Annotated in this window: 33 protein-coding genes and 1 riboswitch (1 of these 34 cut by a window edge); of the genes, 14 read left to right on the forward strand and 19 right to left on the reverse strand. The window is 55.8% G+C overall.

What is annotated here, in order from left to right:
- The 3 genes from ftsN to priA form a co-directional block, all read right to left on the reverse strand.
- Window positions 1-129, reverse strand: the start of a protein-coding gene (gene ftsN, locus AC22LX_RS23565; protein WP_072048011.1) for a cell division protein FtsN. Its footprint begins 840 nt before the window's first position; the window shows 129 of its 969 coding nt (coding positions 1-129); the start codon lies at window positions 127-129; its stop codon lies beyond the left edge, outside the window.
- Between the two features lie 93 nt (window positions 130-222).
- Window positions 223-1251, reverse strand: a complete 1029-nt coding sequence (gene cytR / locus AC22LX_RS23570; RefSeq protein WP_015368928.1) for a DNA-binding transcriptional regulator CytR — start codon at window positions 1249-1251, stop codon at window positions 223-225.
- A 149-nt stretch (window positions 1252-1400) separates the two neighbouring features.
- Window positions 1401-3596: a primosomal protein N' gene (priA, locus tag AC22LX_RS23575; protein ID WP_487334241.1), complete on the reverse strand. Its 2196-nt coding sequence runs from the start codon at window positions 3594-3596 to the stop codon at window positions 1401-1403.
- A 259-nt stretch (window positions 3597-3855) separates the two neighbouring features.
- Here priA and rpmE point away from each other — a divergent pair, with 259 nt between their 5' ends.
- The gene (gene rpmE / locus AC22LX_RS23580; protein WP_015368925.1) at window positions 3856-4068 is read left to right on the forward strand and encodes a 50S ribosomal protein L31; all 213 of its coding nucleotides are present in this window, start codon (window positions 3856-3858) and stop codon (window positions 4066-4068) included.
- A 99-nt stretch (window positions 4069-4167) separates the two neighbouring features.
- Here rpmE and metJ read toward each other — a convergent pair whose 3' ends face one another.
- Window positions 4168-4485, reverse strand: a complete 318-nt coding sequence (gene metJ / locus AC22LX_RS23585) for a met regulon transcriptional regulator MetJ (protein WP_004107547.1) — start codon at window positions 4483-4485, stop codon at window positions 4168-4170.
- A 265-nt stretch (window positions 4486-4750) separates the two neighbouring features.
- On the opposite strand from metJ, the gene metB reads away from it, so the two are divergent.
- Entirely contained in the window at window positions 4751-5911 is a 1161-nt protein-coding gene (metB, locus tag AC22LX_RS23590; RefSeq protein ID WP_015368924.1) for a cystathionine gamma-synthase, read from the forward strand.
- Window positions 5912-5913: 2 nt separating this feature from the next.
- A complete protein-coding gene (locus tag AC22LX_RS23595) occupies window positions 5914-8346 on the forward strand; it encodes a bifunctional aspartate kinase/homoserine dehydrogenase II (protein ID WP_045395300.1) in 2433 nt (810 codons plus the stop codon).
- Between the two features lie 32 nt (window positions 8347-8378).
- On the opposite strand, the gene malI is transcribed toward AC22LX_RS23595, so the two are convergent.
- A complete protein-coding gene (gene malI, locus AC22LX_RS23600; RefSeq protein ID WP_045395301.1) occupies window positions 8379-9395 on the reverse strand; it encodes a Mal regulon transcriptional regulator MalI in 1017 nt (338 codons plus the stop codon).
- Between the two features lie 91 nt (window positions 9396-9486).
- Complete coding sequence (locus AC22LX_RS23605) at window positions 9487-10986, reverse strand: PTS transporter subunit EIIC (RefSeq protein ID WP_045395302.1); 1500 nt, start codon at window positions 10984-10986, stop codon at window positions 9487-9489.
- 366 nt (window positions 10987-11352) lie between these two features.
- Between AC22LX_RS23605 and metF the strand changes: the two genes are divergently transcribed.
- Together metF and AC22LX_RS23615 are read left to right on the forward strand one after the other, a co-directional pair.
- A complete protein-coding gene (metF, locus tag AC22LX_RS23610) occupies window positions 11353-12240 on the forward strand; it encodes a methylenetetrahydrofolate reductase (protein ID WP_015368922.1) in 888 nt (295 codons plus the stop codon).
- A gap of 151 nt (window positions 12241-12391) precedes the next feature.
- Window positions 12392-13318, forward strand: coding sequence for a DMT family transporter (locus AC22LX_RS23615; RefSeq protein ID WP_045395304.1), 927 nt, complete (start codon window positions 12392-12394; stop codon window positions 13316-13318).
- Window positions 13319-13362: 44 nt separating this feature from the next.
- Here the strand turns inward: AC22LX_RS23615 and nagE are convergent, their stop codons facing one another.
- The 9 genes from nagE to AC22LX_RS23660 all read right to left on the reverse strand — a co-directional run bounded on the left by nagE (window position 13363) and on the right by AC22LX_RS23660 (window position 24938).
- On the reverse strand, window positions 13363-15375 hold the full coding sequence (nagE, locus tag AC22LX_RS23620; protein ID WP_045395306.1) for an N-acetylglucosamine-specific PTS transporter subunit IIBC: 2013 nt from the start codon (window positions 15373-15375) through the stop codon (window positions 13363-13365).
- Window positions 15376-15635: 260 nt separating this feature from the next.
- Window positions 15636-16778, reverse strand: coding sequence for an N-acetylglucosamine-6-phosphate deacetylase (nagA, locus tag AC22LX_RS23625; RefSeq protein WP_045395308.1), 1143 nt, complete (start codon window positions 16776-16778; stop codon window positions 15636-15638).
- Window positions 16779-16788: 10 nt separating this feature from the next.
- The gene (nagB, locus tag AC22LX_RS23630; protein WP_047066289.1) at window positions 16789-17526 is read right to left on the reverse strand and encodes a glucosamine-6-phosphate deaminase; all 738 of its coding nucleotides are present in this window, start codon (window positions 17524-17526) and stop codon (window positions 16789-16791) included.
- Window positions 17527-17534: 8 nt separating this feature from the next.
- On the reverse strand, window positions 17535-18449 hold the full coding sequence (locus AC22LX_RS23635) for a glycyl-radical enzyme activating protein (RefSeq protein WP_487334242.1): 915 nt from the start codon (window positions 18447-18449) through the stop codon (window positions 17535-17537).
- A gap of 12 nt (window positions 18450-18461) precedes the next feature.
- Complete coding sequence (locus AC22LX_RS23640; protein ID WP_487334243.1) at window positions 18462-20885, reverse strand: glycyl radical protein; 2424 nt, start codon at window positions 20883-20885, stop codon at window positions 18462-18464.
- A gap of 158 nt (window positions 20886-21043) precedes the next feature.
- Entirely contained in the window at window positions 21044-21793 is a 750-nt protein-coding gene (locus AC22LX_RS23645) for a DeoR/GlpR family DNA-binding transcription regulator (protein WP_045395317.1), read from the reverse strand.
- A 138-nt stretch (window positions 21794-21931) separates the two neighbouring features.
- Window positions 21932-23035: a bifunctional L-1,2-propanediol dehydrogenase/glycerol dehydrogenase gene (gldA, locus tag AC22LX_RS23650; protein ID WP_047047243.1), complete on the reverse strand. Its 1104-nt coding sequence runs from the start codon at window positions 23033-23035 to the stop codon at window positions 21932-21934.
- Between the two features lie 54 nt (window positions 23036-23089).
- A complete protein-coding gene (fsa, locus tag AC22LX_RS23655) occupies window positions 23090-23752 on the reverse strand; it encodes a fructose-6-phosphate aldolase (RefSeq protein ID WP_004203684.1) in 663 nt (220 codons plus the stop codon).
- A 205-nt stretch (window positions 23753-23957) separates the two neighbouring features.
- The gene (locus AC22LX_RS23660) at window positions 23958-24938 is read right to left on the reverse strand and encodes a helix-turn-helix transcriptional regulator (protein WP_487334245.1); all 981 of its coding nucleotides are present in this window, start codon (window positions 24936-24938) and stop codon (window positions 23958-23960) included.
- A 24-nt stretch (window positions 24939-24962) separates the two neighbouring features.
- Here AC22LX_RS23660 and zinT point away from each other — a divergent pair, with 24 nt between their 5' ends.
- Window positions 24963-25613 carry a metal-binding protein ZinT gene (gene zinT / locus AC22LX_RS23665; RefSeq protein ID WP_487334244.1) on the forward strand — a complete coding sequence of 217 codons (651 nt, stop codon included), beginning with the start codon at window positions 24963-24965 and terminating at the stop codon, window positions 25611-25613.
- A 46-nt stretch (window positions 25614-25659) separates the two neighbouring features.
- Here the strand turns inward: zinT and ppc are convergent, their stop codons facing one another.
- Both ppc and argE read right to left on the reverse strand, forming a co-directional pair.
- Entirely contained in the window at window positions 25660-28311 is a 2652-nt protein-coding gene (ppc, locus tag AC22LX_RS23670) for a phosphoenolpyruvate carboxylase (protein ID WP_047049857.1), read from the reverse strand.
- A gap of 257 nt (window positions 28312-28568) precedes the next feature.
- A complete protein-coding gene (gene argE, locus AC22LX_RS23675) occupies window positions 28569-29720 on the reverse strand; it encodes an acetylornithine deacetylase (protein WP_015368914.1) in 1152 nt (383 codons plus the stop codon).
- A gap of 113 nt (window positions 29721-29833) precedes the next feature.
- On the opposite strand from argE, the gene argC reads away from it, so the two are divergent.
- The 4 genes from argC (at window position 29834) to oxyR (ending at window position 34267) form a co-directional block, all read left to right on the forward strand.
- Window positions 29834-30838 (forward strand): N-acetyl-gamma-glutamyl-phosphate reductase, encoded by a 1005-nt coding sequence (gene argC / locus AC22LX_RS23680; RefSeq protein ID WP_063414032.1) that lies wholly within the window; start codon window positions 29834-29836, stop codon window positions 30836-30838.
- A 9-nt stretch (window positions 30839-30847) separates the two neighbouring features.
- Window positions 30848-31624 carry an acetylglutamate kinase gene (gene argB, locus AC22LX_RS23685; RefSeq protein WP_015368912.1) on the forward strand — a complete coding sequence of 259 codons (777 nt, stop codon included), beginning with the start codon at window positions 30848-30850 and terminating at the stop codon, window positions 31622-31624.
- Window positions 31625-31725: 101 nt separating this feature from the next.
- A complete protein-coding gene (argH, locus tag AC22LX_RS23690) occupies window positions 31726-33099 on the forward strand; it encodes an argininosuccinate lyase (protein ID WP_015368911.1) in 1374 nt (457 codons plus the stop codon).
- Between the two features lie 250 nt (window positions 33100-33349).
- The gene (gene oxyR, locus AC22LX_RS23695; protein WP_045395327.1) at window positions 33350-34267 is read left to right on the forward strand and encodes a DNA-binding transcriptional regulator OxyR; all 918 of its coding nucleotides are present in this window, start codon (window positions 33350-33352) and stop codon (window positions 34265-34267) included.
- Here the strand turns inward: oxyR and sthA are convergent.
- Window positions 34250-35650, reverse strand: coding sequence for a Si-specific NAD(P)(+) transhydrogenase (gene sthA, locus AC22LX_RS23700; RefSeq protein WP_015368908.1), 1401 nt, complete (start codon window positions 35648-35650; stop codon window positions 34250-34252). The genes oxyR and sthA overlap by 18 nt on opposite strands.
- Window positions 35651-35846: 196 nt before the next feature.
- Here sthA and fabR point away from each other — a divergent pair, with 196 nt between their 5' ends.
- Window positions 35847-36482, forward strand: coding sequence for an HTH-type transcriptional repressor FabR (fabR, locus tag AC22LX_RS23705; RefSeq protein WP_015368907.1), 636 nt, complete (start codon window positions 35847-35849; stop codon window positions 36480-36482).
- A 15-nt stretch (window positions 36483-36497) separates the two neighbouring features.
- Window positions 36498-36857: a YijD family membrane protein gene (locus tag AC22LX_RS23710; protein ID WP_045395329.1), complete on the forward strand. Its 360-nt coding sequence runs from the start codon at window positions 36498-36500 to the stop codon at window positions 36855-36857.
- Window positions 36858-36909: 52 nt separating this feature from the next.
- Here AC22LX_RS23710 and trmA read toward each other — a convergent pair whose 3' ends face one another.
- Window positions 36910-38010 (reverse strand): tRNA (uridine(54)-C5)-methyltransferase TrmA, encoded by a 1101-nt coding sequence (gene trmA / locus AC22LX_RS23715; RefSeq protein ID WP_020077583.1) that lies wholly within the window; start codon window positions 38008-38010, stop codon window positions 36910-36912.
- A gap of 115 nt (window positions 38011-38125) precedes the next feature.
- Window positions 38126-38313: riboswitch (cobalamin riboswitch) on the forward strand.
- A 65-nt stretch (window positions 38314-38378) separates the two neighbouring features.
- Between trmA and btuB the strand changes: the two genes are divergently transcribed.
- Window positions 38379-40226, forward strand: coding sequence for a TonB-dependent vitamin B12 receptor BtuB (btuB, locus tag AC22LX_RS23720; protein ID WP_015368904.1), 1848 nt, complete (start codon window positions 38379-38381; stop codon window positions 40224-40226).
- Window positions 40171-41022 carry a glutamate racemase gene (gene murI, locus AC22LX_RS23725; RefSeq protein WP_015703959.1) on the forward strand — a complete coding sequence of 284 codons (852 nt, stop codon included), beginning with the start codon at window positions 40171-40173 and terminating at the stop codon, window positions 41020-41022. The genes btuB and murI overlap by 56 nt, the downstream gene beginning before the upstream one ends.
- Window positions 41023-41450: the final 428 nt, after the last annotated feature.

Consider the following 41450-nt stretch of genomic DNA (forward strand, 5'->3'; position numbering starts at 1 on the left):
CGCGATCGCAACCATAGTCGGTGAAATCGCCGGAAGGCTACTTTGCTTGTTCCTTGAGCTTCGGGGGCTGCTCTTTTTGCGCCGCGAAGGAGCCGGTTGGCTGCGGCGTACATAATCTCGTTGTGCCACTATCGTTTCGCTGTCTTATATTCGTTCGTCAGCCCGCCATGTTACTTAAGCGGCGGGCCTTTGACCAGAAGAGCAGGCCCGAAAGCCTGATGGTTATCGTCTGATTTTTTGCGTACTGCCGCGAACGATCAGTTCGCAATCGAGCAGACGCGAGCCGCTGTTGACGTTACGGCCCTGCATTTGCTCGAGTAAAAGCAGCATTCCTTCACGGCCGATATCAAAACGCGGCTGTGAAACGGTGGTTAACGGCGGATCGCAAAATTCAGACAACGCGATGTTATCAAACCCAACAATCGATAAATCCTCCGGCACCCTCAGGCCGCGGCGTTTGGCCAGCGACAACGCGCCCAGCGCCATGACGTCGCTATGGCAAAAGACCGCGGTCGGCGGCACCGGCTGCGCCAGCAGTTGCTCCAGCGCGTTGGCACCGGCTTCAAAGGTAAAGTTGCCGCGGGCGATGTAGTGCGGATCGACGGTGATACCGCTGCGGCGCAGCGCCTGAACGTATCCCTGCAGCCGGTAATGGCACAGCGGCATATCCTCCGGCCCGGCGATACAGCCGATACGTTGATGCCCCAGTTCGTGGAGATAATTGACGGCATTAAACGCGGCGGTCAGGTTATCGATATGCACGGTAGGGAGCTCCAGCTCCGGCGCGAACTCGTTCGACATGACCATCGGCGGCAAATTACGCTGCTCTTCGACGCTGGCGTCGAACGGCAGGCGCGAGCTCAGCAGCACCATACCGTCAATTTGTTTGGTGATAATGAGATCAATAAAGGTTTTTTCTTTCTGATTCTGATGGGCGCAATCGCCGATCAGCACCAGATAGCCTTCGTCGGCGGCAGTCACTTCAATACCGCGAATCACCTCACTGAAGAAGGGATCGCAAATATCCGGCACGATCACAAGGATCGTCCGCGACTCATTGCGTTTCATGTTACGCCCGAGCGACTGCGGTAAATAGCCGACTTCCTGCGCCGCCTGCTCCACCCGACTACGGGTTGCCTGCGACACTTTGTCGGGATTCATTAGCGCACGGGATACGGTTGCCGTTGAAACGTTTGCCTTCAGGGCGACGTCTTTCATGGTGGCGGCAACCATTTGTTTTTTGGGCTTCACCTGGTTTCTCCTCGCTGACTGCGCAGACACATCCCTTGCGTGCTGACATCAGCAACATTTTTAACAGATAGTACAGCCTGAGAGTTACAGAATTTTCATGAAAAACGTGACGGTTGTTGAATTTTTCGATCCGCCTCGCAAGAGAAGCGTTAGCCTTCAATAGGATCGACATCCAGTACCCACTTCACTTTACGCGCTTCCGGCAGGGTGTTTATCAACGCCAGCGTACCGCTGACGATATGCTGTAGACGTATGCGGGAAGGGTGCTGGAGTAGAATTTGCCAGCGCCAGCGCCCGCCGCGCTTCGGCGCCAGCGCGGGAACCGGGCCGAGTACCCACAGTTTATCATCAGCCAGCGGGCTGGCCTGCAGCAGGTTACGTAGCTGCTGTAAAAACAGCGGCGCCTGCTGGTTATTATGGTCTTCGGCGCGGATCAGAACGTGGCTGGTCCACGGCGGTAGCTGCATGGTTTGCCGCTCCGCCAGCGCCTGCTCGGCAAACGCATCGTAGCCTTTATAGAGCAGGGTCTGCAGCAGCGGGTGTTCCGGATGGTGGGTTTGCAGGATCACTTCACCTTGTTTGCCCGCGCGTCCGGCGCGGCCGGAGACCTGGGTATAGAGCTGGGCAAAACGCTCCGCCGAGCGGAAGTCGGCGGAAAACAGCGCGCCATCGACATCCAGCAGCGACACCAGGGTGACGTCCGGGAAATGATGTCCCTTAGCCAGCATTTGGGTACCAATCAGAATGCGCGCGCCGCCGCGATGGACGTCGGCAAGATATTGCTCCAGCGCCCCTTTACGGCTGGTGGTATCGCGGTCGATACGTGAGATTGGTACATCAGGGAACATCGGCGCCAGCGCTTGCTCCAGCTGTTCAGTCCCGAGACCCACTGGCACCAGGTGCGTCGACCCGCAGGAAGGACATTGGCGCGGAATGGGGCGCTGGCTGTCGCAGTGGTGGCAACGCAGATGATGCTGCGCCTGATGCAGGGTGTAGTAACTATCGCAGCGCGGGCACTCCGCTATCCAGCCGCAGTCGTGGCACAGCAGCGCCGGGGCGAAACCGCGGCGGTTCAAAAACAGGATCACCTGATTGTCGGCCTGCAGATGCTGTCGCATGCGGTTAATCAGCGCAGGCGATAGGCCCGCCTGCAACTGCTGGCCTTTTAAATCCAGCACGTGCTGCTGCGCCGGGCGGGCGTTGCCCGCGCGTTTGGTCAGCTTTAACTCCCGGTACTTGCGCTGGCGCACGTTATAGAGCGTCTCCAGCGCCGGGGTCGCCGAGCCGAGGATAATCGGAATCTGTTCGCTATGGGCGCGCCATACCGCCAGGTCGCGAGCGTGATAACGCCAGCCTTCCTGTTGTTTATAGGAGCTATCATGTTCTTCGTCGATGACAATAACGCCGAGGTCTTTAAACGGCGTAAACAGCGACGAGCGGGTGCCGATAACGATCGCCGCTTCGCCATTTTTCGCCTTTAACCATGATGCGAGGCGCTCGCTGTCGTTGAGACCCGAATGCAGGACCTCCACCGGGGCGTTAAAACGCTGGCGGAAGCGGGCGATAGTCTGCGGCGTCAGGCCGATTTCCGGCACCATCACCAGCGCCTGTCGACCCTGCGCCAGCACGTTCTCCAGCACGCTCAGATAGACCTCTGTTTTCCCTGAGCCGGTAATACCCGCCAGCAGCCAGGCGGAAAAACGGTCCGAGGCGCTATGAATTGCCCCGACGGCGGTCGCCTGCTCGGTATTCAGACGCAGCCGTTCGCCGGGCACAGCGAAGCTGGTCCGCCAATTGCTAATGGCTGGGGATTCGCTGGCCAATTCCGCCAGCCCTTTGCCGCGCAGCGCCTGTAGCGCTGCGTCATTGAATTCAAGTTCTGCGACCTGATAGCGCCAGATCTTGCCCTGGCGCAGCGCCGCCAGCGCCTGCTGCTGCTTCGGCGAGCGTTTAAGGCTATTGATATCCAGCGCTTGTCCCTGTTCCGTCGCAAACCAGTACCACATTGGCGCGGCGCTGGCCGGTTTGCCCTGGCGCAGCATAATCGGCAGCGCGTGGAACAGCACGTCGCCGATGGGGTGGTGATAGTAATCCGCGGCCCATAGCAGCATGCGCCAGACGGTAGAGGAGAATACCGGTTCGCTATCCAGCGCTTCGGCGACCGGTTTGAGTTCCGCGAGCGGGAGTTCGCTACGCTCGCTGACCGACACCACGATACCGATCCGCTCCTGTTTGCCGAACGGCACGCGTACGCGACAGCCCGCCTTGACCGGGATGCCTTCAGGCAACAAATAGTCAAAGGTGCGGGGCAGCGGAACGGGCAGGGCGACATGAGCGACGGACATGGAATCTTCCTGACTTGAAATCTGGCGGGTTAGTATACACATTACCGAAGGCGGCGCGGATAAGTTTGCATCTGCTGGTCAAATTCTGTATGATTCGCCGCCTTTGGTGCGCTTTATGCCGCATCAAACTCCCAAAACCCGGGAAATTCGCTAAGCCGGTTTACGCCAGCTGTGCGAAGGTCGTCGGGAAATTATTAATATCGCGTGGTGTCTGGCGTTAGGGCTGGAAGAGCGACGCGGCCTTAACTGAGGTTCTCCCATGAAAAAAGGTATTCACCCAAATTACGACGAAATTACTGCTACCTGTTCTTGCGGTAATGTCATGAAAATCCGTTCCACCGTTGGTCACGACCTGAACCTCGACGTGTGCGGTAAATGCCACCCGTTCTACACCGGCAAACAGCGTGATGTTGCTACCGGTGGCCGTGTTGACCGCTTCAACAAGCGCTTCAGCATCCCGGGCAGCAAGTAAGTTGCCAGAAAGAGCCGCCTCAGGGCGGCTTTTTTGTATCCTTCGTCTGGCAACGCGAGGAATAAAAAAGCGGAAGATATCTTCCGCTTTTTTTATGTCTTAGTATTCCCACGTATCCGGGTCGATGCCCAGTTCACGCATAATCTCTTTCGCCGCTTCCGGGATTTCATCGCTGCGCTCTTTACGCAGGTCTTCATCGTTAGGTAACGGTTGACCGGTAAAGGCATGCAGGAACGCCTCGCACAGCAGTTCGCTATTCGTGGCGTGACGCAGGTTGTTCACCTGACGACGCGTGCGTTCATCGGTGAGGATCTTTAACACCTTCAGAGGAATGGAAACCGTAATTTTTTTTACTTGCTCACTCTTCTTACCGTGCTCAGCGTATGGGCTGATATATTCGCCGCTCCATTCAGCCATGAGATACCTTAATCCTCTGTTTATTAGTTAAGGGCCAGAACATTACGCCCGGCCATAATTGCGCGTAGTTTACCGTATGAGCGTGCTTTCTGACATGAGATAAGCCGCCGCCGACGTGCGCTAATGCATATAATTTTAACGGCTATTTGTCTTTTGCTCAATCTATACGCAAAGAAGTTTAGATGTCCAGATGTATTGACGTCTATTGTGACAATGATTACTCTGAGGCCTGACTTCTCACCGAACAGCCCAGGAACTGTCCAACATGACGCGTAAACAGGCCACCATTGCAGTGCGTAGCGGTTTAAATGACGACGAACAGTACGGTTGCGTTGTCCCGCCGATCCACCTCTCTAGCACCTATAATTTCACCGGTTTCAATGAACCTCGCGCCCACGATTATTCCCGTCGCGGCAACCCGACTCGCGATGTCGTACAGCGCGCGCTGGCGGAACTGGAAGGCGGCGCGGGCGCGGTACTGACCAATACCGGAATGTCGGCTATTCTGCTGGTGACCACGGTGTTCCTGAAACCGGGCGATCTGCTGGTGGCGCCGCACGACTGTTATGGCGGCAGCTATCGTCTGTTTGACAGCCTGGCGAAACGCGGCTGCTATCGCGTGCGCTTTGTCGATCAAAGCGATGAACAGGCATTACGTGAAGCGCTAGCGGAACAACCGAAGCTGGTGCTGGTCGAAAGCCCGAGCAACCCATTGCTGCGGGTGGTCGATATTGCGAAAATCTGCGGGCTGGCGCGTGAAGCCGGCGCGGTGAGCGTGGTGGATAACACCTTCCTGAGCCCGGCGTTGCAAAATCCGCTGGCGCTGGGCGCCGATCTGGTGTTGCATTCGTGCACCAAATATCTCAACGGCCACTCTGATGTGGTCGCCGGGGTGGTGATTGCCAAAGATCCTGAAACTGTCACCGAACTGGCATGGTGGGCGAATAATATCGGCGTCACCGGCGGGGCGTTTGATAGCTATCTGTTATTGCGTGGTTTGCGTACCCTTTCTCCGCGAATGGAAGTGGCGCAGCGCAACGCGCAGGCGATAGTCGACTATCTGAAAACCCAGCCGCTGGTGAAAAAGCTGTATCATCCGTCCCTGCCGGAAAACCAGGGGCATGAGATTGCGGCGCGTCAGCAAAAAGGTTTTGGGGCGATGCTAAGCTTCGAGCTCGATGGCGATGAGCAGACGCTGCGTCGCTTCTTGAGCGGTTTATCGCTATTTACGCTGGCGGAATCGTTGGGGGGCGTTGAGAGCCTGATTTCCCATGCGGCGACGATGACGCATGCGGGCATGGCGCCGGAAGCGCGTGCGGCGGCAGGGATCTCGGAAACGCTCCTGCGTATTTCGACCGGTATTGAAGATGGTGAAGATTTAATTGCCGACCTGGAAAATGGCTTCCGGGCAGCAAACGAGGAATAAAGATGAGTGTGATTGCGCAGGCAGGGGCGAAGGGTCGTCAGCTGCACAAATTTGGTGGGAGTAGTTTAGCGGATGCGAAATGTTACCTGCGCGTCGCCGGGATCATGACCGACTACGCGCAGGCAGGCGATATGATGGTCGTCTCTGCCGCCGGTAGCACCACCAACCAGCTGATTAGCTGGCTGCAGCTAAGCCAGACCGATCGTCTTTCTGCGCATCAGGTGCAACAAGCGCTGCGTCGCTATCAAATGGACCTGATCGCCGGCCTGCTGCCGGCGGACGCCGCCGACGCGCTGATCGCGACGTTTATTCACGATCTTGAGCGTCTGGCGGGCCTGCTGGATAGCGGCGTCACCGATGCGGTATATGCCGAAGTCGTCGGCCACGGCGAAGTGTGGTCCGCGCGCCTGATGGCGGCGGTACTAAACCACCTTGGCGTTGAAGCCGCCTGGCTGGACGCGCGCGCTTTCCTGCGCGCGGAACGCGCCGCGCAGCCGCAGGTTGATGAAGGCTTATCCTACCCGCTGTTACAACAGTTGATGGCGCAGCACCCCAACAAACGGCTGGTGGTGACCGGCTTTATCGCCCGTAACAATGCCGGGGAAACCGTACTGCTGGGCCGTAACGGTTCCGACTACTCCGCCACCCAAATCGGCGCGTTGGCCGGTGTTTCCCGCGTCACCATCTGGAGCGACGTGGCCGGGGTTTATAGCGCCGACCCGCGTAAAGTGAAAGATGCGTGCCTGCTGCCGCTGCTGCGTCTTGATGAAGCCAGCGAGCTGGCTCGCCTGGCGGCGCCGGTGCTGCACGCGCGTACGCTACAGCCGGTTTCTGGTAGCGATATCGATTTACAGCTGCGCTGTAGCTACACTCCGGACCAGGGTTCGACGCGCATTGAGCGCGTGCTGGCATCCGGCACCGGCGCGCGTATCGTCACCAGTCACGACGACGTCTGCCTGATTGAATTCCAGGTACCGGCCGGTCAGGACTTCAAGCTGGCGCATAAAGAGCTGGATCAGATTTTCAAACGCGCGCAGCTGCGCCCGCTGGCGGTAGGCGTGCATGCCGACCGTAAGCTGCTGCAGTTCTGCTACACCTCTGAAGTGGCCGACAGCGCGCTGAAACTGCTGGATGAAGCGGGCCTGCCGGGCGAGCTGCGTCTGCGTCAGAAGCTGGCGCTGGTGGCGATGGTCGGCGCGGGCGTGACCCGCAATCCGCTGCATTGCCACCGTTTCTGGCAGCAATTGAAAGGGCAGCCGGTAGAGTTTACCTGGCAATCGGAAGAGGGCATCAGCCTGGTGGCGGTGCTGCGCGCCGGCCCAACCGAGAGCCTGATTCAGGGACTACATCACTCCGTGTTCCGCGCTGAAAAACGCATCGGTCTGGTGCTGTTCGGCAAAGGCAATATCGGCTCCCGCTGGCTGGAGTTGTTCGCGCGCGAGCAGAGCACGCTTTCCGCCCGCACCGGCTTTGAGTTCCTGCTGGCCGGGGTGGTGGATAGCCGCCGTAGCCTGCTGAATTACGAAGGTCTGGATGCCAGCCGCGCATTGGCATTCTTTGAAGATGAAGCGGTCGAGCAGGATGAAGAGTCGCTATTCCTGTGGATGCGCGCGCACCCTTATGATGATTTAGTGGTGCTGGACGTGACCGCCAGCGAACAGCTGGCCGATCAGTATCTGGATTTCGCCAGCCACGGTTTCCACGTGATCAGCGCCAATAAGCTGGCGGGCGCCAGCAGCAGCGATAAATATCGCCAGATCCACGACGCCTTCGAAAAGACCGGCCGCCACTGGCTGTATAACGCCACCGTCGGCGCAGGCTTACCGGTTAACCATACGGTGCGCGATCTGATCGACAGCGGCGATACCATCCTGGGGCTGAGCGGTATCTTCTCCGGTACGCTCTCCTGGCTGTTCTTGCAGTTTGACGGCACGGTGCCCTTTACCGAACTGGTGGATCAGGCCTGGCAGCAAGGGCTGACCGAACCGGACCCGCGCGTTGATCTGTCGGGTAAAGACGTGATGCGCAAGCTGGTGATCCTGGCGCGCGAAGCTGGTTACAATATCGAGCCGGATCAGGTGCGCGTGGAATCGCTGGTTCCGGCGCATTGCGAAGAGGGCTCGGTTGACCACTTCTTTGAGAACGGCGAAGAGCTGAATGAACAGATGCTGCAGCGCCTTGAAGCCGCCCGTGAAATGGGGCTGGTGTTGCGTTACGTGGCGCGTTTTGATGCCAACGGTAAAGCGCGCGTCGGAGTAGAAGCGGTGCGTCAGGAACATCCGCTGGCGGCGCTGCTGCCGTGCGATAACGTCTTCGCTATCGAGAGTCGCTGGTACCGCGATAACCCAATGGTGATCCGCGGGCCAGGCGCAGGCCGCGATGTTACCGCCGGGGCCATTCAGTCAGATATCAATCGTCTGGCGCAGCTGCTGTAATCTGTCAGGCCGGCCCGCTGGGCCGGCCTTCATTATGCTGACTCCCGCGTCACCAGTTGTCCGGAAAGGGTAATACGCTGGGTAGGGAGAGCCGGTTCTTTGATCTTGCGGATAATTAACGCGGCGGCCTGACGGCCGGTCTCTTCGCTGGCGGAAGAGACATAGGTAAAAGACGGCGAAGTCAAATTCACATGCATCATATCTTCGAAGCCCACCAGCGCCACTTGTTGGGTAAGAAAGACGTCTTTTCCCACCGTTCGTCCTACCTGATGAATACCATTGAGGCAGCCAATCATCGCATCCGGTGAATGGCAGAGCAGCGCGGTAATGGCATTATTCTTTTCCAGTAACTGACGAGTGGCGATACTGGCGGCTTGGGTATTGTCGTGACAGGCGGGGGCAAACTCTTCGCGTACCGTCATGCCGTTTTTCTCCAGCGTGCTGTAAAAGCCGAGCAACCGCTGCTGACGAATAAGATCGTCTTCCTGACCGCCGATGTAGGCAATATAGCGATGACCACGCTCTATCAGATAACGCGCGGCGATGCTGGCGGCCTGACGATTATCGCGGACCACCTGATCGCGGTTGCCGGTTAACGGCGTTTGCGAGACGGCCACCAGCGGTAGCGGGCACCGCAGCAGCGCTGCAGGCAGCGTATCGCGGGTGGTATCGGCATCAAGATAAATCACGCCGGCGACGCCCTGTTGTTTAAACGACAGCAGGCAGCGATCCAGATAGTCGCTATCGTTAAGCGGCTGGCCGAGAAATACCATATAGCCCTGTTTCTCCAGTTCCTGCACGATGTTGGCCATCACTTTGATGGAAAAACTGTCGTTGAAGTCGCGAAGAATCAGGCCGATTAGATTGGTGGTGTTGGCGCGAAGGTTGGCGGCGGCGACGTTATGCACATAGCCGAGCTCCTGGATGGCAGCATTGACTTTTTCGATGGTGGCGTCGGAAATTTTTCCCTTCTGACGTAATACCAGCGAGACCGTAGAAACGGAAACGCCGGCCAGTTTCGCCACATCTATAATGCTGACTTTCTTCAAAATCGCTCCATGAAAACTGTTGTATGACAGTCAGATAGCAGAAGATCGCTTCTCTGAGACAAGCGATCTTCCACACCATAACATCTTCTGGTTATTTGCCAATCATCCCCGACATGGTTTGAGCGATAAATTGCGCCCTGGCGCCAAAAATTATCTGGATACCGTTATCACCGACGAAGACTACGCCGCGCGCGCCGATACTGTTGAGGCCGTCTTTATCTACCGCATCGCGTTCGGCAACCTCCAGACGCAGACGGGTGATGCAGGCGCCCACCGAGTCAATATTCTGTGAACCGCCGAGTAAGCTGACAATTTCAGTTGCCAGTTCGGCGTCGGTTTTATCATTGGCCGTTACGGTGATATCGGTACGTCCCGGCGTTTTCACATCGAAGCGGCGGATCACGAAACGGAAGGTGAAATAATAAATCAGCGCCATCGGCACGCCAACAATCACCGCGCTGAGGAAGTTTGTCTGATAGCCGTTCATGGAAGGCAGAATACCGAAGGAGATATAGTCGATAAGTCCGGCGGAGAACGATTTGGCAATATGCGCGTGCAGCAGGTACATGGTCATGTACGAGAGCCCCGCCATAATGGCGTTAAAGACGTACAGAATCGGCGCCACGAAGATAAAGGTGAATTCGACGGGTTCGGTGATGCCGGTCAGGAAGCAGGTCAGCGCGGCGGAGAACAGAATACCGGCCGCGATTTTTTTATTTTTAGTGTGCGCTTCGTGATACATCGCCAGACAGGCGGCCGGCAGAGCGAACAACATCAGCGGGAATTCACCCTGCATAAATTTGCCCGCGTTTTGATAGCTATCGGTGCTAAAAGATTTCACCCCTTCTTCCAGCATTTTAAACCAGATGGTCTGGTCGCCGTGGATCATCTGGCCCGCCTGAGTGGTGTAATCGCCGAAGGAGTACCAGAAGGAAGGGTACCAGATGTGGTGCAGGCCAAGCGGGATCAGCGCGCGTTCAACGAGGCCGAAAATGAAGGTGGAGGCGGCCTGGTTATCGCCGTTAATCACCATCGACAAGGAATCAATACCGGCCTGGATATGCTGCCAGATGTAAGGTAGCAACAGGCCGAGGATGAACGACAGGAAGGCGGTGGCGATCGCCACAAAACGCTTACCGGAAAAGAAACCGAGGAATTCCGGCAATTGCAGCGTGTGAAAGCGGTTGTAGCACCAGGCGGCGAGTATCCCGCAGATAAGCCCGCCGAAAACCCCCATCTGTAACGTCGGGATGCCGACCACCATCGCGTATTTGCCGCCCTGTGCGGCCATTTCCGGCGTAATGCCGAGTACGGTACCGATGGTGATGTTGGTGACGAAGACCGAGACCGCTGCCGATAGCGCGGCGATGCCGGATTCCGACGCGAGGCCGACTGCGGAGCCGATAGCGAAGAGCATCGGCAGGTTATCGAAAATAATACCGCCGGCATTCATCATCAGCGGTAAATGGAATTTATCCCCGAAGGCCAACAACAGGCCGGCGGCCGGGAGGAGCGAAATCGGCAGCATCAAGGCGCGGCCGATCATCGACAGTTTTGATAATGATTTTATGAACCCTGACCACAGACTCATGCTGATTACCCCGAATAGATATTATTGGCGAAAACGTATTAAGTAGAACGTTCTAGTAGAACGTTCTACTCACTGTGGATCAAGGTTGACGTTGCTGCAATAGTAATCGGCGTGCCAGGGGGGGAGATGTGCGATTTTTTGAACTACTTCAAATTACGCTGCGGACAAAATCTGAAAACAACGCCAGGGCGCGCCTGGCCTGACGCGAGATGAACTTTTTTCACTTTGACTGAAAATTCCTCACTGTTTACGCAGATTTTTCTATTGACGCCCGCACGCTTTTCCGTCATTTTTACATCTGGACGTCTAAACGTATAGAAGTTCGCAATACGACTGATAAATATAATGCGATTGATGAGGTAAGGTATGAGCTTTTTTCACGCCAATCAGCGGGAAGCCCTGAATCAGAGCCTGGCGGAAGTCCAGGGCCAGATTAATGTGTCCTTTGAATTCTTTCCGCCGCGTACCAGTGAAATGGAGCAAACCCTGTGGAAATCCATCGATCGCTTAAGCAGCCTGAAGCCGAAGTTTGTCTCCGTCACCTACGGGGCGAACTCCGGCGAGCGCGACCGCACTCATAGCATTATCAAGGGCATTAAAGACCGCACCGGTCTGGAAGCGGCGCCGCACCTGACCTGTATCGACGCCAGCCGCGATGAACTGCGCGCGATTGCCCAGGATTACTGGAATAACGGTATTCGCCATATCGTCGCGCTGCGCGGTGACCTGCCGCCGGGTAGCGGCAAGCCGGAGATGTACGCCGCCGACCTGGTGACGCTGCTAAAAGACGTCGGTGATTTTGACATCTCCGTCGCTGCCTATCCGGAAGTGCATCCGGAAGCCAAAAGCGCGCAGGCCGACTTATTGAACCTGAAACGTAAAGTAGAAGCGGGCGCTAATCGCGCGATCACTCAGTTCTTTTTTGATGTCGAAAGCTACCTGCGTTTTCGCGACCGCTGCGTCTCCGCCGGTATCGACGTGGAAATTATTCCGGGCATTCTGCCGGTCTCCAACTTTAAACAGGCGAAGAAATTTGCCGATATGACGAACGTGCGTATCCCAACCTGGATGTCGAAAATGTTCGAAGGGCTGGATAACGATGCCGAAACGCGCCAGCTAGTAGGGGCGAATATCGCCATGGACATGGTGAAAATTTTAAGCCGGGAAGGGGTAAAAGATTTCCACTTCTATACCCTGAATCGCGCCGAAATGAGCTACGCCATCTGCCATACCTTGGGCGTGCGCCCGGCGTAATCACCTGCTTTACCTCTTGTTTCATCCTTATCGGGGCGGTGAACTGCAATTCACCGCCCCCTTTTTTAGCACGAAAAGTGCGCTCTGCCTTTAAGCAACCTTCCGCCAAAGCGAGTATAGTGCCCGCAAAAATCATGACGGTGGAGAAGTTATGACGGTTGCAAGGAACAGCAATCTCCTGGCCGGTTGCGGCCTCGTCCTGCTGACGCTTATCTGGAGCTACAGCTGGATTGCGATGAAACAGGTAACGCTCTATATCGGCGCCTTCGATTTTACCGCGCTGCGCTGTATCTTCGGCGCGATTGTACTGATGGCGGTGCTGGCGCTGCGCGGGCGCGGCATGCGGCCGACGCCGTTTGGCTATACCCTGGCGATTGCACTGCTGCAAACCTGCGGCATGGTCGGCCTGGCGCAGTGGGCGCTGATGAGCGGCGGCGCCGGTAAAGTCGCTATTCTCAGCTACACCATGCCGTTCTGGGTGGTTATCATGGCGGCGCTGTTTTTAGGCGAGCGCATGCGGCGGCTGCAGTATGCCGCTATCGTCCTGGCGGCGTGTGGTCTACTGCTGGTGCTGCAGCCGTGGCAGTTGGATTTCTCCTCGATGAAAAGCGCGCTGCTGGCGATCCTCTCCGGTATCAGTTGGGGGGCGAGCGCGATTGTCGCCAAACGCATGTATCGCCGCTATCCGCGCCTCGATTTACTGTCGTTAACCGCCTGGCAGATGCTGTATGCCGCGCTGGTGATGAGCGTGGTGGCGTGGCTGGTGCCGCAGCGCAGTATTGACTGGCAGCCTGGGGTTTTCTGGGCATTGGGCTATAGCGCGATTCTGGCCACGGCGGTGGCCTGGAGTCTGTGGCTGTATGTCCTGCGTAATCTGCCTGCCAGCGTCGCCGGCCTGAGTACGCTGGCGGTGCCGGTCTGCGGCGTGCTGTTTTCCTGGTGGCTACTGGGTGAAAATCCGGGGCTGGTGGAAGGCGCCGGCATTGTGCTGATTGTCGCGGCGCTGGCGATTATCAGCCTTAAAAAGCGCCACGCTCATGGGCAACACGTTGATCGGCCCGCGACGGCGGCAAAATAATCGTCACATGTGGCCGCATGGCGCGGCCACACCGTCTATCAATCTTATCCCTTAATGTGGTACAGCGGTTCACCCGCTTTCACCTGACCGTGCGCTTTGATTTCCAGCTGCGCGAACTCCTCTATATTGCTGCAGAGCACCGGGCTAACCATCGAACGCACGTTAGCTTCGAGGTACACGAGATCCATTTCGAGAATCGGCTGACCTGCGACAACAGTAGCGCCTTCTTCCGCCAGACGGGTAAAGCCCTGACCCGCCAGCGCAACGGTATCAATCCCCATATGCACCACGATCTCAGCGCCGTCTTCGGTCTCAAGACAGAAGGCATGATCGGTGTTGAAAATCTTGATGAGAGTACCCGCCGCGGGTGAAACCACAATGTTGCTGGCCGGCAGGATGGCGACACCACCGCCAACGGCGCCGCTGGCGAAAGCTTCGTCAGGGACTTGCTCCAGCGCGACCAGCTCGCCGCTCACCGGGGCGACGAGCTCGATAACTCGCAATGAATTTGCTGCCTTGCGTGGACTCGTGTTGGCCGGTACGGCCGCATTGGGCAGCGCCTGCGCGGCATCGACGTGACCCGCGGTTTTCATGGCGGTGGCGATTTTTTCCGCCACGAAGCCAACGATTATCTGCACGTTGCTGGCGTTGAGGCGAATGACCCCGCTGGCTCCCAGGCGGCGGGCCAGCGCTTCATCGACCAGCGTTGCATCCTTAACGCCAAGGCGCAGGCGGGTGATGCAGGCGTCGATATTGGTGAGATTATCGGAACCACCGATAGCGGCAATGTACTGGCGCGCCAGCGCGCTGATATCCTGCTGTTTCGCGGCGCTCAGGTTCACATCTTCGCCATCGGCGGCGCTGCCGGCAACGGACAGCTCGCGGCCCGGCGTCAGCAGGTTGAAGCGGGTGATGGTGAAGCGGAAGACCAGATAATAAATCGCGAAGTACACCAGCCCCATGGGAATGAGCAGATACCAGTGGGTGGCCAGCGGGTTGCGCGATGCCAGTACCATATCGACCAGACCGGCGCTGAAGCCGAATCCGGCGATCCAGTGCATGCTGGCGGCGATGAAGACGGACACGCCGGTTAAAAAGGCGTGGATGACGTATAGCGCCGGCGCGACGAACATGAAGGAAAACTCCAGCGGTTCGGTAATGCCGGTGAAGAAGGCAGCAAATGCGCCAGCCATCATAATCCCCATCACCTTCGCTTTATTTTCCGCGCGGGCGCATTGGTACATCGCTAATGCCGCGCCCGGCAAGCCGAACATCATGACCGGGAAAAAGCCCGCCTGGTAACGACCGGTGATACCAACCACCGCTTTACCGGAGGCGATGGACTGCGCGCCGCCAAGGAAATTCGGGATGTCGTTAATCCCGGCGACGTCGAACCAGAATACCGAGTTCAGGGCGTGATGCAGGCCGACCGGGATGAGCAAGCGGTTGAAAAAAGCATAGATACCCGCACCCAGTGAGCCCAGTTTTTGGATATGTTCACCGAAGCTGACCAGCCCGCTAAAGACCACCGGCCAGATGAACATCAGGACAAACGCCACCACAATCATAGTGAATGAAGTGAGGATCGGCACCAGTCGGCGTCCGCTGAAGAACGAGAGCGCTTTCGGTAACTCCGTGCTGCTAAAGCGGTTATAGAGTTCCGCTGAAATAATGCCGACCATGATGCCGATAAACTGATTTTTAATCTTCGCAAAGGCCGCAGGCACCTGCTCGATTGGGATCTGCTGGATCATGGCGACAGCTGCCGGCGAACAGAGCGTGGTTAATACCAGAAAGCCGACAAACCCGGCCAGCGCGGCGGCGCCATCTTTATCTTTCGACATGCCGTAGGCTACCCCGACGGCAAACAGGACGCCCATATTATCTATAATGGCCGCACCGGACTGAATACATAGTGCGGCCAGCGCGTTAGAACTACCCCAGCCGTTGGGATCGATCCAGTAACCGATGCCCATTAAAATGGCGGCGGCAGGTAAAGTAGCGACGGGCACCATCAATGCCCGGCCGACTTTTTGTAGATAACCCAAAATATTCATATGAATTCCCTTAAAATAATAAATCCTGAAGCCGCATGTAATAAAGCGACTGACCTGTATAACGATGGGCAGTTAAAATTAAGCAGTCTTATTTTTATTGTGGGTTATTTTTAAGGGATTTCAGGAGGTGTTTAATGTTAGCCAGGTCGCATTTTAATAAATATTAAAAAGGACTTGGGTTATTAATAAATAGAATGAATAACAAAGCAGCGGTTATTTTTCAATAACCGCCATTGTTAAATGATACGGAGGTGAATTAATTAACTTATTGACCAGGCTACCGTACCGCGACAATAGGTTGTATTCACCTGATAATTATCTTCAAGGACAACAATATCGGCATCGTATCCGCGCTGTAATTTCCCTTTTCGACTATCAAAACCTAATAACCGTGCCGGATTAATGGTGCAGGATTTTAATGCCGCGCTAAACGGCACCATTGCTCTTTCGACCATATTATATAAGCCGCGATTGAGCTGTAGCGTGCTGCCGACCAGGACGCCGTTATCCCGTCTGGTTGCGCCATCATCGCCAAGTACCATTGGCTCTCCGCCGAACATATAGCGCCCCGGAGGACAACCTTTCGCCTTCATCGAGTCGCTTATCATGATGATGTCATTATCATTTTTGCTGCGATAAAGGTGGGCGGCGGAAACCAGGCTGACAAAGATACCGTCGGCAATCACCTCGCCGTACAGGCCATCAAGATTCAGGGCGGCGCCAAGCAGGCCGGGCTCGCGATTGACGTATTTCGCCATGCCGTTATAGACATGGGTGACATTTTTAGCGCCGTTGGCGACCGCCGCCAGCGCCTGCTCGAAAGAAGCATCCGAATGGCCCATATTGACCACAATCCCTTTCTTCGCGCAGTAGCGGGTCAGCGCAAACTGATGGTCTTCTTCCGGGGCAAGGGTAATGGCGATAATGTGGTCGCGCGCCGCCTTTTCGAAAGCCTGAAACTGGGTGACGTCGGCAGGGCGAATCTGTTTTTCCGGCTGCGCGCCGCGGTAAAGTTGGCTCAGGAACGGGCCTTCGAGATGGATGCCCAGAATTTCCGCGCCGCTATATCCTTCGTCCATGACGCGGGAAATATTGTCCAGCGCCGCCAGTAGCGTCGCGTTTTCATCGGTAACGGTAGTCGGGCAAAAGGCGGTGACGCCTTCTTCCGGTAGGCGGGAGGCCCAGCGGCGTAGCCCCTGTGGGTCGTTTTCGTTGGTATCGTAATCCCAGGCGCCGTGCGCATGGCTATCGATAAGGCCTGGTATAATGCGCCGCGCCCCGAAATCCTTATCCACGCGGGAGCTAAGACCGGGCGTGATCGCGCTGATAAGCCCATTTTCAATGGTTATTTGCGCCGGGTAAAAACCCCCGGCAAGCCACACTCGTTCGCTCTGGATTATCATATGCTCACCTTTAAGCGCTGATAAGCGATGCCGCGTCACGGTCGCATATGATGGTGACGTCCGCATGCATCAGTAAGAAGGAGGCGGGGAATTGCGGATCGATGCGTGTGCATTGGTGCAACTGCTTGATAATTTCCGCTTTTGATTTACCGTTGGCAATCAGCACGATCTTTTTGCTGCGCAAGATGGTGCCCATGCCCAAAGTGATAGCCTGCCGGGGGACTTCGTCCTGGCTGGCGAAGAAGCGGGCGTTCGCCGCAATGGTCTCTTCGTTAAGGTCGATGATATGGCATACCGGGCTATGGGTAGCATGGGGTTCATTGAAACCAATATGACCATCGTGACCAATGCCGAGAACGGTAATATCGAAATCGCCATGGCTTTGAATCAGGCGTTCGTAGCGAGCGCATTCGGCCTGCAGGTCGGGCGCCAGAATATCCGGTACGAAGGTATTTTCTTCAGCCATGTTGGCATGCTGATAAAAGTGCTGTTGCAGGAAGTAATAATAACTTTGCGGATCGTTTTTGACCAGCGGGATATATTCGTCGATATTAAACGAGAGGGCGCAGGAGAAATCGGCTTCGCCATCTTTCGCCATTCGGCTCATTTCGGCCAGGAGGCCGACGGGGGTTCCGCCAGTCGGTAAGGCCATTACTAAATCCGGTTTTTTATTCAGCTCCTGGGCAATATGTTGTGCTGCCAGGGCGCTCATTTTTTCGTAGGTGTCGGTAATAATAAAGTTCAACATGTTAATCCTTAACCGCCAATGGTGGCTTTTAATCCAATATCTTCAGCGTATTGTTTAATTTGTTCTGTTACTTCGCGTTGGCATGTTGGAATGTTGTGTAGAAAATAGGGCATACCAAGCTTTTGATATTTCCCAATGCCATAAATATGGTATTCGAGAATATCAACCTGTAAAACCGCCGGACCGAGTTTACGAATAAAGTCGAGACGCTGGCGAATATCCTCAGGATCGTCGTTACGCGTCGGCACGATCACCATTCGCGCGAGGATCGGCTTGCCCATAGCGGCGATCGCTTTGGCATTATCGAGGATCCGCCGATTGTCTACTCCGGTACAGGCAAGATGAGTCTCGGGGTTGAAAGCTTTAAAGTCGTAAGAGACCAGATCGACCGTTTCAATCAGCGGGCGCAGCTTTTCCCAGCGGATATTGCCTGCAGTATCGAGACATACGTGTACGCCCTGCGCTTTCAATATTTGCGCTGTTTCTTTGACGAACTCCGCCTGCAGCGCCGGCTCGCCGCCGGAAAAGGTCACGCCGCCAGTGCTTGAGTCGTAAAATGTCTTGTCGCGCAGTAGTAATTCCGCCAACTGGTGCGAGGTCATCTCTTTAGCGATTTTTTCATAGCCGTCGTAGGGACAGAGATCGACCATATCCAGGAGATTGCTGCAATTTCTACGGTCTATATTGACGCCATTGCCCGGTTCAGCAAGGGTAATGGCGTGGTTGTTTGCCGCCTGTACGCAGGTACCGCACTGGCGGCAGCGTTCTTTAAACCAGAAAACGTTATGGCCTGGCCCGATGGTTTCCGGATTCGCGCACCACTGGCAGCGCAGGTTGCACTGCTGCATAAAGACGGTGCTGCGTATTCCTGGGCCATCTTTGGTGGAATAACGTTGAATTCGGGAAATCAGGCCAGTTCTCATCGCGTTTCTCTCTTACCAGCTCAGTTCGGTGCGCGCGATAATCGCATCCTGCGCTTCCGGCATCAGCGTTGAGAACAGCGCGCAGTACCCGGCAACGCGCACCATCAGATTCGGGTAATCCTGCGGATTGGCCTTCGCGGCGCGCAGAATATTGGAATCAATGATGTTGAACTGATTATGGAAGATGTTTTTCTCACGGCTGGCTTCCATAAAGGCGGTAAATTTCTCCAGATTGTCGTCGCCTTCAAGCGCGCTTGGCGTGAACTTCATATTCAGCAGCTGGCCGCCGGCGATTTTCTGGTTCGGCAGTTTCGCAACCGAGTTAATGACCGCCGTCGGGCCTTCTTTATCCGCGCCGAGGCACGGAGAGGCGCCTTCGTTCAGCGGCAGCGTCGCCAGGCGACCATCCGGCGTGGCGCCGACGTCAAAACCATTCGGCACGTATGAAGTAATATTAGAGGTCGACATGGTATAACCGCAGCCTTTTGGCCCCTTACCATAGCGATCGGTTTTGTATTTCGGCAGCAGTTTGAGATAGGACTCGAAGACATCGGCGACGATATGGTCGACATAGTCGATATCGTTACCAAACTTCGGCGCATTGCGGCACAGTTTGCGTACGCGCGCGCCTTCCAGACCTTCAAAGTTGCTATCCATGGCGTCACGTAGCTGTTGAAGCGTCAGGACTTTATCGTCGAAGACCAGTTTTTTCACTGCCGCCAGGCTATCGCCGACCACGGAAGGGCCAATGTTGGAGGAACTCACGAAGTCATATTCCGCGCCGCCGTTTTTCAACGTTTTACCGCGTTCCAGCGAGCAGTTAATCGTGGCGGAGGCAAAGGCATCGGCATCGTGGTATTTCAGCGCCCGGTCGCAGACCAGATCGCAATCTACCGCCAGATCGGAGTAGAACTCCAGGAGCTGGTTCCACGCCGCCCATACTTCATCGTAAGACTGGTAGTTTATTTCTCGGCCTTCTTTACCGTTGATTTTCACTAACTGCACGCCGGTCGCCGGATCGCAGCCGTTGTTCATCACCAGCTCAAGGATCTTGCCGAAATTCACATAGGTCATGCCGGTGGCGCGGTGCCCCCAGCGGCCTGGGATCGCGGTTTCTACGCAACCCATTGAAGCATATTCGCGGGCGACTTCTTCTGTCAGGCCCAGCGTCATCATGGCAGGGATAACCACTTCATCGCAGAAGATCGACGGCATACCGAAGCCTTTACGAATGAGCTTTGCGGCATCCTGCATCAGCGAATGCGGGGTATCTTTTGAGAAACGAACGCTGAGGTTTGGTTCCGGCAGGCCGGTTAGCGCCATGGCTTCCAGCGACAGATAGGAAAGATCGTTGGTACCGTCGCTGCCGTCAGGCTTCATGCCGCCAACCATCAGGTTGGAATAGAGCGGATAGCCCCCGCTGAACTGAGTATGGCCCCACGGGCGTACTTTGTTCAGGCTGTTGGTCATGATGAAGAAGTGGGTCAGGATCTCCAGCGCCTTTTCTTTGCTGATTTTCCCGGCTTTGATATCGGCTTCGTAATACGGCCAGACGTACTGGTCGAAGCGGCCGAAGGAGAAAGAGTGGCCGTTGCTTTCAATCATCATCAGCAAATGGGTAAGGTAGACGGTTTCCACGGCTTCATAGAAGCTACGGGCTTTGCCTTCCATCAGATGGGCGAACATGTCGCTCATGGCCAGCAGTTCGTCGCGGCGTTTAGCATCGGACACTCTTGCCGCTTCGGTTTTAGCAAGCGCGGAGAAGCGTTTGCAGTATTTAAGCGCGGCCTCCATGGTAATAATGACCGCCTGATAGAAATCTTTTTGCTCGTCGGTCAGGTTGTCGTCATTTTCCAGGTGCTGTTTGGCGATATCGCGCATACCGCCATAGCCAACTTCCAGTACGAAATCGTGGTTCGGAATGATATGGCCGTCGCCGGACATGCTGATGCCGCCACGGTGCAGCACGCCCTGTTTTTCCGCCAGACGGTTAATTTGCGGTAGGTTGGCAAGCACTTCATCCTGATGGGTTTTTCCTTGCCAGTAATCCTGCAGGGTACGCAAGCGGGCTTTGGTGGATTCGGACACGCGGAAGCTATCACCGGAACGCTTATCAAATTCGTCCAGTTCATCGATAACCCAGTTAAAGGAGTATTCCGGGAACACCGGCGCGGCAAAATTGGCGCTCGCCTGGTTGCCGACAATCAGCATATCCGGTTCGATATAGATGGTCATTTTCTCCAGAATATCGGCTAACGCCAAAGCCCGGCGAATCACAATGGAATGGCCTTCGGAGCGTTTAAACGACTCGGTGATGATCTCTGCTCGTTCCGGGCATAGCGTCGCCACGCGATGGAACATCTGATCCTGTTTTTTAGCGATACGCGCGAAGTCGCAATCGTCGTTGGTAGGTTTGAAGCTCAGTAATCCGTTCATAAAGACCTCAATTCTGGAGGGGGTATCCCTATTCCACGCTTGAGGTGTTCTTTTGTCAATTTATTTATGATCTTTTGTGTTCTATTTATCATTAATAAATCTAAAAAGAACATTTAGAAAAAACGGAAAAGCACAGACGCCCGTTGCCGGGCGTGAAGTTATGCTGCGCTGTCGGCCAGCAACAGTTCGGTTTTTTGCGCAGTAAGCAGGGAGAGGATATCGGCTGGGAGGCCATCCTGACTGATAACGATGTCAAAATCGTCCAGTCGGGCATGGCCGGCAAGGAAAGTTTGCTCGAATTTACTTTTATCGGCGAGGAGGATTTTTTGCCGTCCGGCGCGCAGCAGCGCTCGCTTGACGTGGGCATCGGTCATTTTAGGGACCGTTAGCTCGCCGTGGTGGTTAATACCCTGGGTGCTGATAAAGACCTTATCGGCATGAATGGTGCTAAAAAACTCTGCGGTACTGAAAGAGATCATCCCCTGGGTATCATCTTCATATTCTCCCGGAGCGACGATTAACTTGATGTTTTTTCTTCCTTTTAGCAGGTTCACTACCGGTACTGAGTTAGTGATCACCATGATTTTTTTATCGAAAATTGATTGCGCTAGCGCCAGCAGCGTGGTCCCGCAGTCAATGATGATAGTGTCGCCGTCCTCAACCAGCTCTGCCGCTTTACGGCCAATCAGGTGTTTATCGTCAACCATCTGCACGGATTTAAGCTGAAAACTTGGCTCGACGCTGGCGCCGCTGGTCAGGTAGGCGCCGCCATAGGTCGTTTTGACGATTCCCTGTTTTTCGAAGAATGACAGATCCCGGCGGATAGTCATTTTGGTGACGCCGAACTTCTCGGCCAGTTCGTTTACAACGACTTTTTTGTCCTGTTGCAGAATGGCGTAAATGCTCATTCTTCTGTCTGATGATTGCATAACAACGATTTGCCCAAAGGAAAAACGCACTATAAAACACATCCCGTGTGCTGGCAATCGACGATCAAAGAAACATAAAAGAACACGCCCGGCTGACGCCGGGCGTAACGGGAAAGGTTATTCCCACTCTTGCAGGAAACGCTGTCCATATTGGTCGGCCACCAACAGCGCGGCGTACACCTGGTCGGCGCTGGCGCCGCCCGGCATATTGTGGATAGTTTCGCCTTCGGCGCAGGCGGCTTCCGCGACCGTGCGCATTTTGGCCGGGATATCGCCTTTAATATCGAGCTGCGCCAGCGTGATGGGCAGACCGACGCTGTGACAAAGCGCCGCAGCGGTCTCAATTTCTTCCACCGGCGCGTTTTCCAGCACCAGCTGCGTCAGGGTACCAAATGCGACCTTTTCTCCGTGGTAGAAGTGATGGGCGTCCGGGATGGCGGTCAGGCCATTGTGAATCGCGTGCGCCGCCGCCAGCCCGCCGCTCTCAAAGCCGACGCCGCTCAGGTAGGTGTTGGCTTCGATCACCCGCTCAAGCGCTGGGGTAACCACATGCTGCTCGGCGGCAAGCATCGCCTTTTCGCCTTCTTCAACCAGCGTGTTGTAGCATAGCTCCGCCAGCGCCAGCGCCGCCTGGGTGCATTTACCACCCGCCATTGTAGTCGCGCCGCTGCGCGAGCAGGCGCGGGCTTCAAACCAGGTCGCCAGCGCATCGCCAATCCCGGCGGCCAGCAGGCGAGCTGGCGCGCCTGCGACGATCTGCGTATCGACAACCACCATGTTCGGGTTGTGCGGCAGCATCAGATAGCTTTCGAATTCGCCATCGTCGGTATAGATAACAGACAACGCGCTGCACGGCGCATCGGTGGAGGCGATGGTCGGTGCCACGACCACCGGCAGGTGCATATAGTGAGCCAGCGCTTTCGCGGTATCCAGCGTCTTGCCGCCGCCGATGCCGAGCACTGCATGGCATTGGGCGCTGCTGGCGATATCGCGCAGGCGGTTGATTTCATTTTGCGAACATTCACCGCCGAACGGGGCGATTTCGGCCACCAGACCAGCGCCGCTCAGGCTGGTACGCAGCTGCTCTTCGGCGAAGCCGAGAACGAACTTGTCGCCGATGATTAGCCAGCGTTCAGCCAGCGGTTTGAGATATTCGCCGAGGCGCTTGATGGCGCCAGCGCCCTGGATGTATTTACCGGGTGATTGAATAATGCGATCCATTTCGATTCCTCCGCGATGACCGTGCAAGCCGCCTGTTGGCGGCCGACGATCGGATTACAGGTTCAACGTGCCAAATGCGTTATTCCAGTCCTGCTCAAACTTCTCTATGGCTGACTCTACCGCAGGGGTGCCGAGCATTTGTTGCGCTACGTCTAAGGGGAGGGTGATAGCTTCACAGCCGGCTAACAGGCAATCCAGCGCCTGACGCGGGGTTTTGAAGCTCGCGGCCAGGACTTTGCTTTCCGGGGCGTGCATTTCCAGCAGGGATTGCAGTTCTTGCACCATGCGAATGCCGTCACCGCCCTGGGCGTCGACGCGGTTGACGTACGGCGCGACGTATTTCGCGCCGGCCAGCGCCGCGAGCAGCCCCTGGGAAGCGCTATAGACGGCGGTGCCAAGCGTAGGGATGCCTTCTTTTTTCAGTAGTTTGATGGCGGCGAGACCTTCGGCGGTAACCGGGATCTTAACCACGATTCCTGGTACGGCGTTACTCAGGCGTTTGGCTTCTGCCACCATACCTTGCGCATCGCGACTCATGGTCTGCGCGAACAGAATACCTTCCGGGCCGACGGCTTTTTGCAGGCGAGGCAGCACATCCCAGACCGGGGTTTTGCCGGCGGCGATGATGCTCGGGTTGGTGGTGACGCCAGCCAGCGGATAAATACGGGCCAGACGTTCAACTTCAGCGACGTTCGCGGTGTCCAGATAGAGTTCCATAACCATTCCTCGATGTGTAATTCAATGATGTTGAGGTAAGGATACGGCTTCCGTTTGCCTGCTCGCCAGATGACAATTTTGCCAAAAACTGGATAAATGTACGCATTACGATTAAGAGTGATTTAGATCACATTTGTCCACGCAATAGTGCATCCAGGCTGAAATAGCCTGCAGGTGGAAATCAGTAACTTACAAAAATCTAGTTTTACGGCGCAGAGGGGGTTTCCGTCAGTTGGCTATGGTACTGGCGGCGATACTCGGAAGGAGAACGTTCAGTATTCTTGCGGAACAGGCGGCAGAAGTAATTGCTGTCGGCGAAGCCGCAGGCGTGGGCGATATCTTTTACTTTCATATCATGACCCTTCAGTAGCATGCGCGCCTGTTCGAGGCGGATATGATTGAGGTATTCGTTAAAGCCCATGGGTCCGCACTTCTGAAACAGATGTGAGAGATAGTTGGGAGAGAGATAAAACTCCTGGGCTACGGATTCCCGGCTCAGCGGCTCAGCGAAATGGACATCGATATACTGGCGGATCGCCTCGAACAGCGCCTGGCTGCGCGATGAGGTTTGCGCCTGGCTACCCAGCAGATCGGTACAGTGGCTGAGCAGACTAATCACGATACAGCGGGCGGTTTGCTGCTCCTGCGGTTGCATGCGTATCTCATTTAGCGCCTGTAGCAGGAATGAACCCACGCGCGGCCCGCGGCGTGGTACCTGGATCTTCTGGACAAGAGTTAGCGCTTCTCCGTTCCAGCGCTGCAGCGTAAATTCCAACTGCTGTTTGCCAAACAGGATGCTTAAGAGCAGACAGGGCGTCTGCCACTGCGGCCAGTTCCAGCCATCGCCGGCAATATACAGTACGTCGCGCGCCTGCAGCGGCGCGGCGTTTTCGCCTAAGGCGAGATCGCGCAACTGCCCCTCAATGACGATATTCAGACGGGGGAAATCGAGCTGTATCACGGCTTCAGCAGGTGGTCGCATTGCGCTGGCAAAATGCACCTCCGCAATGTTATTCGTTTTTTTTATCAATGAATCAATGAGTTGATAGATGCTATTGTCCATCATTGCCCCGTCAAATACGTCACGCGGTTCATCATACCGGACATTTTTCCAGCGGTAAAAGCGCGAACTCGTCGTTATTGCTTCTCGGTTGTGAAATGTTATATCGTAACATTTTATCGCAATCGATATTCGACTCAGGAGAGAGTAATGACCCGAAAGATCCCCATGCTCGCGTTTGGCTTCGGCATGGCGCTTGCCAGCGTTCAGGCATTCGCCCACGGTAGCCATCATCATGGCCCGGCGTTAACTGAAACGGAACGCCGGGCCAGCGAAGGCATTTTTGCCGATAAAGATGTGAAGGATCGCGCGTTGAGCGATTGGGATGGCGTCTGGCAGTCAGTCAATCCGTACCTGCTGAATGGCGACCTTGACCCGGTTCTGGAACAAAAAGCGAAAAAGCCCGGCGGCAAGAGCGTGGAAGAGTATCGCGCCTATTATAAGAAGGGCTATGCCACCGACGTAGAGCAGATTGGCATCGAAGATGACGTGATAGAGTTCCACGTCGGCAAGACCGTTAATAGCTGCAAATACCGCTACTCAGGCTACAAAATCCTGCAATATGCCTCCGGCAAGAAGGGCGTTCGCTACCTGTTTGAGTGCCAGCAGGCTGACGGCAAAGCGCCGAAATTCGTCCAGTTCAGCGACCATATTATTGGCCCGCGCAAATCGCAGCATTTCCATATTTTCATGGGGAATGAATCTCAGGAAGCCTTGCTGAAAGAGATGGATAACTGGCCGACCTATTATCCGTATGCGCTGCATAAAGAGCAGATCGTCGATGAGATGTTGCATCACTAAAATGAATGGGAAATTCCCCCGACCGGGCGGCCGGGGGAAACGATGATTAGCCGGTATTACGCATCCCAGCCGCGACGCCGGCAATGGTGACCATCAGCGCTTGCTCAACGCGCGCATCCGGTTCCTCGCCAGCCTCTTCGGCCTGACGCGAACGGTGCAGCAGTTCGGCCTGCAGGACGTTCAGCGGGTCGGTATAGATGTTACGCAACTGGATGGATTCGGCAATCCACGGCAGGTCGGCCATCAGGTGGGAGTCGTTAGCGATGGCCAGCACCACTTTGATATCGGCGGTTAACAGCTGACGCAGCTCTTCGCCGAGTTTCCACAGTTCCGGTTTCACCAGCCGCTGATCGTAGTACTCCGCCAGCCACAGGTCGGCTTTTGAATAGACCATCTCCAGCATGCCCAGGCGGGTTGAGAAGAACGGCCAGTCGCGGCACATGCTTTCCAGCTCGCTCTGCTTGCCTCCCTCGACTACTTTCTGCAGCGCGGCGCCGGCGCCCAGCCAGGCCGGCAGCATCAGGCGGTTCTGGGTCCAGGCGAAGATCCACGGGATAGCGCGCAGTGACTCGACGCCGCCGGTCGGGCGACGCTTCGCCGGGCGCGAGCCAAGCGGCAGTTTGCCCAGTTCCTGTTCCGGGGTCGCGGAGCGGAAATAAGGGACGAAGTCTTTGTCCTCACGCACGTAGCCGCGATACATCTTACAGGAGACGTCGGACAGCTCGGCCATGATCTCGCGCCACTGCGGTTTTGGTTCCGGCGGCGGCAGCAGGTTGGCTTCCAGAATGGCGCTGGTATACAACGACAGGCTGCTGATGGTCACTTCCGGCAGGCCGTACTTAAAGCGGATCATCTCGCCCTGTTCGGTGACGCGCAGGCCGCCTTTCAGACTACCCGGCGGCTGCGAGAGCAGCGCGGCATGGGCCGGAGCGCCGCCGCGACCGATGGAGCCGCCGCGACCGTGGAATAGAGTCAGTTCAATACCGGCTTTTTCGCAGGTTTTGATTAGCGCGTCCTGTGCCTGATACTGGGCCCAGGAGGCGGCCATCACGCCGGCATCTTTGGCCGAGTCGGAGTAGCCGATCATGACCATCTGTTTGCCCTGAATAAAGCCGCGATACCAGTCAATATTCAGCAACTGAGTCATGACGTCGTTGGCGTTGTTCAGGTCGTCGAGCGTTTCAAACAGCGGCGCGACCGGCAGGGCAAAGCCGATACCGGCTTCCTTCAGCAGCAGATGAACCGCCAGCACGTCGGACGGCGTTTTGGCCATTGAGATAACATAGGCGGCGATCGAGCCGCGCGGCGCTTCAGCGATCACCTTGCAGGTGTCGAGGACTTCGCGAGTCTCTTCGCTTGGTTCCCACTGGCGTGGCAGCAGCGGGCGTTTGGAGTTCAGTTCACGGATCAGGAAGGCCTGCTTGTCGGCTTCCGACCAGCTTTCATAATCGCCGATCCCGAGGTAGCGGGTCATTTCGCCCAGCGCTTCGGTGTGGCGGGTGCTTTCCTGACGGATATCGATACGCACCAGCGGTACGCCGAAAGATTTCACCCGGCGCAGGGTATCGAGCAGTTCGCCGTTGGCGATGATGCCCATGCCGCAGGCCTGCAGCGATTTATAGCAGGCGTACAGCGGTTCCCACAGCTGTTCGTTTTGCGTGATAAGACCCGCTGGTTTCGGCAGTTTTTGCCCTTTCAGACGCGCTTCCAGCCAGGCCTGGGTCTCCATCAACTGGCTACGCAGTTTTTTCATCAGATAACGATACGGCTCTTGCGCGCCTTCCGCGCCGGCCAAATCGCGGAGCTCGTCGGTGCATTCGACCATCGACAGCTCGGAGATAAGCACCTGGATATCTTTCAGGAACAGATCGGTCGCTTTCCAGCGGCTGAGCAACAGCACGTGGCGGGTGATATCGGCGGTGACGTTCGGGTTGCCGTCACGGTCGCCGCCCATCCAGGAGGTGAAGCGTACCGGGACGAAATCAACCGGTAGCTGGTAGCCGAGGTTGGCTTCCAGCTGTTCGTTCAGCTCGCGCAGATAGTTCGGCACGCCTTCCCACAGGCTGTTTTCAACTACCGCGAAACCCCATTTGGCTTCATCGACCGGAGAAGGGCGGTATTTACGAATTTCATCGGTATGCCAGGATTGGGCGATCAGCTGGCGCAGGCGGCGCATCAGCTGATTGTGCTCATAGTCGGCGATATCTTTGTTATCCAACTGCTTAAGGCAGTTGTTGACCTCCACCATTTTGTGGATCAGCGTCCGGCGGGTGATCTCGGTCGGGTGAGCGGTTAACACCAGCTCCAGCGACAGGGATTCCACCGCTTTTTTAATGGTGTCTTCGTTGAGATTGGGTTGGTCTTTGAGTTTTCTCAGGGTACGCGCAATAACTTCCGGATTACTGGCGGCTTCGCCGTTGGGCGAAATGCTGTGATATTGCTCAGCGGTATTGGCCAGATTCAAAAACTGGCTAAAGGCGCGCGCCACCGGCAGCAGCTCGTCGTTGGACAAGTTTTGCAGCGTGGTGAGCAGCTCCTGGCGATTGGCTTCATTGCCCGCGCGAGAAGATTTGGACAACTTACGGATAGTTTCGACTCGATCAAGAATGTTTTCTCCTAACGCATCCTTGATGGTGTCGCCCAGCACCTTACCGAGCATACTGACATTACTACGCAAAGCGGAATATTGTTCGTTCATGTTACCCCAGACACCCCATCTCATTTTATTTTGTTATATCCGGCGCTCCGTGAATTGAGCAGTGGATAAGCAACCCGTCTTTTATAAAGCCACGTAAATACCCCCGCGTCAATTGCTGCGAAATCGCTTCAGCAAACGAATAAATAGCGATAATTTGCGAAAGTTAACTCAGCGGTCGGCGGATAAGCATTACTTATGGAAGTGTGACGATCGTCACTCTCCCGCCTCCGGACGTGAAGGCGGGAAAACGGCGGCAATTAATGCCAGCAGAAGTGATGGACAACCTGGGTGATGAGCTCGCGCGTTGGCTTAATAAACCGCGTCTCCAGATATTCATCCGGCTGGTGGGCCTGGTTGATGGAACCCGGTCCTAACACCAGCGTAGGGCACAGCGTCTGGATAAATGGCGCTTCGGTGCAGTAGTTCACCACTTCGGTCTGCGCGCCGAGCAGTTTTTCAACCACTTCGACCAGCTTGTGGTCCGGCGGGCATTCATAGCCTGGGATCGGCGGATGCAGCTCAGAGACCGTCAGACGCCCTGGCCAGCGCTCGCTAACCGGCGCCAGCGCTTCATCCAGCAGACCGTTCAGGTCGTTAAGCGTCATACCCGGCAATGGACGAATATCCATGTGCAGCTCGCAGCAGGCGCAGATGCGGTTGGATGCATCGCCGCCGTGAATGGCGCCCAGGTTGAGCGTCGGATAAGGCACGGTGAAGGCAGCGTAGTGGTAACGCTCTTTTAAGTCATCGCGCAGTTGCATGATGCGGCCAATCGCATCGTGCATCAGTTCGATAGCGTTCACGCCGCGCGCCGGGTCGCTGGAGTGGCCTGACTGGCCCAGTACGCGTACCGCTGTTGAAATGTGGCCTTTATGCGCCCGCACCGGCTGCAGCGAGGTCGGCTCGCCGATGATGGCGCAGTCCGGGCGTAGCTGTGTGGTTTCAGCGAAATAGCGCGCGCCCGCCATGCTGGTTTCTTCGTCAGCGGTGGCCAGAATATACAGCGGTTTTTTCAATTTACTGACGTCAACGTCGCGCAGGGCATCGAGGATAAACGCGAAGAAGCCTTTCATATCGGCCGTGCCGAGGCCGTAGAGTTTGTTGTCGTGCTCGGTAAGCGTAAACGGGTCGCGAGTCCAGCGACCATCGTCGAAAGGCACGGTATCGGTATGCCCGGCAAGCAGCAGGCCGCCAGCGCCGTGGCCGGTACTGGCCAACATATTGAATTTATTACGCGTCTCCGGTACTGGCTGGATCTCGACGTTAAAGCCCAGATCGCGGAACCAGCCGCCGAGTAAATTGATTAAAGACTCATTGCTTTGATCCAGCGCTTCTTCGGTCGCGCTGATGGAGGGTGTGGCGATCAATGCGCGGTAAATCTCGATAAAGGGCGGTAAATTGTTTTTCATTGTTGACACACCTCTGGTCATGATAGTATCAATATTCATGCAGTATTTGTGAATAAAAATACAATATCGTTGAGCGCAATAAAACCCATCGAATGTAAGGAGATGCTCTTCCAATGCTAAATACGCTGATCGTGGGAGCTAGCGGCTATGCCGGCGCAGAGCTGGTGGCCTATGTAAATCGCCACCCTCATATGAACATAACCGCTTTGACCGTCTCCGCGCAAAGCAATGATGCTGGAAAGTTAATTTCCGATATACATCCGCAGTTGAAAGGCATTGTCGATTTGCCGCTGCAGGCAATGTCCGATATCAGCGAATTTAGCGCCGGCGCGGATGTGGTGTTCCTCGCCACCGCGCATGAAGTCAGCCACGATCTGGCGCCGCAGTTTTTGGCCGCGGGCTGCGTGGTGTTCGATTTATCCGGCGCGTTTCGCGTCAACGATGGGGCGTTCTACGAAAAATACTACGGTTTCACGCATCAGCATCCGGACCTGCTCAAACAGGCGGTCTACGGTCTGGCCGAGTGGAACGTCGAAGCATTGAAAGAGGCGAATTTGATCGCGGTGCCTGGCTGCTACCCGACAGCGGCGCAGCTGGCGTTAAAACCGCTGATCGATGCCGGTGTGTTGGAGCTGAAGCAATGGCCGGTGATCAACGCCACCAGCGGCGTCAGCGGCGCCGGGCGTAAGGCGGCGATGAGCAATAGCTTCTGCGAAGTCAGCCTGCAGCCGTACGGTGTTTTCAATCATCGCCACCATCCGGAAATTTCTACCCATCTGGGCGCAGAGGTGATCTTCACTCCCCATTTGGGCAATTTTAAACGCGGTATTCTGGAAACCATTACCTGCCGCCTGAAGCCGGGCGTCGGTAAAGAGCAGGTTGCTGAGGTCTTCCAGCAGGCCTATGCCAATAAGCCGTTGGTCCGTTTATACGATAAAGGCGTACCGGCGCTGAAAAACGTAGTTGGGCTGCCATTCTGTGATATCGGTTTTGCCGTCCAGGACGAACATATTATCGTCGTGGCCGCAGAGGATAACCTGCTGAAAGGCGCGGCAGCGCAGGCCGTGCAGTGCGCTAACATTCGTTTCGGCTTCGCTGAGACGCAGTCTTTAATTTAAGGTGTGATGATGAACAATCCATTGATTATCAAACTTGGCGGCGTGTTGTTGGATAGCGAAGAAGCGCTGGAGCGCCTGTTTACCGCGCTGGTGCATTACCGCGAAACACACCAGCGTCCGCTGGTTATCGTCCACGGCGGCGGCTGCGTGGTGGATGAGCTGATGAAACAGCTTAATCTGCCGGTGAAAAAGAAAAATGGCCTGCGCGTAACGCCTGCCGATCAGATTGACATCATTACCGGCGCGCTGGCGGGAACCGCCAACAAAACGCTGCTGGCATGGGCGAAAAAGCATGGTCTTTCCTCGGTAGGGCTGTTCCTTGGCGATGGCGATAGCGTGAAGGTGACTCAGTTGGATGAAGAACTGGGCCACGTTGGTAAAGCGCAGGCAGGCTCGCCGACGCTTATCAATACGCTGCTGGCGGGCGGCTACCTGCCTGTGGTGAGCTCGATTGGCGTCACTGACGAAGGACAGCTGATGAACGTCAACGCCGATCAGGCGGCGACGGCGCTGGCGGCGACGCTGGGCGCGGATCTTATCCTGCTGTCCGATGTGAGCGGCATTCTCGACGGCAAAGGTCAGCGGATTGCGGAAATGACCGCCTCCAGGGCCGAGCAACTGATTGAACAGGGCATCATTACCGACGGTATGATCGTGAAAGTAAACGCGGCGCTGGACGCGGCGCGCGAGCTGGGTCGCCCGGTGGATATCGCCTCCTGGCGTCATGCCGAGCAGCTGCCGGCATTATTTAACGGTACGCCGATCGGTACGCGTATTTTGGCTTAAGATTGAATGCCCGGCGGCGCGTTGTTTGCCGGGGCAACAAGACCGTAGGCCGGGTAAGCGCAGCGCGACCCGGCAGAACTCACGAATAAAGGAAGCATGTTATGGCACTTTGGGGCGGGCGTTTTACACAGGCAGCAGACCAGCGGTTCAAACAATTCAACGACTCTTTACGCTTTGACTATCGTCTGGCGGAACAGGATATCGTGGGATCCGTCGCCTGGTCCAAAGCGCTGGTAACCGTAGGCGTACTGACCGCCGATGAGCAGCTGCAGCTGGAAGAGGCGCTGAACGTTCTGCTGGAAGAGGTACGCGCCAACCCGCAGCAAATCCTTGAAAGCGATGCCGAAGATATCCATAGCTGGGTCGAAGGAAAACTGATCGATAAAGTCGGCCAGTTGGGCAAAAAACTGCATACCGGACGTAGTCGTAATGACCAGGTCGCCACCGATCTCAAGCTGTGGTGCAAAGAGACCGTCACCGAACTGCTGTCCGCGACCCGCCAACTGCAAAGCGCGCTGGTGGAAACTGCAGGCAACAATCAGGATGCGGTGATGCCGGGCTATACCCATCTGCAGCGCGCCCAGCCGGTGACCTTTGCGCACTGGTGTCTGGCCTACGTTGAAATGCTGGCCCGTGATGAAAGCCGCCTGCAGGACGCGCTCAAGCGCCTTGATGTCAGCCCGCTGGGCTGCGGCGCGCTGGCGGGAACCGCTTATGAAATCGACCGTGAACAGCTGGCCGGTTGGTTGGGTTTCGCATCGGCGACCCGTAACAGCCTCGATAGCGTCTCCGATCGCGATCACGTGCTGGAGCTGCTTTCCGATGCCTCAATCGGCATGGTGCACCTGTCGCGTTTTGCCGAAGATCTGATTTTCTTCAATACCGGCGAAGCGGGTTTTGTTGAACTGTCTGACCGCGTTACTTCCGGTTCGTCGCTGATGCCGCAGAAGAAAAACCCGGATGCGCTGGAACTGATCCGCGGTAAATGCGGCCGCGTGCAGGGCGCGCTGACCGGCATGATGATGACCCTGAAAGGGCTACCGTTGGCCTACAACAAAGATATGCAGGAAGACAAAGAAGGGCTGTTCGATGCGCTGGACACCTGGCTCGACTGCCTGCACATGGCGGCGCTGGTACTGGACGGTATTCAGGTGAAACGTCCGCGCTGTGCGGAAGCGGCGCAGCAGGGCTACGCCAACGCTACCGAGCTGGCGGATTACCTGGTGGCAAAAGGCGTTCCGTTCCGCGAAGCGCACCATATCGTCGGTGAAGCGGTGGTTGAAGCGATTGCTCAGGGCAAAGCGTTGGAAGATTTGCCGTTAAGCGACCTGCAAAAGTTCAGCAGCGTTATCGGCGATGACGTCTACCCGATCCTGTCGTTGCAGTCCTGCCTTGATAAACGTGCGGCCAAAGGCGGCGTCTCGCCGCAGCAGGTGGCGCAGGCGATTGCCGACGCCAGACAGCGCCTGGTGTAAGAGATTGCGCGTGAGTGAATGAGCCTGGGTAACTCCCGGGCTTTTTTACGCAAAAAAAAGCGGACACAAGGTCCGCAAAAGTTCACGTTGGCTTTAGTTGTTCGGGTAGGGAAACTGTGAGGCGACTCAATGATTTTCAGATGTTCTCCTCGTTTCTGTGGTTATTATTGAACAGAAAACTTGATAGGGATAATCGTTCGTTGCTATTCTATCTATCGCCATGGACTATCGTGGCGATGGAGGATGAATAATGAATATTCGCGATCTTGAATACCTGGTAGCGCTGGCTGAACATCGCCACTTCCGACGTGCGGCAGATTCCTGCCACGTCAGTCAGCCCACGCTCAGCGGACAAATTCGCAAGCTGGAAGATGAACTTGGGGTGATGTTACTGGAGCGCACCAGCCGTAAGGTTCTGTTCACTCAGGCGGGTTTGCTGCTGGTGGATCAGGCGCGTACCGTGCTACGCGAAGTAAAAGTGCTCAAGGAGATGGCAAGCCAGCAAGGGGAAACCATGTCCGGGCCGCTGCATATCGGCCTGATCCCGACGGTGGGGCCATATTTGCTGCCGCACATAATCCCGATGCTGCATCAGACTTTCCCGAAGCTGGAAATGTATCTGCATGAGGCGCAAACCCATCAGCTGCTGGCGCAGCTCGATAGCGGTAAGCTCGACTGCGCGATCCTCGCGCTGGTCAAAGAGAGTGAAGCCTTTATCGAAGTGCCGCTGTTCGATGAGCCGATGATGCTGGCTATCTATGAAGACCATCCGTGGGCGGAGCGCGATCGCGTGCCGATGTCGGATTTAGCCGGTGAAAAGCTGCTGATGTTGGAAGACGGACACTGTCTGCGCGACCAGGCGATGGGCTTCTGCTTTGAAGCGGGGGCGGATGAAGATACCCACTTCCGAGCGACCAGCCTTGAAACGCTGCGCAACATGGTTGCCGCCGGAAGTGGTATTACGCTGCTGCCGGCGCTGGCGGTACCGCAGGATAGAAAACGCGATGGCGTGGTCTATATTCCGTGCATTAAGCCGGAACCAAGACGCACCATCGGGCTGGTTTATCGTCCTGGTTCGCCGCTGCGTAGCCGCTATGAGCATCTGGCGGAGGCCATCCGTAGTACTATGGATGGCCACTTCGATAAGGCGTTAAAAGAGGCGGTTTAAGCCGTTTAACGCCGCTACCCGATAGGCTTCGGCCATGGTCGGGTAGTTAAAGGTGGTGTTAACGAAGTACTCAATGGTGTTACCGCCGCCTTTCTGCTCCATAATCGCCTGGCCGATATGAATAATTTCGGCCGCGCGCTCGCCAAAACAGTGGATACCGAGGATCTCTTTCGTCTCGCGATGGAACAGAATCTTCAGCGTACCTACGCTCATACCGACGATTTGCGCCCGCGCCAGATGTTTAAACTGCGCGCGACCCACCTCATAAGGCACCTTCATGGCGGTTAGCTGCTGCTCGGTTTTACCCACTGAGCTGATTTCCGGAATGGTGTAGATCCCGGTCGGGATATCTTCAATCAGATGCGCGGAGGCTTCGCCTTTGATCAGCGCCTGCGCGGCGATGCGCCCCTGATCGTAAGCCGCTGATGCCAGGCTCGGATAACCGATAACGTCGCCGACGGCATAGATGTGCGGCAGAGCAGTCTGATACATGCTGTTCACTTTCAGCTGGCCGCGGCTGTCGGTTTGCAGACCGATATTTTCCAGCGCCAGGGTGTCGGTGTTACCGGTACGGCCGTTGGCGTACAGCAGGCAGTCAGCTTTCAGCTTCTTACCGGATTTCAGATGCATGATCACGCCATCATCGACGCCTTCGATTTTCTCGTACTCTTCGTTGTGGCGGATAACCACGCCGCTGTTCCAGAAGTGATAGGAGAGCGAATCGGACATCTCCTGATCGAGGAACGCCAGTAGACGATCGCGGGTGTTGATCAGATCGACCTTAACTTCCATACCGCGGAAGATCGATGCGTACTCGCAGCCGATCACCCCGGCGCCGTAAATGATCACGTGGCGCGGTTCGTGGTGCAGGCTAAGAATGGAATCGCTGTCGTAAATGCGCGGGTGGTGGAAATCGACGTCGGCCGGATGATACGGGCGCGAGCCGCAGGCGATAACGAATTTCTCGGCGGTGACCGTTTCTACGGTGCCATCGTGACACTCCAGCGCCAGCGTGTGCTCATCAACAAAGTGGGCGTTGCCCTGCAGAATTTCGCAGTGGTTGCGCTCATAGAAACCCTGACGCATATGGGTTTGCTGGTTAATGACGCTGTCGGCATGGTTGAGGATGTCGGCGAAGGAAGAACGGAGAAGACGGGAATGGTCGCTGTAGAGGGGGTTTTGGTTAAACTCGATAATACGGCTGACGGCATGGCGAAGCGCTTTTGACGGGATGGTTCCCCAGTGGGTACAACCACCGCCGACGTTATGGTAGCGCTCGATAACGGCAACACGAGCTCCCTGTTTCACCAGTCCCATAGCGGCGCCTTCGCCGCCAGGACCGGAACCAATCACTATTGCATCATAATCCCAAGAGTGTGACATGGCATTACTCACCTGTTTTATACACAAAATAAACACGATGATAACATTTGGCGAGCTTTAACCCAATTATCGTTGTGCTTTTTTGCGGCATAAAAGCAGAAACGGCTCATAAACAATCATTCACAATCCAGTACAAACCGATTAGTTTTAATCTCTGGTATAGTGCCGACAGGGCTATTGGAAGGATTCATACATCGTGATGGGCGTAAGAGCACAACAAAAAGAAAAAACCCGCCGCTCGCTGGTGGAAGCGGCATTTAGCCAACTTAGCGCTGAGCGAAGCTTTGCCAGCCTGAGCTTGCGCGAGGTTGCGCGGGAAGCAGGGATCGCGCCGACGTCCTTTTATCGTCATTTTCGCGATGTCGATGAGTTAGGCCTGACGATGGTAGACGAAAGCGGGCTAATGCTGCGCCAGCTGATGCGCCAGGCGCGCCAGCGCATTGCCAAAGGCGGCAGCGTGATCCGCACCTCCGTCTCTACCTTTATGGAGTTTATTGGTAACAACCCGAACGCCTTTCGCCTGCTGTTGCGTGAGCGTTCTGGCACATCCGCGGCGTTTCGAGCCGCTGTAGCGCGCGAGATCCAGCATTTCATCGCGGAACTTGCCGACTATTTAGAACTCGAAAACCATATGCCGCGCGCCTTTACCGAAGCGCAGGCTGAAGCTATGGTCACCATCGTATTCAACGCCGGTGCGGAAGCGCTGGACGTCAGTCCGGAACAGCGCCGACAGCTGGAAGAGCGGCTGGTACTGCAGCTCAGAATGATTTCAAAAGGCGCGTATTACTGGTATCGCCGTGAACAAGAAAAAATGTCACATCATTCCGAATAACGTGAAGGACGAGCAATGAAACACTCAGTTCAAGATAAAGGTACGCTACTGCTGGCGCTGATCGCGGGTCTGTCCATTAATGGCACCTTCGCCGCGCTGTTCAGCTCAATCGTTCCCTTTTCCATCTTCCCGGTTCTGTCGCTGCTGCTGACGGTGTACTGCCTGCACCAGCGCTATCAGAACCGCAGTATGCCGGTCGGGCTGCCGGGGCTTTCCGCCGCCTGTTTTATTCTCGGCGTATTGCTGTATAGCACCGTGGTGCGCGCAGAATATCCGGATATCGGCTCTAACTTCTTCCCGGCCGTACTGTCCGTCGTGATGGTGTTCTGGATCGGTTACAAGATGCGCAACCGCAAAGATACCGCGGCGGAGTAATCCGCCAGGCAATAACCCGGCAACGTTGCGTTCGCCGGGTTTTTTTATGCGTTTATTTCTTCGTTAACAGCACGCCGCATTCCATATGGTGGGTATACGGGAACTGATCGAATAGCGCCAGGCGGGTGACATTGTGCGTCTGGCTGAGGGTTTCCAGGTTCTGGCACAGTGTTTCCGGGTTGCAGGAGATATACAGAATTCGCGGATAGGCCTGAACCATTTTTTCGGTCTCGCTATCCAGCCCGCTGCGCGGCGGATCGACAAAAATGGTTTCGCACTGATAGCTTTGCAGATCGATACCCTGTAGACGGTTAAACTCTCGCACGCCGTTCATCGCCTGAGTAAACTCTTCTGCCGCCATGCGGATAATCTGCACGTTATCGATATGGTTGGCGGCAATATTGTATTGCGCGGAGGCGACTGACGGTTTAGCGATTTCCGTCGCCAGCACGCGATCGAAGTTACGCGCCAGCGCTAGCGAGAAGTTGCCGTTGCCGCAGTAGAGCTCCAGCAGATCGCCGGTGGAGCCTTTGGTGACGTCCAGCGCCCACTCCAGCATCTGAATATTCATCGCCGCGTTTGGCTGGGTAAAGCTGTTTTCTACCTGACGATAAATCATTTCGCGCCCGCCAACCGGCAGACGTTCATCGACATAATCCCTATCGAGCTCGATTTTGGTTTTAGTGGCGCGGCCAATCAGCTGCACGTTGAGATTTTGCGCGCGCAGGGCATCGCGCAGCGCTTCCGCGTGCTGGCGCCATTCGTCGTCGAGCTTCTTGTGATAGAGCAGCGAGACGATGGCCTGGTTGCTCATGGTCGTCAGATAATCAATCTGGAAAAGCTTATGGCGCAGGACCGGGTTATGGCGCACGCCGTCGAGCATCGCCGGCATCAGCTGGTTGATGAGCTCGCTGGCGGCCGGGAAGGTATCGACGCGAATACGCGACTTGGTCTGCTGATCGAAGATGATGTGATAGAGGTCGTCGCCGTCGTGCCACAGGCGAAATTCAGCGCGCATCCGGTAGTGGCTGACCGGCGAACGAAATACCTCCGGAACCGGCGCGGCAAAAGGGGCCATCATTTTCTGCAAACGGACGACTTTTTCTGCCAGTTGCGCTTCGTATTGCTCGGTAGGGAGGTGTTCGGGGGTCATGATGCATCCTGAATAAAATAAGTACGCGGGGATTGTAGGGAAAGCATTGGGGATGTCCAGTCCTGGTTGCGGATGAAATATCGTTATAGCAGTCTGGACATCTATATGTTTCTAATTGTAGCATCTTGCAACCGGTCCTCTGAGTTAATAGGGAATCCAGTGCGAATCTGGAGCTGACGCGCAGCGGTAAGGAAAGGCGAGAAATAAGCGCACTCGGTGCAGACACTGCGGTTAGCCGTGGGAAGTCATTATTTCTTGAAACCGCCTCCAAGCCCGAAGACCTGCCGGATACGTCGCATTTGGTTTCTATCATCGCGAGCTACTGATAGAGCCGGCGGCATCCTCTCTATATTATGGATGCTTTTACAATGATTAAAAAAGCTTCGCTGATGACGGCTTTATCCGTCACGGCATTTTCCGGCTGGGCGCAGGACAGCAATTCAAATACGTTAGTGGTGACGGCAAACCGTGTGGCGCAACCTATCGAGACCGTGCTGGCGCCGGTGAGCGTGGTGACGCGGCAGGATATCGATCGCTGGCAGTCAACCTCTCTCACCGATGTGATGCGCCGCCTGCCGGGCGTGGACATCGCGCAAAACGGCGGCATGGGGCAGCAGAGCTCTCTTTTCGTACGCGGTACCAACTCCAGCCATGTCTTAATCCTGGTGGATGGCGTACGTCTGAATCAGGCGGGCGTCAGCGGCTCTTCCGACTTAAGCCAGTTCCCTATCGCTCTGGTACAGCGCATTGAATACGTTCGCGGCCCGCGCTCGGCGGTCTACGGTTCAGACGCGATTGGCGGGGTGGTGAACATTATTACCACTCGCGACCAGGACGGCACCACGCTCAATGCCGGCGTGGGTTCAAATGGCTACCAGAACTACGGCGGCAGCACGCAGCAGACTTTCGGCGGTCATACCCGCGTCACCCTGGCGGGCGACTATACCTATACCAAAGGCTTTGATGTTGTCGCGGAAGGCAATACCGGCGGCGTTCGCCAGCCGGATCGCGATGGCTTTATGAGCAAAACGATCTACGGCGCGCTGGAGCATAGCTTCTCCAATGAGTGGAGCGGCTTTGTGCGCGGATATGGTTATGACAACCGGACGGCCTATGATGGCTCTCCTTATGGCGGCGTATTAGTCGACACTCGCCAGCTGTATAGCCAGACCTGGGATGCCGGCCTGCGTTTTAATCAGGATATCTTCCACTCGCAGCTGACTTCCAGCTATAGCCACAGCAAGGACTACAATTACGATCCGCGACTGGGGCGCTATGACACCTCGGCGACGCTGGATGAAGTGAAACAGTACAACGTGCAGTGGGCGAACACGGTCGATGTTGGCCACGGCAACGTGGGCGCCGGAATCGACTGGCAGAAACAAACCACCGAGCCTGGCACGAACTATGTGACCGATGGCTATGAAATCCGTAATACCGGCCTGTTTATCACCGGCTTGCAAAAGTTGGGCGATTTCACCCTGGAAGGGGCGGCGCGTAGCGATGATAACTCGCAGTTTGGCCAGCACGGTACCTGGCAGAGCAGCGCCGCGTGGGAGTTTATCGACGGCTACCGCTTTATCGCCTCTTATGGCACCGCCTACAAAGCGCCGAATCTCGGCCAGCTGTACGGCTTCTATGGTAATCAGAATCTCGACCCGGAAGAGAGCAAGCAGTGGGAAGGGGCCTTTGAAGGCCTGACGTCTGGGGTGACATGGCGCCTGTCCGGATATCGTAACGACATCGACAATCTGATCGACTACGACTCGCAGCTGATGAAATATTACAACGTCGGCAAGGCGCGTATTAAAGGTATTGAAGCGACGGCGTCGTTTGATACCGGGCCGCTGGCGCACAGCATCAGCTATGACTATGTCGATGCGCGTGATGCGAAAACCAACGAGCTGCTGGTGCGCCGGGCAAAACAGCAGGTGAAATACCAGCTGGACTGGCAGGTTTATGATTTCGACTGGGGTGTGACCTATCACTATCTTGGCACCCGTTATGACAACACTTACGACCCGGTAACCTATGCGCCTGAGAGCGTTAAGCTGGGTGGCGTAAGCTTGTGGGATCTCGCAGTTTCGTATCCAGTCACCTCACATCTCACAGTTCGTGGTAAAATAGCCAACCTGTTCGATAAAGATTACGAGACAGTATATGGCTACCAAACTGCAGGACGGGAATACACCTTGTCTGGCAGCTACACCTTCTGATCCACGTCCCACCGTGCTGGTGTTTGATTCCGGCGTCGGTGGGTTGTCGGTATATAACGAGATTCGGCAGCTGCTGCCGGATCTACATTACATTTATGCTTTCGATAACGTTGCTTTCCCGTATGGCGAGAAGAGCGAAGAGTTTATCGTTGAGCGTGTTGTTGAGATCGTGACTGCCGTTCAGCAACGCTATCCTCTGGCGCTGGCGGTCATCGCCTGTAATACCGCCAGTACCGTTTCCCTGCCAGCCCTACGTGAAAAGTTCGCTTTCCCGGTGGTCGGCGTGGTGCCGGCAATTAAGCCTGCCGCGCGCTTAACGGCAAACGGCATTGTTGGCCTGCTGGCGACGCGCGGTACCGTCAAGCGTCCTTATACCCGTGAACTCATTGACCGCTTTGCCAATGAGTGCCGCATCGAAATGCTGGGTTCCGCTGAGCTGGTGGAACTGGCAGAGGCGAAGCTGCACGGCGAAGCGGTACCGTTAGAAGAGCTGCGTCGAATTCTGCGCCCGTGGCTACGGATGCAGGAACCGCCCGATACGGTCGTATTAGGTTGTACGCACTTCCCACTACTGGCGGAAGAACTGCAACAGGTTATGCCGGAAGGAACGCGGTTTATCGATTCCGGCGCGGCGATTGCTCGACGCACCGCCTGGCTGCTGGAGCATGAAGCGCCGGATGCCAAATCGAATGATGCCAATAAGGCTTTTTGCATGGCGATTACCCCGGATACTGAACAGCTTTTACCCGTTTTACAGCGTTACGGCTTTGAAACGCTGGAAAAACTACCGCTTTAATGGCGTTTTGCGCAAAAAAAAGACGGTTGAAAAGTTTTTTGAAAACAGGGCTTGTCAACGTCTCAGAACTCCCTATAATGCGCCTCCACTGACACGGAACAACGGCAAACAAGCCGCCGGGTCAGCGGGGTTCCGGTGAGAACCTCGCGGAGAAAAGCAAAATAAATGCTTGACTCTGAGGCGGGAAAGCGTAATATGCACACCCCGCGCCGCAGCGAAAAACGAAGCGGCACTGCTCTTTAACAATTTATCAGACAATCTGTGTGGGCACTCAAAGTGACATGGATTCTTAACGTCCTCGGACGAAAAATGAATACCAAGTCTCTGAGTGAACATGCGTAATTCATTACGAAGTTTAATTCACGAGCATCAAACTTAAATTGAAGAGTTTGATCATGGCTCAGATTGAACGCTGGCGGCAGGCCTAA

Source organism: Klebsiella sp. PK01 (assembly GCF_057624675.1).

What these genes read in the sequence shown, in the direction of transcription:
- priA (WP_487334241.1), bottom strand. Translation starts at nt 3,596, where the DNA reads ATGTCCGTCGCTCATGTCGCCCTGCCCGTTCCGCTGCCCCGCACCTTT.
- rpmE (WP_015368925.1), top strand. Translation starts at nt 3,856, where the DNA reads ATGAAAAAAGGTATTCACCCAAATTACGACGAAATTACTGCTACCTGT.
- metJ (WP_004107547.1), bottom strand. Translation starts at nt 4,485, where the DNA reads ATGGCTGAATGGAGCGGCGAATATATCAGCCCATACGCTGAGCACGGT.
- metB (WP_015368924.1), top strand. Translation starts at nt 4,751, where the DNA reads ATGACGCGTAAACAGGCCACCATTGCAGTGCGTAGCGGTTTAAATGAC.
- AC22LX_RS23595 (WP_045395300.1), top strand. Translation starts at nt 5,914, where the DNA reads ATGAGTGTGATTGCGCAGGCAGGGGCGAAGGGTCGTCAGCTGCACAAA.
- AC22LX_RS23605 (WP_045395302.1), bottom strand. Translation starts at nt 10,986, where the DNA reads ATGAGTCTGTGGTCAGGGTTCATAAAATCATTATCAAAACTGTCGATG.
- metF (WP_015368922.1), top strand. Translation starts at nt 11,353, where the DNA reads ATGAGCTTTTTTCACGCCAATCAGCGGGAAGCCCTGAATCAGAGCCTG.
- AC22LX_RS23615 (WP_045395304.1), top strand. Translation starts at nt 12,392, where the DNA reads ATGACGGTTGCAAGGAACAGCAATCTCCTGGCCGGTTGCGGCCTCGTC.
- nagE (WP_045395306.1), bottom strand. Translation starts at nt 15,375, where the DNA reads ATGAATATTTTGGGTTATCTACAAAAAGTCGGCCGGGCATTGATGGTG.
- nagA (WP_045395308.1), bottom strand. Translation starts at nt 16,778, where the DNA reads ATGATAATCCAGAGCGAACGAGTGTGGCTTGCCGGGGGTTTTTACCCG.
- nagB (WP_047066289.1), bottom strand. Translation starts at nt 17,526, where the DNA reads ATGTTGAACTTTATTATTACCGACACCTACGAAAAAATGAGCGCCCTG.
- AC22LX_RS23635 (WP_487334242.1), bottom strand. Translation starts at nt 18,449, where the DNA reads ATGAGAACTGGCCTGATTTCCCGAATTCAACGTTATTCCACCAAAGAT.
- AC22LX_RS23640 (WP_487334243.1), bottom strand. Translation starts at nt 20,885, where the DNA reads ATGAACGGATTACTGAGCTTCAAACCTACCAACGACGATTGCGACTTC.
- AC22LX_RS23645 (WP_045395317.1), bottom strand. Translation starts at nt 21,793, where the DNA reads ATGAGCATTTACGCCATTCTGCAACAGGACAAAAAAGTCGTTGTAAAC.
- gldA (WP_047047243.1), bottom strand. Translation starts at nt 23,035, where the DNA reads ATGGATCGCATTATTCAATCACCCGGTAAATACATCCAGGGCGCTGGC.
- fsa (WP_004203684.1), bottom strand. Translation starts at nt 23,752, where the DNA reads ATGGAACTCTATCTGGACACCGCGAACGTCGCTGAAGTTGAACGTCTG.
- zinT (WP_487334244.1), top strand. Translation starts at nt 24,963, where the DNA reads ATGACCCGAAAGATCCCCATGCTCGCGTTTGGCTTCGGCATGGCGCTT.
- ppc (WP_047049857.1), bottom strand. Translation starts at nt 28,311, where the DNA reads ATGAACGAACAATATTCCGCTTTGCGTAGTAATGTCAGTATGCTCGGT.
- argE (WP_015368914.1), bottom strand. Translation starts at nt 29,720, where the DNA reads ATGAAAAACAATTTACCGCCCTTTATCGAGATTTACCGCGCATTGATC.
- argC (WP_063414032.1), top strand. Translation starts at nt 29,834, where the DNA reads ATGCTAAATACGCTGATCGTGGGAGCTAGCGGCTATGCCGGCGCAGAG.
- argB (WP_015368912.1), top strand. Translation starts at nt 30,848, where the DNA reads ATGAACAATCCATTGATTATCAAACTTGGCGGCGTGTTGTTGGATAGC.
- argH (WP_015368911.1), top strand. Translation starts at nt 31,726, where the DNA reads ATGGCACTTTGGGGCGGGCGTTTTACACAGGCAGCAGACCAGCGGTTC.
- oxyR (WP_045395327.1), top strand. Translation starts at nt 33,350, where the DNA reads ATGAATATTCGCGATCTTGAATACCTGGTAGCGCTGGCTGAACATCGC.
- sthA (WP_015368908.1), bottom strand. Translation starts at nt 35,650, where the DNA reads ATGTCACACTCTTGGGATTATGATGCAATAGTGATTGGTTCCGGTCCT.
- AC22LX_RS23710 (WP_045395329.1), top strand. Translation starts at nt 36,498, where the DNA reads ATGAAACACTCAGTTCAAGATAAAGGTACGCTACTGCTGGCGCTGATC.
- trmA (WP_020077583.1), bottom strand. Translation starts at nt 38,010, where the DNA reads ATGACCCCCGAACACCTCCCTACCGAGCAATACGAAGCGCAACTGGCA.
- btuB (WP_015368904.1), top strand. Translation starts at nt 38,379, where the DNA reads ATGATTAAAAAAGCTTCGCTGATGACGGCTTTATCCGTCACGGCATTT.
- murI (WP_015703959.1), top strand. Translation starts at nt 40,171, where the DNA reads ATGGCTACCAAACTGCAGGACGGGAATACACCTTGTCTGGCAGCTACA.